Genomic DNA, 57334 nt, shown 5'->3' with positions numbered 1-57334 from the left:
CTGGCGGTTCGTCGAGGCTTTGGGGAGCCGGGGCCTGAAGGCGAGTTTCGCCGTCAACGGCACGGCCTGCGAGGTCTATCGCGACGCCTGCGCCGCGGCACGGGACGCCGGGTGGGACTTCATGGGGCACGGGTTCGTGCAGAAGCCCATGCACAGGGTTGACGACCAGCGCGCGGCGATCGCTGACACGATCAAGGCCATCAGCGACTTCACCGGCCGGCCGCCGCGGGGATGGGAAAGCCCGGGGCTGACGGAAACCGACGAAACCGTGGACCTGCTCGCCGAGGCGGGCATCGAGTATGTCGCGGACTGGGTCCTCGACGAGCAGCCCGTGCCCATTCGCACGCGCTCCGGCTCGCTGGTCTCGATCCCCTACACGGTGGAGATCAACGACGTGGTCATGAGCGCCGTCCAGCAGCAGCCGTCCGACGAAATCCTCAGGCGCGGCCGCGACCACTTCGACCGCCTCTACCAGGACGGAGCGACGGCGCCGCGTGTCATGGCCATCTCCATCCACCCGTACCTGACCGGCGTGCCGCATCGGATCAAGTATCTGGAAGCCCTTTATGACCACATTCTCGGTCATGAGGGCGTGGTGATGTGGACCGGCGCCGAAATCCTGGATTGGTACCGGTCGCAGACGGCGACCCCGGCCTGACGGTCACGCCGCCGCTTCGGGCCGCCGGGCGGCCATGCCGTCGAGTGGATCGGTATGGAAAAAAGCCCATCGGCGGAAAGCCGATGGGCGCGAGGGGGCAGAAAAACGGGAGGGTGTTCGTCCAGCGGGACGCAATCGATCAACGATCGTGCCGCCACCTTGCGGCCTGGATGCCCTCCCATCCTTGACCACCGTCAAGCCGGCAAGGATTTTTGGATTTTTCGTCAGCTGTTCTTTTTCAGATAGGCGATGAGGTCCTTGCGGGCCTGCTCGTTCTTCACGCCGGCGAAGGCCATCTTGTTGCCGGGGACGGCGCTCTTCGGGTCCGCCAGATAGGCGTCGAGCGTCGCCTCGTCCCAGGGGCCGGCGTTCTTCATGGCGTCGGAGTATTTGTAGGTCTCGACGGAGCCGGCCTTGCGGCCGACGACGCCGTGCAGGTTGGGGCCGACGCGGTTCGGACCACCGGCCTCGATGGTGTGGCAGGCCTTGCACTGGTTGAACACCTTCGCGCCGGCATCGGCGTCCTGCGCGACGGCAAGGCCGGGAGACGACGCGACCAGCCCGAAGGCGAGCAGGGCAAACATGCGCTTCATAGGGCTTTCCTCGTTTAACGGACTTAAAAGTTTCAACGGACTCAAAGGTCAGCCGGACCGCGCGGGAGCAGCGGTCCGACAGACATCGGATGGCGGATGCGTCAGGCGGCCGGGGCGTCGGCGTAGGCCGCACCCGCCATGTTGTGGAAGAAGCCGTTCTCCAGCGGGACGGCGGTCATGCCGCGCAGCTCCGCCATCACGTCCTGTCCGCTGCGCGCGCCGTCCAGAACGGCGCGGAAGGCCGTGGCGACGGCCACCATGTCGAGGTCCTGCGGCGACAGGCGGAAGCGCCGGATGCCCATCGCCCGCAGCCGGTCGATCTCCGCCGCCAGCGCCAGATAGCCGTGCGACAGCGTCTGCGTGCCGTTGACCGACAGGAAGGGCTGGCCGTCGACGGTGCTGACCGGCATGCCGTCCGGGTCGTTGGCGCAGACGAACTGGCAGCCGTCCTTGTGCAGCGCGTGGGCCCGCGCGTGGTAGCAGCGGGCGGAGATGGCGAGCGGCGCCCGCCCGAACACCTGCACCTCCATGGACAGGCCGAGCGCCGCCCCCGTCTTCGCCATCACGGCGACGGAGGCGGCGGGAAGCTCCGCCGGCAGCGACACGGCGACGGCGCCGCGCCCGGCCAGCCAGGCCAGGGTCGCCTCGTTGTAGCTGTTGATGAAGGGGCCGACGGCGTGGCGGCGTCCCTCCAGCAGGGCCAGCGCGCCCATGTCGTTGGCCTCCACCGGCAGCAGGTCGCTCTCCACAAGGTCGCGCATCGCCGCGCGCTCGCGGTCGCTGCCCACGAGGATCGGGCTGGCGAGCCAGACCTCCTTCCCGGCGGCGGCCAGACGGGCGATCACCTCGTCCATGACCGGGGCGAGGAAGGGCGCGCGCTTGGAGCAGACGACCTCGCCGACGACGACGGCGTCGACCGGCGCCTCGTCGGCGATGCGGGCGTAGAAATCGCGCCAGCGCTCCGCCGGCCAGTTGAACAGGACGGGGCCAAGGGTCAGGGTGGATTTCATGAACGCAACTCCTCAGCGCCACGCGCGGGTGTAGGCGCCGGTGGTCTGGGCCCCGCCCTCGACCATGGCCTCCAGGTCGAGCGCCGGCACGGGCAGGCCCTGCGCGAACGCGTCCAGCGCCCGGCGGTAGGCTGCGACCACGGCGGCGATGTAGGCCTTGCCGCGCTGGCGGCCCTCGATCTTCAGGGCGCACACCTTGGCGGCCTTCAGCTCCGGCAGCAGGGCCAGCGCGTTGAGGCTGGTCGGCTCCTCGAACAGGTAGGCCGGGTCGCGGGAGGTGCCGCCGCCGGGCACGAAGCGGCCCTTGCACAGCGTCGGGTAGCCCGCCGGCTCCCCGGCGCCGAACACGTTGATGGTGAAGCCGCCGAGGCGGGAGGCCAACGCCTCGCCGCGCGGCTCGTAGCGCACATGGCTGGCCGGGGAGCAGACCCCCTGCTTGTTGGGCGACAGCCCGGTCGCGTAGGAGGACAGCGAGCAGCGCCCCTCCGCCATCGGGCAGAGGCCGCCGAAGACGAAGACCTCCGTCTCCACGTCGACCTCGGCGTTCAGCCGGGCGATCTCCGGCACCGTCAGCACGCGGGGCAGCACGACCCGCCGCACGCCGAAGGCCTCGCGGTAGAGCCGGATCGCCTCGGCGTTGGCGGCGGAGGCCTGGACGGACAGGTGAAGCCGCAGGTCGGGGTGGTGCTTCGCCGCGTAGGCGAGCAGGCCGAGGTCGGCGAGGATGACCGCGTCCGCCTTCAGCCGCGCCGCGTCGTCCACCGCACGCTGCCAGGGGGCGAGGTTGCCGGCCTGGGGGTAGGTGTTGATGGCGACGAAGACCTGGACCGAGCGCGCGTGGGCGTAGGCGATGGCCTCGGCCAGCTCCGGCCGGGAGAAGTTCAGGCCGGGGAAGTTGCGCGCGTTGGTCTCGTCGCGGAAGCCCAGATAGACGGCGTCGGCGCCAGCGTCCACGGCGGCGCGCAGCGCGGCGGGGTTGCCCGCCGGGCAGATCAGTTCAAAGGGACCCATGCCGTCACGCTCCCTGCCGCAGGCCGGTGAGCCGCCGCTCCAGCATGGCCATGCCCCAGCGCAGCGGCGGTGGGGCGAGGCGGCGCGCCGTGGCGAGCAGGTCGAGCGCCCGCCCGGCGTTGCGCCGCGCCACCGGCAGGGCGTGCCGCAGCGGACCGGCCGCGGCGGCGACGTCGCCGAACAGGTCCATCTCCTCGCCGTCCAGCGTGTTTCGGAGCGCCAGGATCAGCGCGGTGTCGCCCTCGATGGAGAGTTCGCGGCGGAAGAACAGCGCGTCGCCATCGATGCGCCCTTCCAGCAGATCGAGCAGCCGCGCGCAGGGGCCGCGCACCGTGGCCTCCGCCTCGGCGTCGCGGTCGCAGACCCGCAGGGCGAGGGTGGGGCCGACGCGGAGCAGCAGGGCGGCGGGCGCGTCCACCGGATCGATCAGCAGGCGGGCGTCGGGCAGCTCGCCGAGGGCGGCGAAGGCGCGCGGGTGGCGCGCCTCCAGAATCCGCAGCAGCCGGTCGAACAGCAGGCCGCCGGCCCGGTCGCCGAGCCGCCGCGCGACCCCCAATCCGGCCCGCGTCAGTTGGACTTCGACGTCGCGGGCACGGGGGTCCGGGGCCGTCTCATGGGCCTGATCCTGAACCATGAATCCGGGATCGCGCATACGCCTGTCTCCTTCCCTTCGGAATGGTCGTGTGGCGGGCGGAGCCCGCCGGGCTTCGGCAATACAGCCCGGTGGTCATACCATCCTTGATGACGGTCAAGCCCAAGGTCCCGAGACGCCCCCTGGGGCGATCAGCCGCACATGCCGCCGCAGCAGGAGCCGGAGCGCCGGGCGACCAGCCGCTCGTAGGGCAGGTGAAGCTGCCCGGCCGGCGGGATGACTCCCTGCATCAGGTCGAGCACCTGCTCAGCGGTCGTGCCGGGCGGGCAGTCGGTGATCTCGCAGACCAACCCCCCCTCCGCCACGCCGAGCGGCGTTTCGGCGGCCACCGCGCTGGCCTGCCCGTCGCGCCCGATGAGGACCCGCAGGGAGGCGGCCGGCGCGGTGCCCGAGTCCGGCCGCCCGATGCGCACCCGCCAACGCTCCGGCCCGCGCTCCAGATAGGTCCAGCTCACCGCGTCGCCGAACAGCGCCTGGATCTGGAGAGAGAGCGGGCGCGGGTCATGGTCGTTGACCAGAATGAAGCCGCGGCCCGGCGCCAGGTCCTGCGTGGCCTGGAGGATCAGCGGGTGGCGCTGGTAAGGCGGGATGGACTGGACGTCGATGACCGGCTCGGCCGCGGTGGACTGTTCGGCGATCTGCATGGGGGAGGTCCGGAGGGTTGTGATGCATCGACAAGACTAAAGACCTGGATCAGATCGCTCTTTGTTCCAGAGCAAACAGGACAAACCGATACCTTGGTCGTGGTTTGTGGCGCAGGCGGGTTGCGGCGCGGCGCGCGGGCGGTCATGGTGTAAGACAACGTTTCCGTGACGGCTTCCCGCTGGGGTGGCCGGGTGCGGCCTTTGCCGTGAGGATGGTCCGATGACGCCGCTTTCCCCCGATCCCGCCGTTCTGCGTGGCCTGCGGCTGTTTTCCGGCCTGGACGCGGCGGCGCTGGCGGAGATCGTCCGATCGGCCCAGACCCGGCGGATCGAGAAGGGGACGACCATCTTTTCCCAGGGCGACCGCGCGGCGCTCTGCCACGCGCTGATCGACGGGCGGGTCAAGATCGCCCAGACCGGAGCCGACGGGCAGCAGCTGGTGGTCCGCTACATCGGCGGCGGGGAGATGTTCGGCACGGCGGCGGTCTTCTCGGGCGGCATCTACCCGGCCGACGCGCTCGCCATGGTCGACTGCGTCGGCGTCCACTGGACCGCCGCCACGATGGGCGAGTTGATGGAGCGCCACCCGCGCATCGCGCTCAACGCCCTGGACATCGTCGGCCGCCGCCTGCAGGAGGTGCAGACCCGCCTACGCGAACTGTCCACCGAGCGGGTCGAGCGGCGCGTCGCCCACGCGCTTCTGCGTCTGGCGCGTCAGGCGGGGCGCCGGGTCGGGAACGGCGTCGAGATCGACTTCCCGCTGTCCCGCCAGGACATTGCGGAGATGACCGGAACCACGCTGCACACGGTGAGCCGCATCCTCAGCGGCTGGGAGGGGCAGGGGATTGTCGAGGGCGGGCGCCAGCAGGTGACGATCCGCCAGCCGCACGCGCTGGTCGCCATCGCCGAGGATCTGCCCAGGCCGGGGAAGCCGGAGGAGAAATAGCCGGGGCGGAGCCTTCGTTCCGTTTGCGCGGGCGCAAAGAGACGCGCGCGCCGGTGTGCCAGAGTGACGGGATGATCGCCCCGCCGCCACACTCCGCCACCGCGGCCTTGCCCTCGTCCTCCGACCTCGTCGAGGATGTGCTGGAGCGCTGGCCATCGACCATCGCCGTGTTCCTCGCGCACCGGATGGCCTGTCCCGGCTGCCCGATGGCGCGCTTCCAGACCGTCGCCGAAGTGGCGGGCGACTATGGCCTGGACACCGACGCCCTGCTCGCCGACTTCGCCCGGGCCATCGCCGCTGAAGGATAAGGCGCGCCCTGCCCTCAGCCGCGCGCCGCCAGTTCCTCGTGGGTGATGCGCTGGAGCCCGCCGTCGGTGCCGACGACATAGACCTCGTCGGCGTTGCGGATGGTCGCCAGACGGTGGGCGATGACCAGGGTGGTCCGCCCCTCCGCCAGCTCCGTCAGCGACTTCTGGATCTCCCGCTCGGTCTGGGTGTCGAGCGCGGAGGTCGCCTCGTCGAGGATCAGGATCGGCGGGTTCTTCAGGAACATGCGGGCGATGGTCAGGCGCTGCTTCTGCCCGCCGGACAGCTTCACGCCGCGCTCCCCGATGATCGTGTCGAGCCCCTCCGGCAGGGAGGCGATCAGCCCGTCGAGATGGGCCCGCCGCGCCGCCTCCATGATCTCCGCGTCGCCGGCGCCGAGACGGCCATAGGCGATGTTCTCGCGGATCGTGCCGCCGAACAGGAACACGTCCTGCTGGACGATGCCGATCTGCCGGCGCAGCGAGGCCAGCGTCATGGCCCGGATGTCCAGCCCGTCGATGGTGATGCGCCCCGCCATGACCTCGTAGAAGCGCGGCAGCAGCGAACAGATGGTCGTCTTGCCGGCACCCGACGGGCCGACGAAGGCGACGGTCGAGCCGGCCCTGATCGAGAGGTCGACGCCCTTCAGCACCGGGCGCGCCGGGTCGTAGCCGAAGGACACGCCCTCGAACCGGATGTCGCCCTTCAGCGCCGGGGCCGCCACGGCGCCGGGCGCGTCGGCGATGTCCGGCTGGGTGTCGAGGAGCTGGGTGTAGCGGCGGAAGCCGGCGATGCCGCGGGGGTAGGTCTCGATGACCGCGTTGATCTTCTCGATCGGGCGGAAGAAGGTGTTGACCAGCAGCAGGAAGGCGAAGAAGCCGCCCTGGGTCAGCTCGCCCACCAGCACGAAATGCGCGCCGGTCAGCATGACGACGATCAGGATCAGCCGCATGCTCATGTAGCTGAGCGTCGTCGAGGCCGCCATGATCTTGTAGGCGGCGAGCTTGGTGGTGCGGTAGCGGTCGTTGTCCTCGGCGAACAGCTTGCGCTCGTGGTCCTCGTTGGTGAAGGCCTGGACGACGCGCATGCCGCCGACATTCTCCTCGATGCGGACATTGAAGTCGCCGACGCGGGAATAGAGCGCCTGCCAGTTCTTCGTCATCCGCCCGCCGTAGCGGCTGGTCACGAAGGCGATCACCGGAACGATGGCCGCGGTGATCAGCGCCAGCGGCAGATGCACCACCGCCATCAGAATGAAGGCGCCGACGAAGGTCATGACCGCGATCAGCAGGTCCTCGGGGCCGTGGTGCGCCACCTCGCCGATCTCGTCCAGGTCGCGGGTGACCCGCCCGACGAGGTGGCCCGTCTTGTTGTTGTCGTAGAAGCTGAAGGAGAGCTTCTGCAGATGGTCGAAGCTCTTGCGGCGCATCTCCGTCTCGATGTTCACGCCGAGCATGTGGCCCCAGTAGGTCACGATGGCCATCAGCCCGCCGTTCGCCATGTAGATCGCCAGCAGCGCCACCGTGGCGGCGACGATCAGCGGCCAGTCCTGGGTCGGCAGGAGCTGGTCCACGAAGGCGCGCACGGCCATCGGGAACCCCAGCTCCAGCAGGCCCGACAGGACGGCGCAGACGATGTCGAGGACCAGCAGGCCGGTGAAGGGGCGATAGTAGGAGAGGAAGCGGCGAAGCATGGCTCTTCTCATTGCGGAACGGCAAAAGGGTGAACGGAACGGCTCACGGAGTGCGGGCGTTGGACCGGCCGAGCAGCCAGACCAGATAGGGGCCGGCGAGCAGCGCGGCAAAAAGACCAAGGGGCAATTGATAGGGGAAAGCGACGGTGCGGGCCAGCCAGTCCGACACCACCATCAGCCCGGCGCCGATCAGCACCGCCCCGATCCCCTGCTGGAGCGGGCGGCCCAGCCCGGCCAGCCGGGCGAGGTGCGGCGCGATCAGGCCGATGAAGCTCAGCGGCCCGACGAACAGCGCCGCCGCCGCGGTCAGCAGCCCGGCCAGCAGCACCAGCAGGGCGCGGCAGCGCCGAACCGGCAACCCGACGGACCGCGCCGTCACATCGCCCAGCGGCAGGACCTCCAGCCACTTGGCGGTCAGCGGCAGGGTTGCCAGCAGAAGCACCGCCACACCGGCGCAGAACCAAGCGTCGCCCGGACCGACCTCGTTGGTCGAGCCGCTCAGCCAGCGCAGCAGGGCGAAGGCTTGCGGCGTGCCGGTGGCGATGACCGCGGTCAGGATGGCGCTGCACAGGGCGCTCATGGCGATGCCTGCGAGCAGGAGCCGCTCCGGCCCGAAGCCGGCGCGCAGCGACAGGGCGAGCATGGCGGTCAGAGTCAGCACCGCCCCCGCCGCCGATGCGGCAAGCTGCAGGCCGAAGCCGGGGGCCGCGACGAGGAACAGCGCGGCGGTCAGCCCGACGCCGGCCCCGGTGCCGACGCCGAGGATTTCCGGGCTGGCCAGCGGGTTGGCGGTCACCCGCTGCAACAGCATCCCGGCGGCGGCCAGCATCGCTCCCGCCGCCGCCGCGACCGCCACGCGCGGCCCGCGCCAGCCCAGCAGCGTGTCGAGCAACGGGCCGGTGGACAGCGTCCAGCCGTCCGGGCCATAGCCGACCGTGAGCGCGAGGCCCACGGCGACCGCGCCGAGGACGGCGAACAGAGCGATCAGCCGGTAATGGTGCGGGCTGCGGCGCGACGGCGCCGGACGGCTGTTCAGGGACGGCCATTCGAACATGCGCAGGCGCGGCAGCAACCAGAGCAGCAGCGGGCCGCCGAGCAGCGCCGTCGCGGCGCCGGTCGGCACGCGCTCTCCGTCCACCCCGGCCAGAAGCTGCACCAGCCCGTCGGTCAGCCAGAGCAGGAGCGCGCCGATCAGCGGGGCGGCGACCAGCCTCTGGCCCTGGGTCCGCGCGCCGCTGAGATGGGCCAGCGCCGGCGCGGCCAGACCGACGAAGCCGATCACCCCGACCTCCGCCGTCACGCTGGCCGCCAGCCAGACCGCGATCCCGATGATTCCGAAGCGCGTGGCGTTCAGGGCGACGCCGAGGCCGCGGGCGCTGGCATCGTCCAGCCCCAGGATGGTCAGCGGGCGCATCAGCAGAAAGGCGGCGCCGACGCCGATCGCCAGACGGACGGCGATGGTCAGCGTCGGCCCCCAGCTCTGCTGCGCCAGCGCCCCGCCGCCCCAGAGGAAGATGGAGAAGAGATACTCGCCGTTGGCAAGGATCAGCGCGGCGCTGCCCATCGTCGCGGTCAGGGCGACCATCATGCCGGCCAGCATGACGGCCACCGGCTCCAGCCCGCGCCGCCACGTCATGGCGAGGATCAGCCCGACCGCCGCCAGCCCGCCGGCCAGCGCCACCCCCTCCCGCGCGCCGTCCATCAGCGCCGGGGCGTAGAGCATCCCCAGCGTCAGGGCGAGCTGGGCGCCCGCCGACACGCCGAGCGTCGAGGGCTCGGCCAACGGGTTGCGCAGCACGCGCTGGAGCAGCAGTCCGGACAGGCCGAGCGCCGCCCCGGCGACCAGCGCCACCGCGATCCGCGGCAGCACGCTGTGATAGAGGATGACGCCGTCCAGCGCCGCCACGTCCGGCGGCAGGGGTATGGCGGGGGCGGCGTGCCCGGCGATCTGCCGGATCGACAGAAGGGCGGCGGCCAGCGCCAGCCCGCTCCACAGCAGGATGCGGTTGAGTCCCGCGCGCTCAGCCATGGCGAACGGTCTCCGGCCGCAGCAGGGCGGCGCTGACGAGGCGGGCGAAGCGCAGGGCCGCCGGAAGCCCGCCGAAATGGTTGACCGGCTCGATCACGCTCACCCGCTTTTCCCGCACCATCGGCAGGGCCTGCCACAGGGCGCTGTCGTCCAGCCCCCGCACCACGTCGGACGGCAGCGGCGGAACGACGACGGTGATGGCGTCCGGCATGCGGGCCAGCGCCTCGATCCCCAGCGGCGCCGCGGCGCTGTAGCTCGATTGCGAGGCCCAGGCGTTGCGCAGCCCCAACCGCTGGAGCACCGCGCCGAACATGCTGTCGTCGCCGAAGGCGCGGACATGGCGGGCGTCGCCGAAGTTGATCGCCAGCACCGGGCGGCGGACCGCGCCGCGCAGGGACTCGCCCAGCCGGGCGATCTCCGCGTCGGCCCCGGCGACGACGGCGCGGGCCTCCGCCTCGCGACCCAGCGCCCGGCCGAGAGTCTGCGCCGCTTCGGCGGCCAGCGGGTAGGGCGGCACGCCCGGCTGGTAGATCGGCAGCGATAGGGTATCCGCCACCCGCTCCAGGCTCGCCCGCTGCCCCTCGTAATAGTTGGAGGTGAGGATGAGGTCTGGCTCGGCCAGCGTCAGCGCCTCGTAATTCGGCATGCCGCGCAGACCGAGGTCGATGACCGAGTCTGGCACCTCCGGCTCGACGACGGTCTTGCGGAACTGGATCAGCTCGGTCGCGGCGACCGGCAGGATGCCCAGGGCCAGCGCCGTCTCCAGCCCCGCCCAGTCGATGGCGGCGACCCGCCGCCCGGACGCGGCGCGCCCGAGGCGGGGCAGCAGCGCCGCTCCGGCGGCGAGGCCCAGCGCGTTGCGGCGGGTGATGGTGGCCCGCCCCGTCACAGCACGCAACCGATCGGCTTGCCGGTCACCGGGTGCGGGACGGTCGTCATGGCGAGGCGGTAGATGGCCTCCAGCGTCTCGCTGGTCATGATGGCATCCGGCGTGCCCTGGGCGATCAGCGCGCCGTTGCGCATCGCCAGGATCTCGTCGCAGACGCTGGCCGCCATGTTGATGTCGTGCAGCACGATGACCGCGCCGATGCCGCGCGCCCGGCTCAGCCGGCGCACCAGCCCCAGCAGTTCCACTTGGCTGGCGATGTCCAGCGCCGAGGTCGGCTCGTCGAGCAGCAGGCCGCGCGTGTCCTGCGCCAGCATCATGGCCAGCCAGACGCGCTGCCGCTCGCCGCCCGACAGGCTGTCGACCAGCCGGTCGGCGAAGGCGTCCAGGTGGGTTTCGGCGATGGCCTCCGCCACCTTGGCGGCGTCCTCCACCCCGAAGCGGCCGAGCGCGCCGTGCCAGGGAAAGCGGCCCAGCGCCACCAGCTCCCGCACCGTCATGCCTTCGGCGGGCGGGGTGAATTGTGGCATGTAGGCGATGGTGCGGGCAAAGTCGCGGTCGCCGATCCGCGCGAGGTCCGCCCCCAGGCAGCGGATGGTCCCGCCGCCCGGCGGCTGCTGGCGCGCCAGCAGGCGGATCAGCGTGCTCTTGCCCGACCCGTTGGGGCCGACCAGCCCATAGATCCGCCCCGGATCCAGCCGGAGAGACAATCCCGACAGGATCGCCCGTCCGGCAACGGCGAAGCTCACGCCGTCGAGGTCGTAGAGGGGTTGGGTCTGGTCCGGGCTCATCGGTCTTCACCTCTGTATCCCTCGCCCCTCCGGGGAGAGGGAGGGGACCCGCGCCGCAGGCGTGGGGAGGGTGAGGGGGATGTCCGTAGCGGCACGTTCGGCAAAAGCGCAACCCCCTCACCCTAACCCTCTCCCCAGAGGGGAGAGGGAATTCACGTCACCACGTCATGTTGACGGTCAGCAGAGCCGTCCGGCCCTCGGCGTAACCGCAGGAGAACTGGGTCTGGCAGCTCGCCACATACTCCTTGTCGAACAGGTTGGTCACGGCGAGATTCACGCCCCAGGCGGCGGGCTTGTAGCCGATCCGCGCGTCGAAGACGGTGGCGGCGGGGACCTTCAACGTGTTCTCGTTGTCGGCCCAGGACGAGCCGACGTAGCGCACGCCGCCGCCCACCGACACGCCGTCCAGCGCGCTCTCCCGGAAGGTGTAGTCGAGGAAGGCCGAGCCCTGGACCTGCGGCACGATGTAGGGGGTCTTGCCGATCAGCGCCGGGTTGGCGTCCTTCTTGATGTCGAGGTCGAGCGCGGTGAAGGAGGCGACCGCCTTCAGGTTCGGCGTGATGTTGGCCTTGGCCTCAAGCTCGATGCCGCGTGAATTGACCTCGCCCAACTGCGTCTCGGCGTTGAAGGCGCCGGTCACCACGTTGGTGCGCGTCAGGTCGAACAGGGCCGCGGTGAAGATGGCGTCCATCCAGGCCGGACGGTACTTGACGCCGACCTCGTACTGCTGGCCGGTCTCCGGCTTGAACACGCCGGCCACCGCCGACGATCCCAGCACCGGGTTGAAGAAGGTCGAGGCGCTGACATAGGGGGTGATGCCGTTGGCGAACTCGTAGGCCAGACCGGCGCGCCCGCTGAACTTGCCGTCCTTGCCATCGTAGGCGGGCGTGCCGTCGGCGTCGGTCGAGGCGATGTCGTAGCGCCCGTTCAGCGTCACCAGGAAGCCCTGGCCGAAGCGCATCTGGTCCTGCAAATAGACGCCGAGCTGACCCATCGTCAGCTCCTGGTCGATGTAGGAGAAGCGCTGGCCCTGCGCGGCGCCGTAGACCGGGTTGGTGGCGCTGATCGGCGTGGCCGAGCCGGACGCCTGCACCTGATCCATCTTGAAATACTTGTAGTCGACGCCAACCAGCGCCGTGTGGGCGACCGGCCCGGTCTGCCACTTGGATTCGAGCTGGTTGTCGATCAGGAAAGTGTTGACCTTGGTCGTGTGCTCGAAATTGATGCGCGACAGCAGGTTGTCCGGGTCTGTCGGCACCGCCGAGAAGGCGTTGTAGCCGTAGGGGTAGACCGAAACCTCGTGGACCCGGCTGTAGCCGTAGCGGGCGTTCTGGCGGAAGGTCAGGTCGTTGTCGAAGCGGTGCTCGAACTCGTAGCCGACGGAGGCCTGCCGGCGCCGGTAGGTGTCGATGTCCGGCTCGGTGAAGTTGGACTTGCGGTCGATGCGCCCGAAGGGGGCCGGCTTCACCGTGCCGACATAGGGCAGGAAGGCGCCGCCGTTGTGCGTCTCGTCGATGTCGGTGTAGTTGCTCAGCACCGTCAGCGTGCTGCGCTCGTTCGGTGACCACTTGAAACTCGGCGAGATGGTGCCGCGGAAGCCGTCCGCGAAGTCGGTGTAGCTGTCGCCGCCGGCGATGCGCCCGGTCAGCCGGTAGCTCAGCGTCGGGTCGATGGCGCCGCCGACGTCCACGCCGAGATGGGCGGTGCCGTGCTGGTTGATCCCCGCCTCGACCGAGCGCACCGGCGTGTCGCCGGGCCGCTTGGTGACGTAATTCACCAGACCGCCGGGGTTGCTGCCGCCGTAGAGGACGGAGGAGGCGCCGCGCAGCACCTCGATCCGCTCCAGCGTGTAGCTGTCCACGAACTGGCCGCCGAAACCGTAGCTGTAGAGCTGGAGCCCGTCCTGGTAAATGCCGGTCTGCGTCGCCTGGAAGCCGCGGATGAAGATCCAGTCGGTGTCGCTGTCCGAGCCGAAGGGCTGGCTGAAGACGCCGGGGGTGTAGCGCAGCGCCTCGTCCACCTTCTGCGCGCCGCGGTCGTCCATCTCCTCGCGCCCGATCACCGAGACGGACTGCGGGACCGCCTCCAGCGGGATGTCGGTCTTGGAGCCCGTGGCCGAACGGCCGGGCACATAGCCGCGGACCGGGCTGGTGGCGGTGTCAGCGCTCCGGTTGCCCTCGACGGTCACGGGGGCCAGGACCGCCGGGGCGGCCGCGTCCTGCGCCTGGGCGAGCGCCGGCACCAGCAGGGCGGCGAGCGCCGTGCTGCTCAAAAGGAAGCGGATCAGTCGCTTGTTGGAAATATCACTCATCGCAATCGGCCTCGGACTGTATGCGGCATCCGCGGAACGCCTTCGGACCGGCGGGTCCCGAAGCGTCCTGGTTGTTGCGAATGATTAGCATGTGCATGAAGCGGCGCGATTGAACGGTCTTTGGACGGGTTGGACGATCTTCCGGCATTCGTCGGTGCCAAGGTGCCTCGGGCGGTGCGTCGGGCAGCGCCCGGCTCAGCCGGTGTGGTTGCGCAGCCACGCGGCGGGCGTGGTGCCGACGATCTGGCGGAAAACGCGCGTCAGATGCGCTTGATCGGAGAAGCCCGCCATCACCGCGGCGGCGGCGAGCGTCATGTCCGATCCGGTCAGCAGGCTCTTGGCCCGTTCCACACGGACCCGCATCTGCCATTTGTGGGGCGGCAGGCCGGTCGAGGCTTTGAAGGCGGTGCAGAAATGGGTGGTGGACAGGCCGGTCAGTTCGGCCAGTTCCTGCAGGCGGATGGGGCGGCTGCAATGCTCCTCGATGTAGTCGGTGACGCGCTTCAACTGGCGCGGCGGCAACTGGCCCCGCTTGCGGTCGGCGACGGGTTCCGCCTGCGCGAGGCCGACGAACAGCGCGGCCATCAGGCTCTCGCCATAGAGATCGTGCAGGTTCCCCGACGTCCGGCACTCCGCGGCGATCAGGCGGGCCAGAGCGAACAGACGCTCGTCCGCGAAATTCAGCCGCGGCCGCTCCATGCCACGGACGTCCAGCCCCTCCGCGACGCGGCCCCCCAGCACGGACATGTCGAAATGGAGGTCGAGATGGGTGAGCCGGCGGACGTTCACCGTGCGCGACCACACCCGCAGGCCGGCGGGCACGTAGCTCAAAGGCTCGCGCCGGCTGAGCCGGCCGGCCTCGCCGCGACCGGGCGAGGCCGTGACGTGCAGCCCGCCTTCGCCCACCTGATCCAGGACGACGACCAGCCGCGGAGCCTCGGACACATATTCGCCCTGGCCGTTCCGGTCGCAGGCGACGTTCCAGATGTCGGCGATCATCCCGTTCCAGGCGCGCCACTGAAGGTCACCCAGGATGGTGATCCCTTCCGTGCTGCTTTGCATTCTGGGATGGAACGGCATGGATCGGCCTCCCAGCCACCGGATTGAACAGACCCCCGGAATCCTCCCCCGAGCCGCCAGACCTATAGGGCAAAAGGCAATTGCGAACAAGTCGCATTCTTACTTGCCGCCCCGGCCAGCCGGTGGAGAGGGGGCAAGGGCGCGACGAACCCTGAATTCCCGGTCACATCAACCCTTCCTGAAGGGCTTGGTGGACCGTTCTCACCGTCGGGCGAAAGCCGAGACGGCGCGCGAGGGATGCATCGACGTGCAGATGCCAGGGATGTGGGAGGGGCTCGGCACGCGACGCCAGTCTTGTCTCCAGCACCCCGGCAAGCTCGAGGATGGACATCGGCGCGTCGTCGGCAACATTGACGATGCGCCGATCGAACACCCCGTTCAAAGCCAGCGTCATCGCCGTGGCGATGTCGCGGTGATGAATGGTGCTCATCCGCTGCGCCGGATGCCAGTCGCCGACGTATTTCGGGAGCGATTCGAGATGCCCGTCCCCATCGCCGTAAACGAACGGAAAGCGGACGATGGACCAGGTCAGGCCGCTGTCCCGCAGGGCGTTTTCCGCCGCCACCTTGCTTGCGGGATAGGCCTGTTTCGGATCGACCGGGTCGTCCTCCCGGCCGGGATGCGGGGTGTCGATGTCGTAGACGTGGCTGGTGCTCGACAGGATGAAGCGCGCCTCCGGGGCGTGCGCTTTCACCGCGGCGATCAGGTTGCGGGTTCCGTCGAGGTTGCTCCGCCAGATGAGGTCCGTGTCCTGGGTGCGGAAGACCGCCGCCAGGTGCACGACCGCCGAGACGCCGCGGACGGCGTCCGGCAGTGTCGACGGGTCGAGAATGTCGCCCGTCACGGCGGTTGCTCCGGCGGGACAGGGCTTTCCGGCCCGCAGCAGCAGCCGGCAGGACCGTCCCGCTTCGATCATCCGCGGGACGAGCCGCTCACCGACCAGCCCCGTCGCTCCGGTGATCAGGATCGTCATCGGCTCACTCCTTGCGCAGAAGGTTGTTCAGGCGTCCGGTCGCCGTTTGCAGGACACGGATCGTCGTGGCCAGTTCGGCCTCGTCGATGCCGCCGAACGCGGCGTCGTGAATGAACGAAAGATCGGGAAGCTCACGCCACAGGGTTTCGCCCGCGGCGGTGAGCGTCAGAAGTCGCTGGCGCTGGTCGTCCCCGCTCGATGTCTGGCGAACCAACCCCTTGCGGACGAGCGTGGCGACGATTCCGCTCAAGGTCGCCCGTTCGAGTTCGAGCGCCCGCCCGAGGTCGCGCTGAACGGTCGGGCCGACATGCGCCAGATGCCAGAGCACATACCATTGCGTCGATCCCAGATCGTACGGCCGCAGGGTGGAGTCCATGAGGGCGCGGCCGGCGAGGTAGCACCGCTTCGTCCACGCTCCGACGGTCGGATGCCCGGCGTCGCTCCGCTGATCCATGACAGGCAAGCTCCCCATAATTCGTTCGCTACCTAGCGATATTCGCAAGGTAGCGAATGAACTGTCAAGAGGGAGGCGTGGGCACCGTCGTCAGCGGTTGGCCGTCTTGTCGGCGAGGGCGGCGCGGTCGATGACGTCGTACAGCTCAAGATCCTCACGGGCGATGCGGTGCTTGAGGGCGATCACCACCTCGCGCGTCTCGCGGACGAAGGTTTCCGGGTCCTTGGACACCGCCAGCGGGCCGGGCCAGCTGGACCGGTAGCGATCGAAGCGGGCCCGCAGGCTGCCCATTTCGGCCTGGAAGCGCGCTGCCGTGGCGCGCAGCGCCGGGGTCGGGTGGGCCAGCAGGCGCGGGTAGAGCGCGCTGTCCTCCAGCGACAGATGGACGGTGAACACACCGAACAGGTCGCGGACCGCCGTGGCGAGGGCGGCGGCGTTCGCCACCGGGGACGGCGCCGCCAGCAGGGAGTCGATCCGGTCGACGAGCTGCCCGACGGTGGCGTGGTGATGGCGGTACAGGGTGGTGCTGATGGCTGCACTGGACATGACGAGGTCTCCAACCGGGGCCGCCAGCGAATGGGCGGTGCGTGACGGTGAGAGTGCCGGCGGGAGCCTCGCCGTTCGTTGTGCCAGAGCAAGCAGGGGGAGGGTCGGCGGAGAAACGACGTGGCGGGGAGCGGGGCGCTCGGCCCCGGCTCCCCGCCGCGCTGGAGGCGATGGTGCGGTCAGGGACGCTCAGTCGTCCCCGTGCCCGTGAGCCAGCGCCGAACCGGTCGGCACCGCCGCCGCCGGCTTGCCGGCCCCGACCATCGTGCGCAGCAGGACGTAGAAGACCGGGGTCAGCAGCAGGCCGAACAGGGTGACGCCGATCATTCCGGCGAACACCGCCACGCCCATCGCGTGGCGCATCTCCGAGCCGGCGCCGGTCGAGGTGACCAGCGGCACCACGCCCATGATGAAGGCGATCGAAGTCATCAGGATGGGCCGCAGCCGCAGCCGGCTGGCCTCGATGGCGGCCTGGACCACGCTGCGCCCCTGATGCTCCAGCTCGCGGGCGAACTCGACGATCAGGATGGCGTTCTTTGCCGACAGGCCGACCAGCACCATGAAGCCGATCTGGGTGAAGACGTTGTTGTCGCCCCCCGTCAGCCACACCCCGGCCAGCGCCGACATCAGGCTCATCGGGACGATCAGCAGGATGGCCAGCGGCAGGGTCAGGCTCTCGTACTGGGCGGCCAGCACCAGGAAGACGAGCAGGATGCTGATGGGGAAGATCCACAGCGCCGCGTTGCCGGCCAGGATCTCCTGATAGGTCAGGTCGGTCCATTCGAACCGCACGCCGCGCGGCAGGGTCTCCTGGGCGATGCGCTCCGCCGCCGCCTGGGCCTGGCCCGACGAATAGCCGGGGGCCGGGCCGCCGTTGATGTCGGCGGCGGTGTAGCCGTTGTAGCGCACGACCATCTCCGGCCCGTAGCTCTGCTTGACGGTGACCAGCGAGGAGAGCGGCACCATGTCGCCCTGGGCGTTGCGGGTCTTCAGCAGGCCGATGTCGGCGGATTCGGCGCGGAAGGGCGCGTCCGCCTGGACGCGGACCTGATAGACGCGGCCGAAGCTGTTGAAGTCGTTCACATAGAGCGAGCCCAGATAAATCTGCATGGTGTCGAACACCTCGCCGATGGGCACGCCCTGCTGCTTGGCCTTCACGCGGTCGAGATCGACGTCGAGCTGCGGCACGTTGATCTGGTAGCTGGAGAAGGCCGGCCCCAGCTCCGGTGTTTCCATGGCCTTCTTCAGGAAGGAGCCCACCGCCGCGTTCAGCGCCTCGTAGCCCAGCGCGCCGCGGTCCTCGATCTGCATCTTGAAGCCGCCCAGCGTGCCGAGGCCCATCACCGGGGGCGGCGGGAAGATGGCGACGAAGGCCTCTTTCAGCCCCGCGTAGCGCTTCTGCAGATCACCGGCGATGGCGGCGGCCGACAGCGACGGGTCCTTGCGCTCGGCGAAGGGCTTCAGCGTGACGAAGACGATGCCGGCGCTGGAGCTGTTGGTGAAGCCGTTGACCGACAGGCCGGGGAAGGCGACGGCGCTCTGCACGCCGGGGCGGGCCAGCGCGATGTCGGTCATCTCGCGGATCACCGCCTCCGTGCGGTCGAGCGAGGCGCCGTTGGGAAGCTGGGCGAAGCTGATGAGATATTCCTTGTCCTGCGCCGGGACGAAGCCCATCGGCACGGTGCGGCCGAGCAGCACGGTGACGCCGAGCAGCCCGACATAGACCAGCATCATCAGCCCCTTGTGCCGCACCACCCCGCCGACGCCGCGGCCGTAGCCGGTCGAGGCGCGGTGGAAGACCCGGTTGAACAGCCGGAAGAAGCCGCCGAAGACCTTGTTCATGGCGCGGGTCAGCCAGTCCTGCGGCTGGTCGTGGCCGCGCAGCAGGACCGCCGCCAGGGCCGGCGACAGGGTCAGCGAGTTGAAGGCGGAGATGACGGTGGAGATCGCGATGGTCATCGCGAACTGCTTGTAGAACTCGCCGGTCAGGCCGCTCATGGCCGCCAGCGGGACGAAGACGGCGACCAGCGTCAGCGCGATCGCGATGATCGGGCCGCTGACCTCCTGCATGGCGCGGTAGGTGGCTTCCTTGGCCGACAGGCCGTTCTCGATGTTGCGCTCGACGTTCTCGACGACGACGATGGCGTCGTCCACGACGATGCCGATGGCCAGCACCATGCCGAACAGCGACAGCGCGTTGATCGAGTAGCCCAGCCCCAGCATCAGCGAGAAGGTGCCAACGATGGACACCGGAACCGCCAGCAACGGGATGATCGAGGCGCGCCACGTCTGGAGGAAGACGATGACCACCAGAACGACCAGGGCGACGGCTTCCAGCAGGGTGTGGATCACCGCGTCGATGCTGGAGCGGACGAACTGCGTCGGGTCGTAGACGATGCTGTAATCGACGCCGTCCGGCATGTCGGCCTTGAGGTCGGCCATGGTCGCCCGGATGGCGTCGGAGATGGCCAGCGCGTTGGCGCCCGGCGACTGGTTGATGCCCAGCGCCACCGCCGGCTTGTTGTCGAGCAGCGAGCGCAGGCCGTACTGCGCCGCCGCCATCTCGACGCGGGCGACGTCGCGCAGCAGGGTGACGCCGCCCTGCTCCCCGGTCTTCAGGATGATCGCGCCGAACTCCTCAGGCGTCGTCAGGCGCCCTTGCGCGTTGATCGAGAGCTGGAGGGGCGTGTCGGGCAGGGAGGGGGAGGCGCCGATGACGCCCGCCGCGACCTGGACGTTCTGCTCGCGGATGGCCGCCACCACATCGGACGCGGTCAGGCCGCGCTGGGCGACCTTGTTGGGGTCGAGCCAGACGCGCATGGAATAGTCTCCGGCGCCCCACACCTGCACCTCGCCGACGCCGCTGATCCGGCTCAGCCGGTCCTTGACGTTCAGGATGGCGTAGTTGCGCAGGTAGGTCATGTCATAGCGGTCGTTGGGCGACAGCAGATGAACGACCATGGTCAGGGTGGGCGAGCTTTTGACCGTCGTCACGCCCAGCCGCTGCACGTCGGACGGCAGGCGCGGCAACGCCTGCGCCACCCGGTTCTGCACGAGCTGCTGCGCCTTGTCGGGGTCGGTGCCCAGCCGGAAGGTCACGGTCAGCGCCATGTTGCCGTCGCTGTTGGCCTGCGACTGCATGTACAGCATGTTTTCGACGCCGTTGATCTGCTCCTCCAAGGGGGAGGCGACCGTTTCGGCGATGACCTTGGGGTTGGCGCCCGGGAACTGGGCGCGCACGACGACCGACGGCGGAACGACCTCCGGGTATTCGGAGATGGGCAGCTGGAACAGCGAGATCGCTCCCGCCAGGAACAGCGCCACCGACAGCACGCCCGCGAAGATCGGGCGGTCGATGAAGAATTTCGAGATGTTCATGATGGCCTTCCCAGCGGGCGGCATGGAGTTTGGCGTGAAGTTTGGATGCAAGGCCCCCTCCGTCCCCCGCGGTGCGGAGGACGGTTGGCCGTGGACGGCTTCTCCCGCGACGCGGGGAAGGATCGGGGAGGGGGCGGGGCTGTTACTGGTTCGCGGCGGTCTCGATGGCGTCCGCCGGCTTGCCCATCGCCACGGTCTTCGGGCTGATGCGGGCGCCGGGGCGGGCGTGCTGGACGCCGTTGACGACGATGCGCTCCCCGGCGGCAAGGCCGCTCTTGACCACCCGCAGCCCGTTCTGCGCGGCGCCGGGAATGATCTCGCGGTACTGCACGGTGTCGTCGCCGCCGACCACCAGGACGAATTTCTTGTCCTGGTCGGTGTTGATGGCGCGGTCCTCGACCATCAGCGCGTCGTGCGGGGTGCTGCCGCCGACCTTGACGCGGGCGTAGAGGCCGGGGACCAGCATGCCGTCCGGATTGTCGAACTTGGCGCGCACGCGGATGGTGCCGGACACGGAATCGAGCCGGTTGTCCACATGCTCCACCGTGCCGCCGCGCGAATAGCCGCTCTCGTTGGCGAGGCCGAGCTGGACCGGCACGTCGGCGGCGTCCTTCACGCTGGCGATGTGGCGCAGGTAGGTCTGCTCGTCGACGTCGAAGGAGGCGTAGATCGGCGAGACCGAGACCAGCGTCGTCAGCGGGGCGGCGGAGGCGCCGGACGCCACGACGTTGCCGACCGTCGCCTCGGCGCGCGAGACGCGGCCGGAGATCGGCGCGGTCACCTGGGTGTGCTCCAGGTCGATGCGGGCGAGGTCGAGGGCCGCCTGCGCCGCCTTCAGGTTGGCGCCGGCCTCGCGGGCGGCGTTCTCCTTCTCGTCCAGCGTCTGGCGCGAGACGGTGTTGTTCTGCACGAGCCGCTGGGCGCGGTCGAGGTCGGCGGTGGTGAAGCGCACCGCGGCCTGCGCGGCGGCGACCTGGGCCTCGGCGCGCGCGACCTCGGCGACGTGGGGGCGCGGGTCGATGGTGAAGAGGGGATCGCCCTTCTTCACCAGCGCGCCGTTGCGGAAATGCACGGCGGTGATGGCGCCGGACACCTGCGGGCGCACCTCCACCCGGTCGACCGCCTCCAGGCGGCCCGAGTAGGACTGCCAGTCGGTGATCTTGCGGGCGACAACCGGCGCCACGTCCACCTCGGGTGGCGGCGGGGCGGCGGCAGACGCCGCGGGGGCGTCGGCGCGGCCCTGGGTGGAGACGACGCCGGCGACACCGGCGGTCGCGGCGCCGACGGCGAGAAGGAGGGCGAGCTTCGAAGGAGACAACGACATGGGACCACTCTCCTGGGGAGTCAGACGGGGACGCCGCGGCCGTCCGCGGAGGACAGGCGGCGGCGGAAAAAGTCGGCGACCGCCAGCAGCGCCGGGCGATGGCCGGGCAGGGCGGCGTGCGAAATGGCGGGGAAGCGGGTGACCTCGGTGGGCACGCCGGCTCCGATCAGGTTGGCGGCGTACTGCTCCGCCTCGATGCGCAGGACGTCCTTCTGCGCGGTGACGATCAGCGTCGGCGGCAGCCCGGCCAGCCGGCGGGAATCCAGCGGTGCGGCGTAGGGGTGCACGCGCTGCGCGGCGTCGGGCAGATAGGCGCGGTAGCAGCGGGCGTAGGCGGTCGCCGGAACGTCGCACTGCATGGCCTGGGCGTCGCCGGCGCGGGTCAGGCTGGGGTCCAGCATGGGGCCGAGCAGCGCCTGGGCGCGGATGTCCACCGCGCCCTGGTCGCGCGCCAGGAAGGTCAGCGAGGCGGCGACATGGCCGCCGGCGTCGTGCCCGGCGACGCCCAGCCCGTCCTTGGCGATGTTCAGGTCGCGGGCTTCGGCCAGGGTCCACAGGGCGGCTTGGTGGGCGTCGTGGGCGGCGGTGGGGAAGCAGTGGGCCGGGGCCAGCGAATAGCCGACCGAGACGACCAGCGCCGGCACGCTCTCCGCGATGGCGGCGGCGGCGGTCTCGGCCTCCTCCAGCGAACCGGAGGTGAAGCCGCCGCCGTGCAGGTACAGCAGGGCCGGGACGGTCAGCCCGATCAGCGGCCGGTAGAGCCGCAGCCGGATGTCCTGGGCGTGGCCGGCGATGGTCCGGTCATCGACCGAAAGCCGGCACGGCTCCGTCCCGGTACTGCGTGTGTTCGACTGATCCGACGAGCGGCCCATGATCCGACGGTGCCCCGGCACCCCTCCCGCATTGCAACAGGAGGGAGTGTGGGCGTTTGACCGGTCGGAATAAATACGCGGTCAACGGCAACACAATTCGGATCGCATGAACAATCCGATCCACAGGAGGCCCGGCTCACACCACGCAGAGACGGGCGCCCTCCGGTTCCGCGGTGGCGGGAGCGGGCTTGGGCTTCTCCCGCTCCGGACACTCGTAACCGTCGATCTCCTCGCCCTGCATCAGCGGGCAGCCCTCGAACAGCTCGGCGACCCAGTCGACGAAGGCGCGGACCTTGGGCGACAGGTGGCGGTTGTGCGGGTAGAGCGCGGAGATGGGCATCAGGGCCGGGCGCCACTCCTTGAGGATCTCCACCAGGGCGCCGCTGCGCAGGTGGGGCAGCGCCATGAAGCGGGCGGTCTGCCCGATGCCCAGCCCCTCCAGCGCGCAGGTGACGTAGGCGTCGGCGTCGTTGACCGAGACGGGGCCGTTCAGCTTCACCTCGTGGACGACGCCGTCGCGCTCGAAGCTCATCTCGTGCATCTTGCCGGTGCGCGTGAAGTAGTTGACGGCGCTGTGGCCCTCCAGCTCCTCGATGGTCCTGGGCGTGCCGTGGCGGGCGAGATAGGCCGGGCTGGCGACGGTCACCGGGCGGAAGGCGCCGACCCGGCGGGCGATCAGGCTGGAATCCACCAGGTCGCCGACGCGCAGCACGCAGTCCACCCCCTCCTGGATCAGGTCGATGGGGCGGTCGCTCATCCCGATCATGATCTCGATGTCGGGGTAGCGGGCGTGGAACTCGTGGATGGTCGGGATGATGATGAGCCGCCCGACCGAGCCCGGCATGTCCACCCGCAACCGCCCGCGCGGCGTCTTGCGGGCGCTGGTGAAGGAGGTCTCGATCTCCTCCAGGTCGGAGAGGATGCGGGTGGCGCCTTCCAGATAGGCGGCGCCGTCGAGCGTCAGGCTCAGCTTGCGGGTTGTCCGCTGGAGCAGGCGCACGCCGAGCGCCGCCTCCAGGTTCTGGATGGTCGTCGTCACCGAGGCGCGCGGCAGGCCCAGCGTGTCGGCGGCCTTGGTGAAGCTGTTGACCTCGACGACGCGGACGAAGACGCGCATCGCGTGCAGTTTGTCCATGGTCGGTCCATCGACGCAGTGGGGGCGGCCAGCACACAAACGGAGCGGGCCGGGTTGCGCCTATCTAAGCACAGCCCGGCGCGAAGTCGATGGGGCTTTAATTGTCCCCTCTCCCCTCTGGGGAGAGGGTTAGGGTGAGGGGGTTGCGCTTTTGCCGGACGTCCCGCCACGCGCATCCCCCTCACTGGCCCTTCGGGCCACCCTCTCCCCAGAGGGGAGAGGGCTAACCGCGCCAATGCAGTTCCGTTGGATGGGGCACTCTCAGGTCGCCGGCACCGGCTTGGCGGCCGGGGCGCGGCCCAGCGTCGGGACCAGCAGCGCGGCCCCCAGGCAGAGCAGCCCGGCGATGAAGAAGGCCGGCAGGTAGCTGTCCAGCGTGCTGCGGGCGTAGCCGGCCCCGAAGGCGGCGCAGGCCGCACCGATCTGGTGCCCGGCGAAGATCCAGCCGAAGACGAGGTTGGCGCGCTCCCGCCCGAAGCGTTCCGCCGTCAGCCGGACGGTCGGCGGTACGGTGGCGATCCAGTCCAGCCCGTAGAACACCGCGAACAGCGACAGGCCGTAGAGGGTGAAGTCGGAATAGGGCAGGAACAGCAGCGACACCCCGCGCAGCCCGTAATACCAGAACAGGAGCCAGCGGTTGTCGTAGCGGTCGGACAGCCAGCCCGAGGCGACCGTGCCGACGAAGTCGAAGACGCCCATCAGCGCCAGCAAGCCGGCGGCCCGCACCTCCGGCACGCCGAAATCGACGCAGAGCGGGATCAGGTGGGTCTGGATCAGCCCGTTGGTGCTCGCCCCGCAGACGAAGAAGGTGGCGAACAGCACCCAGAAGACCCGCGTCTTCGACGCGTCGCGCAGGGCGCCCAAGGCGGCGGCCACCACCGAACCGGCGGGCGGCGGCGGGGCGGTCGCCGCACCCTCCTCGCCATAGGCGGCCAGCCCGAGGTCGGACGGACGGTCGCGCATCAGGGCGAGCACGGCCAGCGCCGCCACCCACAGCAGCCCGCACAGCAGCGCCAGCGCGACGCGCCAGCCCATCTGCTCGGTCAGCATCGACAGCAGCGGCATGAAGACGAGCTGCCCGGTGGCCGAGCTGGCGGTCAGAAGCCCGACGACCAGCCCGCGCCGCCGGCTGAACCAGCGCGTCGCCACGGTGGCGCCCAGCACCATGGCGGTCAGGCCGGTGCCGAAGCCGACGACGAAGCCCCAGAGCAGGATCAGCTGCCAGACCTCGCGCATGGCGAGCGACAGCAGAAGCCCGCCGCTGACCAGCGTCAGCGAGGACAGCACCATCCGCTTGACGCCGTAGCGGTTGATGAGCGCGGCGGCGAACGGCCCCATCAGGCCGAACAGCAGCAGGCGGATGGCGAGTGCTATGGAGATGTCGGCGGTGGACCAGCCGAACTCGCGCTGCAGGGGCAGCAGGAGGACGCCGGGGGCGCCGACCGCACCGGCGGACACCAGCATGGTCAGGAAGGTGACGCCGACGACGGCCCAGCCGTAATGGACGTTGCGCCGCGCCAGCGCGGCGGCGACGGGGGAGGACAGCATGGATGGGGTTCCGGTCTGGCGGAAAGGGTCAGGCGGGCCGTTCGACCGCGATGGCGGTGGCCTCGCCGCCGCCGATGCACAGGGAGGCGACGCCGCGGCGCAGCCCCCGCGCGGCCAGCGCGTGCAGCAGCGTCACGATCAGCCGCGCGCCGGTGGCGCCGATGGGATGGCCGAGCGCGCAGGCCCCGCCGTTGACGTTCAACACGTCGCGCGGAATGCCGAGGTCGCGTTGCGCCGCCATGGCGACGACCGCGAAGGCCTCGTTGATCTCGAACAGGTCGACGTCGTCGACACCCCAGCCGACGCGGTCGAGCAGCTTGCGGATCGCCGGGATGGGTGCGGTGGTGAACCAGGCCGGGTCCTGGCTGTGGGTGGCGTGGCCGAGGAGGGTCGCCAGCACGGGCAGCCCCTCGCGCTCGGCCAACGAGCGGCGGGTGAGCAGTAGCGCCGCCGCCCCGTCGGCGTTGGCCGAGGAGCTAGCGGCGGTGATCGTGCCGTCGCGGCGGAAGGCCGGCTTCAGGCCGGGGATCTTCTCCGGCGCGACCTTCAGCGGGTTCTCGTCGTCGGCGACAGTCCGCTCCCCGCCCTTGACGGCCAGGGTGACGGGCGCGATCTCGGCGGCGAAGGCGCCGCTCGCGATGGCGGCGCGGGCGCGGGTCAGCGTCTCGACGGCGTAGGCGTCCTGCTCAGCGCGGGTGAAACCGTAGAGGTCGGCGGTCGCCTCGCCGAAATCGCCCATCGGGCGCCCGCCCTCATAGGCGTCCTCCAGCCCGTCGAGCATCAGGTGGTCGAGGATGCGGTCGTGCCCGATGCGGTAGCCGCCGCGGGCCTTGGCCAGCAGGTAGGGCGCGTTGGACATCGACTCCATGCCGCCGGCGACCACGAGGTCGGCGGAGCCGGCGCGGAGCAGGTCGTGGGCGAGCATCGTCGCCTTCATGCCGGAGCCGCAAACCTTGTTGACGGTGGTGGCGCCGGTGGCGTCGGGCAGACCGGCGCCGCGCGCCGCCTGCCGGGCCGGCGCCTGCCCCTGGCCGGCGGGGAGCACGCAGCCGAGCAGGACCTCGTCCACACGCTCCGGCGCCAACCCGGCGCGGCTCAGCGCCGCACGAACGGCGTGGGCGCCCAGCGCGTGGGCGGGCAGGGCCGACAGCTCCCCCTGGAAACGGCCGAGCGGCGTGCGCGCGGCGGACACGATGACGACGGGGTCGAGGGTTTCCATGATCGCGAACTCCTGAATGGGGTGGGGATCACTGCACCGTCAGGCCGCCGTCGATGTTGATCGACTGGCCGGTGATGAAGGACGCGGCGTCGGAGCACAGCCAGACCACGGTGTCGGCGACCTCGCGCGGCTGGCCGACGCGACCGACCGGGTGCAGCGGGCCGAGCGCCGCGTTGACCGCCTCCTCGCCGCCGAAGGAGCCGGCGCTCATCGGCGTCTGGATGATCGCCGGGCAGACGGCGTTGACGCGCACGCCGGACTTGGCGACCTCGATGGCGACGCTGCGGGTCATGCCCTCGACCGCCGCCTTGCTGGCGGAATAGACGCTGTTGCCGGCCAGACCGATCTGGCCCAGCACCGAGCCGGTGGACACGATGGCGCCCTTGCCCTGCCGCAGCATGATCGGCAGCTCGTGCTTCAGGCACAGCCAGACGCCCTTGATGTTGACGGCGACCATGCGGTCGAAGTCGGCCTCCGTGGTGTCGGCCACCGAGCGGCCGAAATGGATGCCGGCGTTGTTGAAGGCGTAGTCGAGCCGGCCGTGGTCCCGCTCGATCCGGGCGAACAGGGCAGCGACCTCCTCGGCGTCGGCGACGTCGGCCTGGACGAAGACGGCGCGCCCGCCGGCCTGCCGGACGAGGTCCACCGTCTCCAGCCCCTCCGCCTCGCGCCGCCCGGTGACGACGGCCGTGGCGCCCGCCTTGGCGAAGGCCAGCGCGGTCGCCCGCCCGATGCCCGAGGTGCCGCCGGTGACCAGGGCCACGCCGCCGCTCATATCCGTCATTGTCCTCTCCATGCCCGCTGAGTTATGATGATGGTCATCATGAATGGACTTATTCATGACGTCCATCATGAATATCGCCGCGACCTCCCACGATGAGGGCGTGGCAGCCATGCACAGGGTGACGACGTGAAGGTTTCCAAGGAAAAGGCGGCGGAGAACCGCGCCGCCATCGTCAAGGCGGCGGGACGCCTGTTCCGCGAGCGCGGGTTCGACAAGGTTGGGGTGGCGGAGATCACCAAGGCCGCCGGGCTGACCCACGGCGGCTTCTACGGCCATTTCGCCTCGAAGGACGCGCTGGCCGCCGAGGCGTGCGAGGCCGCCTTCGCGGAGAGCCTCGGCCGGCTGCCCGCCGACGAGGCGTCGCCGGAGGGGCCGCTCGACGCCTTCCTGACGCGCTATCTGAGCGAGCGGCACCGCGACCGGCCGGACGCCGGCTGCCCGATGGCCGCCTTCGCCGGGGAGGTGGCGCGGCAGGACCCGGCGGTGCAGGAGCGCTTCGGAACCGGCGTCGAGGGCTTCTTCGCGGCAGTGGAAGAGCGCCTGCCGGAGCGGGACGGGGAGGGCGCCGCCGAGCGCCGCGACCGCGCCATCGCCATCGTGTCGGCCCTGGTCGGCGGCATGGCGCTGGCCCGCGCCACCGCACTGACCGATCCGGACCGGTCGGCGGAGATCCTGGCGGCGCTGCGCCGTCAGCTCGGCATCCTGGGAAACGGCGTGGGAGACGGCGGGGCGTGAGGGTGCCCGCCGGTGCTCAGCGCACCAGCGCGACCGGCTCGCCGCTGTCCGGGTGGGGGATCACCGCCATCGGCACCCCGTAGATGGCGTCCAGGCGGGCCGGCGTCATGATCTCGGCCGGAGGTCCGCGGTCGATCAGCCGCCCGCCCTGCAGGGCGACGATGTCGTCGCAGAAGCGCGCCGCCATGTTCACGTCGTGCAGCACCGCGACCACCCCGATGCCGCGTTCGCGCGACAGGCGGCGGACCAGGGCCAGCACCTCCACCTGATGGGCGACGTCGAGCGCCGAGATTGGCTCGTCGAGCAGCAGGCAGCCGGCGTCCTGCGCGATCAGCATGGCCAGCCACACCCGCTGCCGCTCCCCGCCCGACAGGCTGTCGACCAGCCGGTCGGCGAAGGGCGCGGTGTCGGTCAGCGCCAGCGCTTCCTCCACCTTGCGGGCGTCCTCCGCGCGGAAGGCGCCGAGCGCGCCGTGCCAGGGGTAGCGGCCGAGCGCCACCAGCTCGCGCACCAGAAGCCCGGATGCCGCGGGCATGTGCTGCGGCAGGTAGCCGATGCGGCGGGCGAGGGCGCGCTGTTTCCAGCGGTCCAGGGGCCGGCCGTCGAACAGCACCCGCCCGCCGCTCGGCGGCTGCTGGCGGGCGAGGATCTTCAGCAGGGTCGATTTGCCGGAGCCGTTGTGGCCGATCAGCGCGGTCACCCGGTGGGGGAACAGGTCGCAGGACGGCAGGTCGAGCAGCAGGCGCCCCGGCAAGGCGAAGCGCACCCCGTCGAGGCGGAACATCGGCTCCATGGCGGGCGTCATGCGGAAATTCCTTTGGCAGACGCCCCCGGCGGGGTGCGCCGCCAGTAGGCGACGGCGAGCATGCGGTCGCGGTCGATGCCGCAGCCACGCAGATGCTCGCGCAGCCGGGCGAGGTCGTCGAACTCGCAGGCGACCCAGGCGAAGAGGCCGGCGCGGTCCGCCGGGAGGGTCAGGGCGCGCACCGCCTCGACCAGCGGGCTGGCCGTCCCGGCGCTGCGGCGGTGCAGCCAGCGCACGGCGATTCCCGCGGGGGCCCGGAGCGGCAGCTCGTCCGCCGCGTCCTCCACCTCGATCAGGGCGGTGCCGCCGGCGTCGTCGGGCAACTCCTCCAAAATGCGGGCGATGGCGGGAAGGGCCGTCTCGTCGCCGGCCAGCAGGTACCAGGAGGCCGGTGAAACGCCGAGCCCGTAGGGGCCGGACATGCCGCAGAGGTCGCCGGGCCGCGCCCGCCGGGCGAAGTCGGCGCCGGGGGCCTCGCCGGAATGGTCGTCATCGCCGTGAAGGACGACGTCGATGTCCAGCTCGCCGGCGTCGGCATCGACGCGCCGCAGAGTGTAGTAGCGGACCGCCGGCCGGCGCTCGGGGTCGGGCAGGACCGGCCGCCCGTCGGGGCCGGGGCGCGGCCAGGACGGCGCCTCCAGCCCCGGCGGCGGCAGATAGAGGCGGACATGCAGGTTGTCCGACGTCGCGAAGCGGCCGAGGTCCCGGCCGCGGAAGGTGATGCGGCGCAGGCGCGGGGTCAGGTCGCGGACGGCGGCGACGCGGATTTCGCGGAAATCGGCGAACAGCGCCCCGGTCTCGACGTCGCCGGTCCAGACGATTGCCGCGTCCTCCCCGAGCAGGCCGAGCAACTGCTCGGTGACCGAGCCGCGGAACCGCTCCAGGAGGCCGCGGTTGTCCGATTCCGTCCGCAGACGCAGCGCGTCCGTGCCCACGGTCAGCGTCAGGCGGCCGAACGGCCCGTCCGTCGTCCGGCGGTCGCCGTCGCGGGTGAAGGTCAGGCCGTAGGGCTCGGAGGCGGCGACCAGCCAGTCCGCGGCGGCGGCGGGGGTGTCGGGGAGGAGGTCTTGGGGAATCGCGGTGTCGCAGAGGAAGCGGGTCATCAGCGCCGTCCCAGAAGCCAGAGGAGGAAGGGGCCGCCGATCACGGACGCGAGCAGCCCGGCCGGCACTTGATAGGGGAAGATCACGCCGCGTCCAAGCCAGTCGGCGGCCAGCATGACCAGCCCGCCGAGCAGGGCGGAGCCGGCAAGATGGGCCGCCGCCCGCTGCAGGCCGAGCATGCGGGCGAGGTGCGGCCCCATCAGCCCGACGAAGCTCAGCGGCCCGACGATCAGCGTCGCCGCCGCGGTCAGCAGCGCCGACAGGCTGAACAGGACGGCGCGGCTGAGCGGCGGGCTGACCCCCAGCGCCGCCGCCACCCCGCCGCCGAGCGGCAGCAGGTCGAGCCAGCGGGCGACGAAGGGGATGGCGGCGACGGCGAGCCCGGCCAGCAGCGCCGCCGCCAGCGCGTCGGTCGGGCCGACCATGTAGGTCGACCCGGACAGCCAGGTGACGAGCGTCTGCAGGCGCGGATCGTGCCCGGCCATCAGGACGGCGACGACGACCCCGGAGATGGAACTGGTGGCGATCCCGGCCAGCAGCAGCCGGTCGGGCGAGAAGCCGTCCCTGCGGCCGAGCGCCATCATCGCCGCCAGCACCGCCGCCGCTCCCGCCCCGCCGGCCAGGATCTGGGCGCCGCGGCCGGGGGTTTCGGCCGAGAACATCAGAACGATCACGCCGAGGATCGCGCCGGAGGACACGCCGAGGATTTCCGGCGCGGCCAGCGGGTTGCCGGTCATCCGTTGCAGCGTGGCGCCGGCCACCGCCAGCATCGCCCCGCCGGCCAGCGCCGCCAGCGCCCGCGGCAGGCGCCAGGGCTCCACGGCGGCAAGGGCGTCGCCGGCACTCCACTCCCAGCCGTCCGGACCGCGGCCGGCGGCGACCGCCGCCCACAGGGCCAGCGGCAGCAGCAGGGCGCCGCCAGCGAGCAGCAGCGCCGGCCGTGACGCCCGCGGCGGCGGAGCGGCGGCGGTCGTGACCGGCGGTGCCGCCGTGCGCAGCCGGGGCAGCAGCCACAGCAGCATCGGCACGCCCAGCACCGCGGTGACGGCGCCGGTCGGCAGCTCGCGGTAGGTGACCGGGGCCAGCAGCACCAGGGCGTCGGTCGCCCACAGCAGGGCGGCGCCGCACAGCGTCGCCCAGAGCAGGCGCGGACCCAGCCGGCGGGCGCCGGCCATGCCGACGATGGTCGGGGCGGCCAGCCCGACGAAGCTGACCACGCCGACGGCGGCGACGCTCAGCGCCGCCAGCATCACCGCGATCACCAGACCGGCCAGCCGGGCGCCCGCCACCGACAGGCCCAGGCTGCGCGCCCCGCCCTCGCCGAGGCCGAGCAGGACCAGCGGGCGCAGCACCAGCGCGGCGGCGAGCGCCAGCACCGCCAGCCGCGGCGCCAGGAAGGCGGCCATGCTCCAATCCTGCTGGTCGAGGAACCCGGCGCCCCACAGGAACAGGCCGATCAGCAGGTCGTGGTTGAACAGCACCATCACGCCGCTGACCGACCCGGCGTAGAGGCTGAGGACGAGGCCGGCGAGAACGACGGTGACCGGCGACAGCCCCTTGCGCCAGGACAGCGCCAGCAGGGCCGCCGCCGACAGCCCGGCGCCGGCCAGCGCCACCCATTCCCGCCCCAGCGCCAGCGCCTCGGGCAGCCACAGCGTGGCGACGGCGAGCGACAGGTGGGCGCCGGCGGAGATGCCCAGCGTGGCGGGCTCGGCCAGCGGGTTGCGCAGGACCTGCTGCAGGATGGCCCCGGCGAGCCCCAACGCCGCCCCGACCAGCAGGGCGACCGCGAAGCGCGGGAACAGGACGTAATGGGCGGCGAGCTGGTCGAGCCGCGCCGGGTCGGGAGCGACGAGCGCCCGCCACCACAGCTCCGGCGGCACTTGCCGCTCAAGGACGAGGGCGGAGACCAGCCCGGCCAGCAGGAACAGGCCGACGACCGGCCAGGCGGGACCGAAGCGGCGGGACGGGGGTGCCATCGCGGTGTCAGCCATGATGCGGCGCCAGCCCTTCGCCGAGAAGGCGGGCGAAGCGCTCCGCCGCCGGGACGCCGCCGTAGAACAGGATGGGCGGCAGGATGGTGACCCGGCCTTCGCGCAGGAAGGGCAGCCCGGCGAACAGCGGCAGAGCGGCCAGCGCCTCCAGCGCCCGCCCGCCCTCGCTGCCGATGTTGACCAGTCCGGCGTCGGGGCGTCCGGCCAGCCGGTCCATGGTCACCGTGGCGTGGCCGTAGGGGCCGCTGGGGCCGGTCCAGGCGTTTGCGATCCCCAGCCGGTCGAGGACGTCGTGATAGAGGCTGTTGCGCCCGTGGATGAGGACGCGCCGCCCGTCGAGGACGCTGAGGATGTAGAGCGGGCGCGGCTCCCATCCGGAGAGCCGGTCGCGCGCCGCCGCGAGAGTGCGGTCGAGCCGGGCGACCGCCCGCTCCGCCGCCTCCGGCACGCCGAGGCCGGCGGCCAGCCCGCGCAGCGACGCGACGGCGAAGGCGAGTTGTCCACCGGGCTGCCCGTCTCCGTCGGACCGGGTGTCGAAGGGCGGATGGACGGTGACGGGGGCGATCCGTTCCAGCCGGCCCTGCACCGCCGACAGCGCGCCGTCGCTGACGAAGCGCGCCGGAGCCAGCCGGTCGAGCAGCTCCAGGTTCGGCTCCGCCCGCGCGCCGATGTCCGGAACGCCGTCCGGCACCGCCGGCTCGACCACCGCCCGGCGGTAGCGGTCGAGCTCCGGCAAGCCGCGGGGAACGATGCCCAGCGCCAGCAGGGCCTGCGCGCTCGTCCAGTCGAGCGCGCAGACTCCGCCATCCGTCCTTCGCTCCGCCGCCCGCGCGCCGCCGGCCATCAGGCCGGCCGGGAGCAGGACGGCAGGGAGCAGGGCGGCGGCGCGGAGGACGCGGCGCCGGCCGACGGTGCCGTTGATGCCGGGCATCGGGGAGGCCTTACCAGCTGTACTTCAGCGTCGCCAGGACTTGGCGGCGGTTGCCGTACAGCACGGTGTTGTCGTAGAAGCCCGGCGAATAGTACTTTTTGTCGGTCAGGTTGCTGACGTTGAGCGCGGCGCTGGCCCCCGCCAGCTCCGGACGCAGAGCGCCGAGGTCGTAGCGGATGGCGGCGTCGATCAGCGCGTGTTCGGGGATGCTCGCGGTGTTGGCGATGTTCTTGGACGAACCGACATAGCGCACCCCCGCCCCGAGGCCGAGGCCGTCGAGCGGACCGGACCGGAAGGTGTAGTCGCCCCAGGCCGAGGCCATGTGGCGCGGAATCCCCTTCGGCCGCAGCCCGACCGAGCTGGTGGAGGAACCGACGGCCGGGTTGTCCTTGGTGATCTCGGCGTCGATGAAGGCGTAGGAGGCGATCAGGCTGAACGCCTCCGTCAGCGCCATCTTGCCCTCCAGCTCGACGCCGCGGCTGCGGATCTCGCCTTCCTGCACCGCGTAGCCGCTGTAGAGCGGGTCGTTGGTCGACACGTTCTGCTGGGTGATGTGGTAGAGCGAGGCGGAGATGAAGCTGGTCCAGCCGGTCGGCTGGTACTTCACGCCCACCTCGTACTGCGTGCCGGTGGTCGGCTTGAAGGTGCCGCCGCCGCGTTCCGGGGCCAGCGTGCCGGTGGACGGCTGGAACGAGGTCGCGTAGCTGGCGTAGGGCGCGATGCCGTTGTCGAAGACGTAGCCGAGGCCGGCGCGCCCGGTGAAGTCGTGGTCGCGCGTGGTCTGGAAGCCGTTGGAAAGATAGTCGACCTCCTTGCCGACCACCCAGTCCTGACGGCCGCTGAGCGTCAGGATCCAATTGTCGTAGCGCAGCTGGTCCTGGAGGTAGGCGCCGATCTGCGACAGCTTGCTCTTCCCGTTCACCCAGGGGTCGGCGTAGAGGAACTCCGTCCCCGGATAGGTCGGGTTGAAGATGTCGACGACCAGCGAATTCAGCGTGTTCCGCCGCGTCTCCTTGCCGGAGTAGTAGCCGTAATCGACGCCGGCCAGGATGGTGTGCGAGACCGGGCCGGTGGTCAGCTTGCCCTGGATGTTGCTGTCGATCAGGTAGGTGTCGGTGTTCTTCGGACGGTCCTGCAGGCCAACCGGGTAATAGCGCCCGTCCACCAGCTCGACCGGCCATTCGGTGCTGAAGGAGGACTGGAAGCTCACCCGCGAATGCATGTAGCGGGCGTTCTGGTGGATCGACCAGTTCGGGCTCAGCTCATGCTCGACCTCGTAGCCGATCGACGTGTTCTTCACCCGCCAGTCGGACACGCCCGGAACGCCGAAATAGAGGTCGGTGCCGATCAGGTCGAGCGCGCTGCGCGGGATGCTCTGCTCCGACCCGCTCATCTTCAGCGACTGGTGGCTGGCGAGCAGGGTCAGCTTGGTCCTGTCGGTCGGCTTGAAGGTCACCGCCGGCGCGATGTAGAAGCGGTCGTCCGGCGCGTGGTCGACCTGGGTGTCGGACAGGCGGCCGAGCCCGGTCAGGCGGTAGAGCACCTTGCCCTCGCCATCGACCGGCCCGCCGAGATCGAAGGCGGCCTGACGGCGCTTGTAATTGCCGGTCTGAAGCTGGATTTCGTGAAGCGGCGTCGCGGTTGGCCGCTTGCTGGTCAGGTTCACGACGCCGCCGGGCGCGGTCTGGCCGAACAGGACCGACGAGGGGCCCTTCACGATGTCGACGCGCTCCAGCCCGTAGGGCTCGAAATTGGTGTCGTAGTTGTTGAAGCCGGCCCGCAGGCCGTCGCGGTAGATGCCGAACAGGCTGAAGTCGCGGAAGCCGCGCATCGAAAAGTCCGGGGCGCCGGGGCCGCCCGGATAATCGACCACGACGATGCCGGGCGAGTAGGCGACCGCACCGCCGAAATCCTGAACGGCGCGCTGGTCCATCTCCTCGCGGGTCACGACGGAGATGGTCTGCGGAATCTCGATGAGCGGCGTGTCCACCTTGGTGCCGACGGCGCTGCGCGTCGCGACATAGCCGTCGGTGCCGCCGACGACGCCCTGCACGGTGATCGGGGCGAGAACCGTGGCGTTGCCGGCCGATCCGCCGCCAGCCTGTCCGGCGTCCGGCTGCTGCTGCGCCAGGGCGGTTGACTGATGCGCCAACGCCGTCATTCCCGCCATCGTCGTCGCCAGCAGGACAGCTTTCAGACGCCCGCGCGTCCCCATCGCCGGACGACCGGCCGCCGCGGCCACCCCAACCCCAATCTCCATTTCCAAACCCCCGAATGACACTCGATCCGGCGGGTTCCGCGTCCTGCGAAACCCGTCTCCTGGCTCTAAGACGAAGGGGGTAGGTGGAACTTAAGGGGATTCTTTCATCCCCGTGAATTTTTTAGCGGGTGAATTTTTCCTGTACGACCGTCCCCGCGGTCAGCCGGAGCAGATGGTCGGCCACGTCGAAATAGCGGTCGTCGTGCGAGATGACGATGATCGTCTTGCCCATCGCCTTCAGGCTCGGCAGCAGCTCTGTGTAGAAGATCCGGCGGAAGGCGGGGTCCTGGTCGGCGGCCCATTCGTCGAACACCAGCACCGGCCGCCCGTCCGTCCAGGCCTGGAGCAGGGCCAGCCGCTTGCGCTGTCCGGTGGACAGGTCGGTCGTGCTGAACACCCCGTCGACCAGACTGACCTTGTGGGCGATCTCCAGCCGCTCCAGATAGGCCTGGGCCTCCTCCGGCACGGTTCCGCCCGCCTGGATCAGGTCGTCGAACAGGAAATAGTCGGCGAAGATGGTGGTGAAGAGCTGGCGGTAATCGTCGCGCGTCTCCGGCGTCACCGGTTTGCCGTTCAGCAGGATCTCTCCGTCCTGCGGGGCGTAGAGGCCGAGCAGCATCTTGATCAGCGTGGTCTTGCCGCAGCCGTTCTCGCCGACGATGAACAGGATCTCGCCGCGCCCGACGCGCAGCGACACGGGGCCGAGCACGAAGGGGTCCTCGCCCGGACCGGCCGGTGGGTAGGCGTAGCGGGCCGCGCGCAGCTCCAGCGAGTCGATGGCGGCGGGCGGCGGAGAACCGTCCTTCATCAGCAGGTGCGGCTCCGGCGAGGCGAAGGCCGCCGACAGCTCTGCGATGCGGCGGAAGGCGACCTGGGCGCGGCTGACGATGGGCAGGGTGCCGATCAGATGCTCCAGCGGCCCCTTCATGTAGAGCAGGACCAGGATGAAGCCGCTGAGCGTCCCGCGGTCGGTGCTCGGCCACAGCGCCTCGACGCCGAGCGCCACCCCGATGACGATGAAGAACAGCGTGGAGCCGAACCCCTTGGCGACGACGAAGAGGGTGATCGAGCGGATCTGGACCTCGCAGATGCGGTCGATGGTCCCGCGCAGCGCCTCGCTCTGCAGGCGCAGCCGGCGCGGCCGGTTGATGCGCAGCTCCTTCGCCCCTTCCGCCAGCGAGCGGTAGTGCTTCTGCAGCTCGTCCTCGTGGGCGCGGGCCTCCTGGAAGCCCTCGATGCCGCGGCCGCGCGCGATGTACTGCACGGCGCTGCCGATCAGGATGGCCGCCGCCGTCGCCAGGAACATCGGCCAGGACAGCAGCGCCAGATAGACGAGGCTGCCCAGCGTGACGCTGAGCGACACCGCCAGCGGCGCGAAGACGAAGGCGAAGTCGCTGATGGTGTCCACGTCGTGGGTCAGCACCGGGATCAGGCGGTGGCTGCGGTAGCGCTCCAGCTGGTTGATCGGTGCCGTCAGGATGCGGTCGCCCAGATCCTTGCGCAGCCGCGCGATGACCCGCTGCCCGATCCGGTTGGTGCCGATGTCGGACAGCACCGACCCGGCCAGCGCCATGGCGCACAGCCCGGCGAAGGCGAGCAGGAGCCCGGCGCCGGGGCTGTCGCCGGCGTGCAGGATGCGGTTGATGGCGGCCAGCAGCCCGGTCACGCTGAGCCCGCCCAGCACCCCCAGCAGGGTGGCGGCGGTCAGCAGCGGCCAAAAGGGGCGCAGGAGGTGGAGCAGCGCGGACAGGCTGGAACGGGGGGACGTCGGCATCGGGGTTCCTGGGGGACGGGGCGACAGGCGGCCGCGCGACAACCCCGCCGGGAAGGCGGACGCGCACGGCCCTGACGACTAGGACGAACGAGCGGGGCAAAACTGAAGCGGCGCCGGCGGAGCGGTCGCGGCGATCCGCCCCGTCTTGCGGTGTGGTCCCGGTCTGCCCTATAGCTGGCACACGATTTCCGGAGCCGAGCGCGCCTGTATGCCTCCGTCCCATCCTTCCGACGACGACCGCGTGACCGAAGAGGCGGCGGACTGGTGCCTGCGCCTGCAAGCGGAGCAGGTGAGCGACGCCGACCGGGCCGCCTTTGAGCGCTGGTGCCGGGACGACCCGCGCCATCTGGCGGAATTCGACGCGATGCGGGAACTGTGGGGCCTATCCGCCGGGCTGCGGCCGCGGGTGACCGCGACCCCCGCTCCGGCCCGGCCCGTTGCGGCGGCGCGCTCTCCCAGTGTCCGGGCGCCGAAACAGCGGCGCTGGGCGCTGGCGGCCTGCGTCGCGGCGGCCCTGGCCGTCGGCTGGCCGGTGGGCTGGTCGTTCGGTGTGCTGCCCGGCACGGTGGACGTCTTCCTCGGCGGCGACCGGCACCGCGTGGTCGGTCTGCCCGACGGCTCGACGGTGGACCTGAACGTCCGCACCACCCTGTTCTACGCCCAGTTCCGCGACCGCCGCAGCGTGCTGATGGACCATGGCGAGGCCTATTTCGCGGTGGCGGGCGACGCCGCGCGGCCCTTCACCGTCTTCACCGCCGCCCATCGGGTCCGGGTGACCGGGACGCGGTTCAACGTCTGGGCCAACGACGGCGAACTGGCCGTGACGCTGGCCGAGGGCGCGGTGACGGTGAGCGCCGCCGCTGCCGCGGCGGGTGAAGAGCCCCTGCGGCTGACGCCGGGCCAGCAGGGCCGCTTCGCCCGCGACAGCCGGTTCGGCAGCGTCGCGCGCGTCGATCCGGCGCGGGTCCTGTCCTGGCGCGAGGGCAAGCTGGTGTTCGACGACATCACCCTGGCCGAGGCGGTCCCGCTGCTGAACCCCTACCTGTCGCAGCCGCTGCGGCTGGCCGACCGCCGGGTCGGGGCGATGCGCATCGGTGGCGTGTACGACGTCGCCGATCTCGACCGCGTGGTGGCATCGCTGCCGCGGGTGCTGCCGGTGACGATCGCCGCGAAGGACGGCGTGCTGCTCCTCTCCGCCCGCTGAGGCCGGGAGCTGGTCACCAGCGATAGGACAGGGTCGCCAGCACCGCCCGGCGGTTGCCGACGAAGACCGAATCCTCATAGAAGCCCGGCGAGAAATAGCGGCGGTCGAACAGGTTGGTCGCGGTCAGCGTCAGCCCGACCCCGTCGAGCGACGGGCCGAGCCGGTCCAGCTCGTAGCCCAGGCTGACATCGACCAGCGTGTAGGCGGGGACGCGCACGCTGTTCGCGGCGTTGTCCGTCGCGCCGACGTACCGCACGCCGATGCCGGCGGTCAGGCCGTCGGCCGGTCCGTCCTCGAAACGCTGGCGCAGCCAGAGCGACGCGGCGTGGCGGGGGACCGAGGCCACCCGATGCCCGGTCTTGTCGGTGCCGCCGGGGGCGGGGGTGTCGCGGGTGACCCGCGCGTCGGTGAGGGTGTAGGCCGCCGTCAGATCGGTCGTCTCGCCGACCGCCGTCCGCGCCTCCAGCTCGACGCCGCGCGACCGCGTCTCCCCGGTCTGGGTCAGATAACCGGGATGGTCCGGATCGGCTGTGGTGAGGTTACGCTGCACCGCGCGGAACAGCGACGCGGTGAACAGCGCGTCGACGCCCTCGGGCCGGTAGCGCAGCCCGGTTTCGATCTGCGCCCCGCGGCTCGGCGAGAAGGGACGGCCTTGCGCGTCGCTGCCGCTGGTCGGCTGGAAGGAGGTCGCATAGCCGGCGTAGGGCGCCAGGCCGTTGTCGAAGCGGTAAGCGAGCCCGATGCGCTTGGTGAAGGCGCGGTCGAACTGGGTCGTCTCCACCGGCACGCTGTCGGACAGCAGGCCGCGGACGTCCGTGCGGCTCCAGTCCATCCGCCCGCCGAGCGTCAGCCGCCAGCCGCCGGCGGCGATCTCGTCCTGGAGATAGAGGCCGGTCTGGCGGATGCGGTCGGTCAGGTCGTTGAGCAGCGCCGCGTCCCAGGCGTAGGGGCCGCCATAGACCGGGGCAAAGACGTCGATCGGGTCGGCCACCGTTCCGTTCCGCCGCGTTTCATGCACCCGGTAGCGGGCGTGATCGACGCCGGCCAGCAGGCTGTGGCGCAGCGGCCCGGTGGTGACGCCGCCCTGCAGGTTGGCGTCGGCCAGCAGGGTGGAGCTGGTCTTGGGCCGGTCCTGCAGCCCGAACCGGTAATAGCGGTTCGCCTCCAGCGCGCCGGAGTCTGACCAGCTCCACCGATAGCCGACGCGGCTGCGGCTGTGGCGCAGGCTGTGGCGCAGCGTCCAGTCGCCGCTCAGGGCGTGGCGGGCCTCGTAGCCGGCCGAGAGGGTGCGCGAGCGGTAGGAACTCACCCCCGGATAGCCCAGGAACAGGCTGGGATCGAGCCGGCCGTAGGGGTTGTCCAGCACCGTGCCCGACACCGGGAAGCTCTGCTCCGCCCCCATCTTGCGGAAGTCGAGGAGGCTGGCGAGCAGGGTGATCTCGGTGCCCTCGCCGGCCGACCAGGACAGCGCGGGGGCGACGTAGAGGCGGTCGTCCGGCGTGTGGTCGACCTGCGTGCCGCTGCGCCGTGACAGCGCGGTCAGCCGGTAGCGCAGCGATCCCCCGGCGTCGATGCGGTCGCTCAGATCGGCGGTGACCTGCCGCCGGTCATGGCTGCCGCCCTGGAGCTGGAGCCGGTGGAGCGGTTGATCGGTCGGGCGCTTGCTGGTCAGGGCGATGGCGCCGCCGGGCGGCATCGCGCCGTAGATGGCGGAAGCCGGTCCCTTCAGCACCTCCACCCGCTCCACGCCGAAGGGCTCGTACTCCAGCCCATAGGGGTTGTAGCCGCTGCGCAATCCGTCGATCAGGACGGATTCGGAGGTCTGGCGGAAGCCGCGGACATAGACGTCGATGGCGCCCTGGCCGCCGGGATAGTCGATGGGGCGCACGCCGGCGCTGTAGGCCAGCGCGCTGTTGATGTCCTGGACGTCGCGCCGGTCAAGGTCGGCGCGCGTGACGATGGAGAGCCCCTGCGGCAGGTCTTCGACGGGGGTTTCGGTGCGGCCGATGCTTTGGTCGGGACTGGCGACGCTCGCCGTCCGGCCGCTGTGCAGCGGTCGGCCCTCGACCGTCAAGGGGGGCAGGACATCGGCGGTTTCCTGCGGCCGGCCGATGGTCGCCATACCGTCGCGCAGGTCGAAGGACAGGCCGGTCCCGTTCAGCAGTTCGGCGAGGGCCGCCGCCGGGGCCATCCGTCCCGCCAGGGCGCGCGACCGGCGGCCCGACACGAGGTCCGGGCTGTAGAGGATCTGCAAACCGGTCTGCTGGCCGAAGCGGGTCAGCGCCTCGCCCAGGGGAAGGGCCGGGATCGCCAGCGGCCTGTCCTGGGCCGCGGGCTGCGCGGCGAGCACGGAACAGCCGAGCACCGGCCAGCCGAGCGCCAGCCCGCCGAGCAGAAAGCCTGCGAGGCGCGGGGTCATCCAGAACTCGCGCAACGAATAATAGAAATCACCGCAGGAATTTCTGCCTTTTCCTCATTTGCAAATGACTGTCAGTTGCATTAGCTTGCGACGGCTTGTCAAGCCTTGGGGTTTGCCGCCCCGCCGCGGCGTCGCTTTGCACAAGGATCGTCCCATGCGACCGGTAGGAACCGCCGAGAATCAGACCCTGACCGACGTCTTCACGACGCATCGGCGGTCGCTGATCGGGGTGGCCGAGCGGATCACCGGGTGCCGGCACCACGCCGAGGACGTGGTCCAGGACGCCTTCCTGAAGCTGCTGGGGACGGAGTCGACCAGTTCCATCCGGGCCAAGGCGGGCTACCTGATGATGGTCGTGCGCAATCTGGCGATCGATCACTACCGCCGGAAAGGCCTGGAATCGCGTCTGATGGCGGCGGAGGAGGAAGGGCAGGCGGTGAGCACGCCGGACGCGGCCTCGCCGGAAAGCGTGAACGTGAACCGCCAGCTCCTGCACACGCTCGAAACGGCGCTGGCCGACCTGCCGGAGCGCACCCGCTACGCCTTCGAAATGCATCGGATCCACGGCCACAGCCAGAAGGACATCGCGGAGACCCTCGGCGTATCGCCGACGCTGGTCAATGTCATGATCCGCGACGCACTGGTTCATTGCCGCAAGGCGATGAAACGGGCCGACCCGTCCTCCTGACGGTTCCGTCAGGTCTCCCGCCAGCACGTCGGCCGTAGAAAGTTGCGCAACCTCGTCATGGGCCCGGCGGAAGCGGCGGGCGCTGTTGGGGTGCCGGAAGCCGTGCATCGGCCGGCTGCGCCTGCCGTTTGAGGGCGAGCATAAATCCTGATGTGACAGAATTTACGCTCGACAGTATGAAAGGGCACCATGGGAGAGGCGCCGAGCATGATGGTCGAGGCGGTCGCCGCCACCGCATTTGCGGTCGATTGGCGGGAGCGGCGCTACGGCTGAGCCCACGCTCATCGGCAGACTTGCTGATGGCTGTCATGGATGGAGTGGCACAGCTCCGTAATTGCCGGTTTCGTTGCCGATATCGTTGCGCCGACGTCGCAATCCCCTCATGGAATGAATAAATTCCATCAGTCCTTGGCCAGGGCGGCCTCTGGCCCATGCAGGAATGACAGTGGCAAAAGGTAATGTTCACACTGAAACGGAAAGAGCATTTCGAGCAGGAGATCAAGAAGAGCCGCTTTCTGGCCTCGGCGGGGCCGGTCACGACCGAAGAGGAGGCACGTGGATTTATCGCCGCGTGCAGCCAACGGGATGCGGGCCACAACTGCTGGGCCTTCCGGATCGGCGACCTCTACCGGTCCAGCGATGACGGCGAACCGGGGGGAACGGCGGGACGCCCGATTCTTCAGGCCATAGACGGCCAGAAGCTGGATCGGGTGGCGCTGGTGGTCAGCCGCTGGTTCGGCGGCGTTCTTCTCGGTGCGGGCGGGCTGGTGCGTGCCTATGGCGGCACCGCAGCGGCGTGTCTCCATGCCGCTGAGCGTCAGCCGATCATCCGCTTTGCAGCCTTGGCCGTCACCTGCGCCTTCGCCGACGAGGCCAGGATCAGGTCGGGGCTTGGCGCCTTCCCAGCAGCCTCTGCCGAGACCAGCGGCTTCACGCCCCAAGGCGTGCAACTCCGGATCAATGTCCCTTGCGAGCAGCTGGACGATGTCGTTGGCATGATCACGGATGCTTCTCGCGGTCAAGCCAAGGTCCAGAAGTCGCTCGGATAGCGAATGAAAACCCATCCGGCGAGTGCCGGTCCCATCACCGCGCTCCGTTGGGCAACCGGGCCGTTAGGGCTCGGACGGGCGGCAAGCCGCCTCCAGGGCCGCTTCATCGTCGCAACGCTCCTCGAAGCGGCGGATTCGGCCGTCCTGCAGCAGCCAGCGGTGTTCGGTCGTCACCGCCACCGGTTTCCCGGTGGCCTTGCTGACGGCCTCGACGAGGTTGCGCGTGACGACTTGGTCCCCGTTCCTTGCGATGTCCTGCATCTCGTGCTTGGTGATCGTCCATTCCTGGGCCAACCCCTGGAAATAGCGCTGGACACCATCGGGGCCGTGGAAGATGCCGGAGAAGGCCGCGAGGGCCGGGGAGCGGCCGCAGGATATCCACTCGACGTCGGACGCGAGATGCTCGAACAGCGGCGCCACATCGCCCACGGCGTAGCGGTCGTACAGGTCGCGAAGCAACTCGATGTCGGTCTGCGTGTCGGTCCGGGCCATGCCGCAACTCCGCCCGCCATGGAATGGTCCGCCATGATAGGGCCGGGTCCCGTCCGCCATGCCGGCGCAAAGGCGGTGCCTCCGTCGGGCGGGTCTGCTCCTCACAACCGGGCGAGGGCCTGCCGCATGATCTCCGCTGTGGCGAGGTCGGCCGGGAAGAAAGCCTCGATGGCCAGTTCGGACAAGGTGACGTCCACCGCCGTTCCAAACACCGTCGTGGTGCTGAAGAAGCTGAGCGTCCCGCCTTCCGACCTGAGCCGCAGAGGAACCACCACGCCATCATGCGACGACAGCGGCTCGCTCCGGCTCTGCGAAGGCTGCCCGTCGGGCACCGGGTAGCCCTTCAACTCGCCGAACAGCGCGGCCAGCACAGGATCGGCGCTGACGTCAATCTGGCGCATCAGCCGGTGCAGGACGTGCGTCCGCCACTGAGCAAGGTTTTCGATCCGCGGCGCCAGCCCGGAGGGGTGGAGGCTGAGGCGCAGCACGTTCACCGGAGGCTGGAGAAGGTCCGGCGCGGATCCGGTGAGCAGCGGTGCGACCGCACGGTTGGCGGCGACCAGCGTCCAATGCCGGTCCACAGCCAGCGCCGGATGAGGCTCATGCCCGGTCAGCACGAGATCGACGGCCTGACGGGCGGCCTGCATCTCCGGATCGTCCAACCGGTGTTCGGAAAAGACCGGTGCGAAGCCCGCTGCGGCGAGCAGCGCGTTGCGGTCGCGCAGCGGAATGTCCATCCGTTCAGCCAAATGCAGCAGCATGGTCCGGCTGGGCTGTGAGCGTCCCGTTTCCAGGAAGCTGACATGCCGGGTCGAAACGTCGGCCTCGCAGGCAAGGTCCAGTTGGCTGAAGCCGCGCCGCTTGCGCCAGATGCGCAGCAATTCCCCGACCGGCTGGCGCGGCACGGTCCTGGGGGACGGATGGTGACGGGCGGCTGTTTGCGGCATCGTTCCGGCCTCCCGTCCGGCGTTTTCGGTGTTCTGCGTTCCATGATACCAGCGCCGCCGCTCATCCATCCAGAAAGGTCAGCAGGTCGCGGTTGAAGCGGTCCATATGCGTCAGGAACAGACCGTGCGGCGCCCCCTCGTAGACGATCAGCGTCGCGTTCGACATCAGTTCGGCGGTGGTCATCCCGGTGGTGCCAAGCGGGCTGGACACATCCAAATCGCCGTGGATCAGCAAGGTCGGTACGGTGATGTCCTGAAGTTCCCGCCGGAAATCTGTGGACGTCGTTGCGCGATGGCAGTCCAGAAGCGCCTTCAACGAAGCTTGCAAGGCCATCGATTTCACCCAGGCCATCATGCCGGGTGAACTGTCCGCCGTCATAAAGGGGCGGATGTTGTCCTCCAGCCATTTCGGAAAGTCCCGCAGCAGGCAATCCGAGCGGAAGGATTCGAAGACGGCGGGATCGAGTCCGTCGGGGTTCTCATCGGTGCGGAAAAGCGCCGGGGTCACCGTGCCAACCAGAACCGTTCGGGAAATGCGGCGGTCGCCGTGCCGGCTCAGATAGCGGACGATTTCCCCGCAGGACATGGAATGGCCGACCAATGTGACGCCATGCAGGTCGAGCGTGTCGAGCAGGGTGGCGAGGTCGTCGGCCAGCCGGTCGAAGTCGAAGCCGGTTCCCGGGTCGCTCGACCGGCCATGGCCGCGGCGATCGTAAGCGATGCAGCGGTAGCCGCGCTCGGCCAGCGCCAGCATCTGGTAGGACCAGGAATCGGAGGTCAGCGACCAGCTGGACAGGAAGACGACCGGCTTCCCCAGTCCCCAATCCCGGTAGAAGAGGGCCACTCCGTCTTCGGTGCGGATGAAGCCGGGCTGATCCGGTGCGGTGGGAATTGTCGAAGCCATGCTCATGGCCGGTGCTCCTGGGTTCGGGACGTTGCGGGACAGGATGGCCGGTGTGCTATGCACCTTCCGGAACCCGGTCCAGAAAGCCGCTTACCGAGCGGATGCGGCCATCGGCGGCCAACCGGATGAAGTCGGTGCCGCCGGCAATGGGCGCTGCCCCCGCCGGAGCGAGAAACCAGGAGAAGCGCACGCGGCCGTTGTGGCCGTCGGGCGTGCCCTGCAGGATGAAGCGACAGTTCGGGAAACGCTGCTGCATGGCACCGATCAGGGCGTTGACGCCGGCGTGGCCGTTCGCCTGAGCCAATGGGTCAAGGTAATGCGCATCATCGCTCCAATGTTCGACGAGCAGGGCCAGCCGGCGGTCGGGGTCGGTCTCGTTCCAGACGGCAATGTAGCGCTGGGCGACATGGGCTGCGTTCGTCATGGCGGAACTCCTTCGTGGGGTTGTCCGGATCGACCGGATCTCCACAGCAGCATCGTCGTTCCGCGATCCTCCGGCGATTACGCGAGAGGTAACGGCAAAGCCATTGATCGCGTTGGCGATCGGCGGCTGCCGGAACGCCATCGGTATGGGAAAGGGGACATTCAGCCCCTTCCGGTCCATCCGCCGGATTTTCAGCTTATGGGGATTTTTGTGGGTTGACGCGTAAACCAAGGTATTCGACCGAGGCACGGCGGGACTCGATCCGCATCCAACCTTTTGAACGATATCGGTCGGATGGGGACTTCAGCGGCAGCGGAAATGGGCGGGCTCGCCCGCCCTGTTGCTGTCGCGAAAAGGCGCGCTCCCAACCTGCTCCACATAGTCATCATGGGAAATGGGCCGTCATGCGGACACAACTCCAGCCACCGCTCGTCGAAGCGGTTCGCGGCCCGATGTCGGCCCATCAAAGACCTTGCAGATTGTTCAGCGCCCCGCTACGGCACACGCATTATGCGTGAGCGACCCAACCGCGCCATGTGAACGCCGAGTAAAACAGTTGGGCATCGGAGAAGCCACCCTTTCGCAGAACGGCTTCGTCCTCCTCGGGGCTCAACATCTGCACACTCGCCTCCACGGCGGTGCGAGCAGCGCTTGCCTGTTCGGGATCAGTTCCCGAAGCAACGGCATAGGCGGCGTAGCGATCCAGCCAGAGTCCGCGTTCGGCCGGCCGTTGCGGGAAACTGCCGTGCGCGGCTACGAACGGCGCACCAGGGACGAGCCGCCGATGGATCTGGCGGACCGTCCTCTCGCGTTCCGGCGCCGGCAGGAAGTGCAGCGTCAGCAGGCAGGTCGCCGCATCGAACGGCCCTTCGGGAGCGTCGTCGATATAGCCCTCGACAAGCTCGACCCTGCCCATGTGCGGCCCGAGTGTGCGCTCCGCAAGCCGCAGCATTTCCGCAGCCGGATCGACGCCGACGAAGCGCCAGTGGGGATGAGCGTCGGCCAGGGCCTTGAGTTCGAGGCCGCCGCCGGCCCCCAGCACAAGCACACGCGCAGCGCGCGGCGCTTTTTCCGCCAGGAGCACGCCGGTCATCCGGTGCAGCCCGTCCAACCCGGGAACGAAGCGCTTCGGCCCCTCGGGGTAGCGGGCAACCGCGTCCGGATCGGAGAAGGACTTCAGGAAGTGGTTCGCGCCATTCGCGCTGTCGTCAGGCATGGTCGGTTCCGGTCTGTTTGGACGGATGACGCTCAAGGCGCCGGTGGAAGTCGGCGCTGAGTGCCGCCAGCGTCACACCCTGGAAGGAGGCGAGGAGAAGCTCCTGCGCTTGGTGGAAGGCTTGGTCCAATGCAGCGTTGACCGCCTGCTCCACCAGGCACTGTGGCGCCTCGCTCCGATTGCCGATCGCGAACAATGGCGGGCGGCCCAGTGCCTCGTAGACATCACCCAGGGTCACGGTGTTCAGGTCGCACGCCAGACTCCAGCCGCCGCCATGCCCCTTCTCGGATCGGACATAGCCCCGCTTCTTCAGCCCTGCCATGGTCCGGCGAATGACAACGGCGTTGGTTTGCATCGCCCGCGCCAACACCTCGGACGTGACCGGCCCCTCGTGCTCGGCCATGTGCAGCAGCACATGGAGAACACCGGATAAACGAGTATCACGAATCATGTATCACATGATGTTACATGATAAGGAGCGCGTCAAGCGGCGTTGACTGGAGCTTCCTCGTGCGCCTCGTCCTGCACGACACGATGCTGATTCTGATGCGAACGGTGTGCCGGTGCTGCTGAAGCTGTCGCCGGCGATGGAGCGGGTGTTGATAAGCCACGACCGGAGCCAGCCCCGGGCGCATCTGGCCGGGCGGTCGATGCACGGGCGGTCGATGCGCGACGGGTCGGGGCAGATGTGGCGCGTTGCATCGGCTGGGCTTGCTGTCGGCCGATGACAAATTGACCGGCCGCGGCCAGCACGAGGCCGCGGGCGAGTGTCGTGAAAAGGCGCGAATCCCGACAGCATGTCGGTCAGTTCATGCCGACCTCGCCTCACACTGTGATCGTGGGCGCGAAGCGTCACGGTGCACTTGGGAGGGCATCGCGGTGCTGTTTGAGATCGTGCCCTGGCTCCAAGATCGCTCAACCATTCGGCATTAATATCGGAAATGAACATCTTCAAAGCTGATGTTCGCATCGCTTGTTCTTTTTTGATGATTAAACTTTCGGAGTTGTTCTACCATAAAACGTTCTTGATGCGGTGGGGGTGGGCATCTCAATGGGCCGCTTTGACAATAAGACTGAAATGGTTTTCAAGACCGGCGCCACCGGGGATCGGATATATTACCCGTTTGGGGCACTCGGGCGCGGGCGCATTCTGTCAAGCGAGAAAGAAGAAAGAAAAATAAAGTCAATATTGTTCTGGGAGCTGGTGATTATTTCTCCTGCGGTGTTTTTGATATTAAAAGCAAGCTCTCAAATTTTTATAAAGATTTTTCTAATTTCCGTAATGATGGCGGTGGCATATGCCATTTCGTATTTTCCGGTGAGAAATAATCAAATTTCAGATGAGAGAATGACGTTTTCTGAGTTATGGCAAAAATTGTGGCGTGATTTTGTTTATGGATCCGGTAGAAATTTTATTTGGTTTTTCTTTGTGGTTTGCGTCATTTTGGCGCTTATCGGTGTGGCTGCTGTGTTTGTTGGTCATGGAAGCCTTTGGCCGCGACTCGCGCTTCTTGGCGGTTCAGTGCTTTTGGCGGCAAGCAGTCTCGCCTTGCTGTTGAAGACCCGCCAAGTTGGTCGATAGCGAATTGCCGATCACGGATGCCGGTCATCCCCTTCAGCCCGTGAAGATGCGTTTGGCAAGGACGGCGGACACGCCGTAGGCCAACGTCAGACGTCCGCTTCAGGACAGAAGCTGACTCAAGCTGAAGCGGAACGGGGTGGCTTCGTACACCCTGATGCTGTCGCGAAAAGGCGCAGAAAGGAGCGCTGGAGCGCGACGGAGTTCACGTTCATGCCGCGTTCCCCCATCCCGGACACGTTGCGCACTTTTGTATCGTGCCCCCGGTGCGTGCTGGATGCGCTCGGGAGCGCGTCTGTCTTCGTTGCTGTCCGCCAAACCGCCCGCAGATCCCGAGCCGCCGGTCGATCTCCGGCAGCAGAAGGATGCTGGCCTCGCAGGTGAGGTGGCCGCCATCGAAGGCGGTGTGAACCGGCTTGCCGGCAACCGGTGACAAGCCGGACAAAACTCCGGCATTTTGGACCATGGCAGGCGTGGACACCGTCGACCCGTCGCGGGACGGCTTCAGCGCCAAAATCATACACAAACTCAGCTGCTTAACCTCATGCCCGCCGCCCGCATGGTCACGCTCACGCCTGAAACGTTTCGTGGGCTAAGCGTTCGGCAAGTTTTGCTCTCGACGCGATGATCTGGTCGATGTTCTTCAGGAAGGCCTGCAGGATGGGCGAGGGATTGTCCGCTCGATAGCCGGCGGCGATCTCGATCACAGGCGCGTTGCCGGTGAGCGGTCGGCTGACCAGCGAACGCGGCAGCAAGGGGTCCACATAGGCCGGCAGCAGCGTGATCCCACCGGTGGACGCCACCAGCGAGATCCCGGTGGCGATGCCGTCCAGCGTGTGGACCGGCGACACGACCACGCCACGCTCCCGCAGATAGCGGTCCACGATGCCGCGCAGCACATGTGGTGTGTCGGTGTATCCGATGAAGGAGTCCGGATCGATGTTGCGCACGTCGATGGCGGAGCAGGCGGCCAGGGGATGGTTCCGCGGCAGGATGACCAGGATCGGCTCATGCCCGATGACCTTGTAGGAGACGTCCGGCTGCGGTTCGAGCCGGCAGAAGCCGAGATCGATCTCGCCCCGCTGGATGGCCTCGCCGATGTCGGGCGAGAAGTCGCTGGAGACCCGGAAGTCGATGTCCTTCAGCTGACCGCGAAGCACGTTGGTGACGTGCGACAGCCATTCGACTTCCTGGCCGGTCAGGAAACCCACCGCGAAGCTGGGCTTGGGCGGCCGGACGACCCGCCGCGCCGCGGCGACCGCGTCGGCCGCCGCCTGCAAGGTCAGCCGCGCATGATCCAGGAAGACACGTCCGGCCGGCGTCAGTTCGACGCCGCGGGAGCTTCGCACCAGAAGCTGGGCACCGACCTCCTGCTCCAGGTCGCGCAGCTGGCGGCTCAGCGACGGTTGCGCCGTGTGCAGACGCCGTTCGGCGGCGACCGTGAGGCTCCCCTCCTCGGCCACGGCGACGAAGTAGCGGAGGTGACGGAGTTCCATCCTGTGCGACGCCTCCCGGTGTCATTCCGCCAGGGCCATGCCTGAAAGGTATGGACGATACATAAACGAAGTCGTTCCCAGCGGGCAAGCGGCCGGGTATCAACGGGGTACAGACACGCAATCGTTGCCGGCCCGGCGCTCCTGACCAACGCCTGCGCCGCCCTGCAAACGGAACCATTGCCCGCTGCAATCTGGCGATCGCCCAATGGCGCGGCTTCCGTGATGCGGTCGCCGCCGGGTCCGGCTGCCGCATAGCGGAAAGGCGCTGATCAACAGCGCGGTGGCCCTGCTCGGCGTCGCAGCGGCCTTCTTCCTCGAGAGTGCCTGCGGCTGGGCGCTGATCCGTCTGCGCCGCGGCGGAGACGGTTCAGCAGCGGCGCTGCCCCTACGCACTCACACACATTCAGCAACGGGAGACATGCAATGTCCACCATCTCGATCGTCACCGGCGGCAGCCGCGGCCTCGGCCGCAACACCGCCCTCAGCATCGCCCGGCACGGCGGCGATGTGATCCTCACCTACCGCAGCAAGGCCGCCGAGGCCGAGGCCGTTTTGGCGGAAATCCGGGGCCTTGGGCGGCGGGCGGCGGCGTTGCAGCTCGACACCGCCGACACCTCCGGCTTCCCCGACTTCACCGGGCGCGTCCGTTCCACCCTGGAAGGCTGGGGCCGCGACCGCTTCGACCATCTGGTCAACAACGCTGGCCATGGCGAGATGGCCGCCTTCGCCGAAACCAGCGAGGCGCAGTTCGACATGCTCTTCAGCGTCCATGTGAAGGGGGTCTTCTTCCTGACCCAGGCCCTGCTGCCGCTGCTGGCCGATGGCGGCCGGATCGTGAATTTCTCCTCCGGCCTGACCCGGGTGTCCTATCCCGGCTTCTCGGCCTATTCGGCGGCCAAGGGCGCCGTCGAGATCCTGACGCTCTATCTGGCCAAGGAACTCGGCGCCCGCGGCATCACCGCCAACACGGTGGCGCCTGGAGCCATCGAGACCGACTTCCTCGGCGGTGCGGTGCGCGACACCCCGGCCTACAACGAGGCTTTCGCGACGATGACCGCGCTGGGCCGCGTCGGGGTGCCCGACGACATCGGCCCGGCGGTGGCGAGCCTGCTCGGTCCCGACAACCGCTGGGTCACCGCCCAGCGCATCGAGGTTTCCGGCGGCCAGAACATCTGACCTGAAGTGGTCCCCGTTTGGCGGACAGTTTGCCGGCTGGAATAAGCTTGGTTCAGGTTTGTGTCATGCCGCAAACCTGATCCGGTCCGCCGGCTCGATCAACTCGCCTCCGGCCGATGCTCATCGACCGGAGGCCTTGCGGAAGAAATCGCGCTTCGCCATCGGCTGGCCGATCATCGTGCGCAGATTCTCCACCTCGCCCTGATGGCTGGCCCCGGTCCGCGCGCTACAGCCGCGGTGCAATCACCGCCTGATCCTCACCCCATCAACTTCTCTCCTTTCGGCCGGGGGGGGGTGGCGGGCAGGCGCCGTTCATGGCGTGGCAAAAGTTGGGAATTGCGACCCGCTGCCGACCAGCAGAAGCAGGCCGAGCGACACGGTGAGCCCAGGCGAGGGCCGGAGCTGTGTCCTGTTCCAAGCCGCCTACAGGGGTATGTGGAATTTTGCTGCATTGTGACAACAAACTGCAACTTTTGACATAACGCTCCGTCGATTGAACACGCAATATGCATTATGATAGATAGGATTTGATAGGCAATCTTTCTATTGCGAAACAATCTTAGAGTGAATGCGATAGGCCGGTTGCCCTAAGCGATGGAAACAAGCAAGGGCGCAGATATGGACACGACCAACCTCATCGCCGCCGCCGTCGCCGGATCGATTCCGCGTCCGGCCGATCCCGGCGCCGACGGCGGGCGCAAGGAGGTTGTGTTCATCGATACCGGCCTTGCCGACTGGCAGACTCTCGCGGCGGGCGTGGCGGCCGGGATCGACGTCGTGCTCCTGGACGGCGCGGCGGACGGGCTGGCGCAGATGGCGGCTTGGGCGCCGGGCAAGGAGGGCTACGACGCCATCCATGTGTTGGGCCATGGCGCCGAGGGGCAACTCCGGCTGGGAACGCTCGTTCTTGACATCGCTGCCGTGGCGGACCGCTCCGCCGAACTGGCCGTCCTGGGCGACGCGCTGGCGGACGGGGGCGACCTGCTGCTCTACGGCTGCGATGTGGCGGGCGGAAACGGCGCGCCCTTCATCGCCGCCTTGGCCGAAGCGACCGGAGCCGACGTCGCCGCTTCCACCGACCGGACGGGCAGCTTCGCCATCGGGGCGAACTGGACCCTGGAAGCCGGAATCGGAAGTCTGGAAACCTCTTCCCTGGCGTTTCAAAGCTACGCCTATGCGCTGGATACCCTCACCGGCGGCGCCAACAACGATACACTGACCGGCACTGCCGGCAACGACGTGATCAATGGCAACGACGGCAACGACAGCCTCCTCGGCGGCGACGGCGCCGACACCATCAACGGCGGCAACGGCAACGACACCATCGTCGGCGGTGACGGCAACGACAGCCTGATGGGTGGCAATGGGAACGACAGCCTGGACGGCGGTGCGGGCGACGACAAGCTGTACGGCGAGGTCGGCGACGACACCGTGAACGGGGGTGACGGCAACGACAGCCTTGTGGGCGGTGCCGGCAACGACGTGCTCAACGGCGATGCCGGCAACGACACGATCCAGGCCGGCGATGGCGACGACACGATCCAGGGCGGCGATGGAAACGACACCATCGTCGGCGGGGCTGGAAATGATTCCATCGTCGGCGGAGCCGGGAACGACGTCATCGGCTACACCAGCGGGTCCGAACTCGGCGCCGGCGAAGTCATCGACACCGGGGACGGCAACGACATCATCCGCTTCTACAGCACGACGCTTGGCGACACGCTGGTTCTTCCCGGCACCCTGACGGATTCGAACAACACCCTCACCGTTGCCATCACCGGCGGATACAGCAGCCAGACCACCCTCACCGGGCTGAAAATCGACGCATCCGCCGTGACGCTTTCGGGCGGCCTCACGATGAATGGCGGCGGCGGGGCCGATGTGCTCACCGGCACGGCGCAGGCCGACTCGCTCAAAGGCGGAAACGGCGACGACACGCTCAACGGCGGGGCCGGCAACGACACCCTGAACGGCGAGGCGGGCACCGACGTGCTCGACGGCGGCGCCGGGGACGACATTTTCCTCGACCCCAATGGCGACGTCATCAAGACGCTGGAAAGCGGCGATGTCATCCGGCTGACCGGCGGCGCCGCCAAGGCCCTCTCCTCCAGCCATCTTCAATACGACAGCGGCACCAAGACGCTGACGGTGGACTGGGACAAGAACGGAACCTTCGGGGGAGGGAGCGACGTCGTCATCACCTTCACCAACGCGCCGACCCTGACGACCTTCTCGGTCACCGACACCGGCTCCTTCGCCGACATCCGGATGGGGGCCGCCCAGACCGGCCCGACCGTCACGGACGGGAACATCGCCATCTCCGGCGGTACCGGCACTGGTGGCGCGTACAAGATCGGCGACACCGTCACCGCGACCTGGAACAACACGGCGCAGGGCGACAACAACACCGCCGCCGTCACCGGCGTGACGATGGACTTCAGCCAGTTCGGCGGCGGTTCGGCGGTCGCGGCCACCAACAGCAACGGCGTGTGGACCGCCACCTACACCATCGCGGCTGGCTCCATCGACGCCACCAACCGCAATGTGTCGGTCACCGCGACCACAGCCTCGGGCAGCACCACGCAAGCCGACGGCACCAACGCCGCGGTGGACAACGTGGCGCCCACGCTGACGCTGGGCAACATGGCTGGCCAGGCGTCGCTGGTCGGCACGAACAGCACGCTGCGCATCGGCAGCACGGTGACGGCGATCTGGGACAACAGCGGCAGCGGCGACGGAAGCGACAACACCGACACGATCGCCGGCGTGACGGCGGATTTCAGCCAGTTCGGCGGCGGTTCCGCGGTTGCCATGACGAACAGCGGCGGCGTCTGGCAGGCGACCTACACCATCGTCGCCGGCAGCTTCGACACCACCGGCCGCAACGTCTCGATCACGGTCACCGACAACGCCGGCAACAGCAAGACGCTGACCGACACCGCCAACCACAAGCTGGACAACGTGGCGCCCACGGTGACGGACGCCAACATCGCCATCTCCGGCGGCACCGGCACCGGTGGCGCCTTCAAGAGCGGTGATATGGTCACGGCGACGTGGGACAACACGCTCGCCGGCGACAACAACACCGACACGCTGGCCGGCGTGACGATGGACTTCAGCCAGTTCGGCGGTGGTTCGGCGGTTGCGGCGACCAACAGCAACGGCGTCTGGACCGCGACCTACACCATCACGGCTGGCTCCATCGACGCCACCAGTCGCAATGTTTCCGTGTCCGTCACCGACAACGCCGGCAACAAGACCACCACCGCCGATACCGCCAACGCCACGGTGGACAACCGAGCGCCCACGGTGACCGACGCGAATCTGTCGATCTCCGGCGGGACCGGCACCAGCGGGGCCTACAAGATCGGCGACACCGTCACGGCGACGTGGGACAACAGCGTCACCGGCGACAACAACACCGACACGCTGGCCGGCGTGACAGTGGATTTCAGCCAGTTCGGCGGCGGCGCGGCGGTTGCGGCGACCAACAGCAACGGCGTCTGGACCGCCACTTACACCATCACCGCCGCGCCCGGCGGCACGGCGAATCTCAACGTGTCGCTCACCGCCACCGACAATGCCGGCAACGTGAAGACGGTGGCGGACACCACCAACGCCACGCTGGAGGTCGCCGCGCCCACGGTGACGGACGGCAACATCGCGATCTCCGGCGGCAGCGGCACCGGTGGCGCCTACAAGATCGGCGACACCGTCACGGCGACCTGGGACAACACGATCGACGGCGACAACAACACCGACACCGTGTCCGGCGTGACGATGGACTTCAGCCAGTTCGGCGGCGGTTCGGCGGTCGCGGCGACCAACAGCAACGGCGTCTGGACCGCGACCCACACCATCACCTCCGGCTCCATCGACGCCGCGAGCCGCAACGTCTCGGTCTCCGCCTCGCTGGCGGGGGCCGGCACGACGACGACGGCCGACACGACCAACGCCATGGTGGACAATCAGGCCCCCACGGTGACCGATGGCCACATTTCGGTCTCCGGCGCGACGGGAACCGGCGGTGCCTTCAAGATCGGCAACACCGTCACCGCGATCTGGGACGACACGCTCCTCACCGGCGACAACAACACCGACACGCTGTCCGGTGTGACGTTCGATTTCTCCGCCTTCGGCGGCGGCAGCGCGGTGGCCGGCGTCAACAACGGTGGCGTCTGGACCGCGACCCACACCATCACCGGCGGCTCCATCGACGCCACCAACCGCAACGTCTCGGTGACCGTCACCGACGATGCCGGCAACGTGACGACGACGGCGGATACCAGCAACGCCACGGTGGACAACATCGCGCCCACCGTCACCGACGCGAACATTTCGATCTCCGGCGCGACCGGGATCGGCGGGGCGTTCAAGATCGGCGACACCGTCACCGTGGTGTGGAACGGCACCGGCGACGGCAACACCGACACGCTGGCGGGCGTGACGGTGGACTTCAGCCAATTCGGTGGCGGCTCCGCGGTTGCCGCGACCAACAGCAACGGCGTGTGGACCGCCACCCACACGATTGTCAGCGGTTCCATCGACGCCACGGGCCGCAATGTGTCCGTCACCGCCACCGACAACGCCGGCAACACGAAGACCGGCATCGACAGCAGCAACGCCGTCGTGGACGACCGGGAACCGTGGGCGAGGGACAGCTTCATCGCGATCTCCGGCGCGACCGGAACCGGCGGGGTCTACAAGATCGGCGACACCGTCACCGCGACCTGGGACAACAGGTTTGTCGAGGGTGACAACAACACCGATTCCCTGACCAGCGTGACGTTCGACTTCTCCGCCTTCGGCGGCGGTAGCGCGGTCGTGGCGAGCCAGACCGACGACGTCTGGACGGCGAGCTACACGATCACGGCCGGCTCCATCGACGCCGCCAGCCGCAACGTCTCGGTGACCGTCATCGACGACGCCGGCAACACGGCCACGGGGACCGACACGACCAACGCCACGGTGGACAACGTCGGCCTCACCGTCACCGATGCGAACATTTCCATCTCCGGTGGGACCGGAACCGGCGGTGCCTTCAAGGCCGGCGATACCGTCACGATGACGTGGAACAACACGCTCGCCGGCGACAACAACACCGACACGCTGGCGGGCGTGACGGTGGACTTCAGCCAGTTCGGCGGCGGCTCCGCGGTCGCGGCGACCAACAGCAACGGTGTCTGGACCGCCACATACACCATCACTGGCGGTTCCGTCGACGCGACGGACCGCAACGTCTCCGTGACCGTCACCGACGATGCCGGCAACACGACCACGCGGGCCGACACGACCAACGCCACGCTGGACAACGTCGCCCCCACCGTCACCGATGCGAACATCTCGATCTCCGGCGGGACCGGAACCGGCGGTTCTTTCAAGACCGGCGACACGATCACCGCAATCTGGGACAACACGCTCGCCGGCGACAACAACACCGACACGCTGGCCGGCGTGACGGTGGACTTCAGCCAGTTCGGCGGCGGCTCCGCGGTTGCCGCGACCAACAGCAACGGCGTCTGGACGGCAACCTACACGATCACCGCGGGCTCCATCGATGCCACGGGCCGCAATGTTTCGGTTTCCGTTACCGATGACGCCGGCAACACGACCACGCGGGCGGACGGCACGAACGCCAGTGTGGACAACGTCGCCCCCACGGTGACGGACGCGGCGATCTCCATCTCCGGGGGGTCGGGCCCGGGCAGCGCCTACAAGGCCGGCGACACCGTCACGATGACGTGGAACAACACGCTGAGCGGCGACAACAACACCGACACACTGGCCGGCGTAACGGTGGACTTCAGCCAGTTCGGCGGCGGCTCCGCGGTCACGGCGACCAACAGCAACGGCGTGTGGACGGCCACCCACACCATCACCACCGGTTCGCTGGAGGCGGCCAACCGCAACGTCTCGGTCACCGTGACCGACAATGCGGGCAACGTCACCACGCGGGCGGACACGACCAACGCCACGGTGGACAACGCGCCCCCCGCCGTGCCGGCCATCACCGGCTTCTCCAGCGACAGCGGAAGCTCGTCCAGCGACCACCTGACCAACGACACCACTCTGGTGCTGAGCGGCACGGCGGAGGCCAACGCCCTGGTGACCGTCAAGCTGGGAGGGAACTCCATCGGCACGGCGAACACCAACGGGTCCGGCGCCTGGACCTTCGACTACACCGGCACGGTTCTGCCGACGGGCACGCACAGCTTCACCGCCACAGCCACCGACGCCGCGGGCAACGTGTCCACGGCCTCGTCGCCCTTCACCGTCACGGTGGACACCGTCGCCCCGTCCGCCACCCTGACGCTGAGCGGCACCAGCCTGGACGAGAGCGCGCCCACGACCCTCACCATCACCTTCACGGAGGCTCCGGTCGGCTTCGCGCTCGACGACCTGTCGGTGAGCGACGCCACCCTGTCCAACCTGACGCTCCAGGCGGGCTCCAACGGGCTGGTCTACACCGCCACGCTGACTCCGGACCTGGACGTGGAGGCGACGGGCCGCACCGTCACGCTCGGCACCGGCTGGACCGACGCGGCGGGCAACGCGCCCGCGGCCACGGCGTCCTCGCCCGCCTTCTCCATCGACACGCTGGGCGCTGCGGGCGTCATCGCCACCCCGTCCGGGCCGGTGACCAGCGAGGCCGGCGGCGGCGTCACCGTCGCCATCGTCCTGGCGGCCCGGCCGCGCGGCGACGTGACCATTCCGCTGTCCGTCTCGAAACCCGGCGAGGCGCAGGTTTCGGTCGGCAGCCTGACCTTCACCACGGCCAATTGGGACACCCCGCAGACGGTCACGGTCACCGGCCTGGACGACAGCGTGAACGATGGCGCGCAGGCCTACGACCTCATGCTCGGCGCGATCACCAGCACCGACGGCCGCTACGCTGGGCTCGATCCGGCGGACGTGGCGCTGAGCAACGCCGACGACGATCCGCCGTCCATCGCGCTCGCCACGGCGACCCGCGACGACAGCACCACCGGCGACCCCACGGCCCGGGTCACCGGCACCGCTGACGCCGGCTCGAAGGTGGAGGTGTGGCGCGATCTGGACAACGACGGCGTTCTCGATCCGGAGGACACGCTGCTGACCTCGGTCCAGCTCGGGGCGGCGGAGACGGCCTTCACGATCGACGTGCCGCTGCCGAACAACGCGCTGACCGACCTGATCCTGGTGGCGGTGGACGCCGATGGGCACCGTTCCGTTCCGCTCGACGTGATCCAGCGCTTCCGCACGGTGGAGACCGGCTCTGGCACCAACGTCACCAACGAAAGCGGTGTGGACGGCGA

General features: G+C 69.4%; 46 protein-coding genes (2 of these 46 cut by a window edge). 10 read left to right on the top strand and 36 right to left on the bottom strand.

Going from position 1 to position 57334, the window contains the following annotated elements; translation table 11 throughout:
- Window positions 1–658 carry the 3' portion of a polysaccharide deacetylase family protein gene (locus FBZ83_RS14420; protein WP_145683991.1) on the top strand. It extends 239 nt beyond the left edge of the window, so 658 of the gene's 897 nt are visible here — the last part of the coding sequence; the start codon falls outside the window, past its left edge; the stop codon is at window positions 656–658.
- A gap of 224 nt (window positions 659–882) precedes the next feature.
- Here FBZ83_RS14420 and FBZ83_RS14415 read toward each other — a convergent pair whose 3' ends face one another.
- The 5 genes from FBZ83_RS14415 to FBZ83_RS14395 form a co-directional block, all read right to left on the bottom strand.
- Window positions 883–1251, bottom strand: coding sequence for a c-type cytochrome (locus tag FBZ83_RS14415; protein ID WP_145683989.1), 369 nt, complete (start codon window positions 1249–1251; stop codon window positions 883–885).
- A 101-nt stretch (window positions 1252–1352) separates the two neighbouring features.
- On the bottom strand, window positions 1353–2261 hold the full coding sequence (gene ubiV / locus FBZ83_RS14410; protein ID WP_145683987.1) for a ubiquinone anaerobic biosynthesis protein UbiV: 909 nt from the start codon (window positions 2259–2261) through the stop codon (window positions 1353–1355).
- Between the two features lie 12 nt (window positions 2262–2273).
- Window positions 2274–3272 (bottom strand): ubiquinone anaerobic biosynthesis protein UbiU, encoded by a 999-nt coding sequence (gene ubiU, locus FBZ83_RS14405; protein ID WP_145683979.1) that lies wholly within the window; start codon window positions 3270–3272, stop codon window positions 2274–2276.
- A 4-nt stretch (window positions 3273–3276) separates the two neighbouring features.
- The gene (gene ubiT / locus FBZ83_RS14400) at window positions 3277–3924 is read right to left on the bottom strand and encodes a ubiquinone anaerobic biosynthesis accessory factor UbiT (RefSeq protein WP_145683975.1); all 648 of its coding nucleotides are present in this window, start codon (window positions 3922–3924) and stop codon (window positions 3277–3279) included.
- A gap of 131 nt (window positions 3925–4055) precedes the next feature.
- Window positions 4056–4568 (bottom strand): DUF2249 domain-containing protein, encoded by a 513-nt coding sequence (locus FBZ83_RS14395; RefSeq protein WP_145683971.1) that lies wholly within the window; start codon window positions 4566–4568, stop codon window positions 4056–4058.
- Window positions 4569–4788: 220 nt separating this feature from the next.
- On the opposite strand from FBZ83_RS14395, the gene FBZ83_RS14390 reads away from it, so the two are divergent.
- Both FBZ83_RS14390 and FBZ83_RS14385 read left to right on the top strand, forming a co-directional pair.
- Window positions 4789–5514: a Crp/Fnr family transcriptional regulator gene (locus FBZ83_RS14390; protein ID WP_145683969.1), complete on the top strand. Its 726-nt coding sequence runs from the start codon at window positions 4789–4791 to the stop codon at window positions 5512–5514.
- 71 nt (window positions 5515–5585) lie between these two features.
- On the top strand, window positions 5586–5822 hold the full coding sequence (locus FBZ83_RS14385; RefSeq protein WP_145683967.1) for a DUF1858 domain-containing protein: 237 nt from the start codon (window positions 5586–5588) through the stop codon (window positions 5820–5822).
- A gap of 14 nt (window positions 5823–5836) precedes the next feature.
- On the opposite strand, the gene FBZ83_RS14380 is transcribed toward FBZ83_RS14385, so the two are convergent.
- The 16 genes from FBZ83_RS14380 to FBZ83_RS14305 form a co-directional block, all read right to left on the bottom strand.
- Window positions 5837–7513 carry an ABC transporter ATP-binding protein gene (locus tag FBZ83_RS14380; RefSeq protein ID WP_145683965.1) on the bottom strand — a complete coding sequence of 559 codons (1677 nt, stop codon included), beginning with the start codon at window positions 7511–7513 and terminating at the stop codon, window positions 5837–5839.
- 43 nt (window positions 7514–7556) lie between these two features.
- The gene (gene fhuB / locus FBZ83_RS14375) at window positions 7557–9542 is read right to left on the bottom strand and encodes a Fe(3+)-hydroxamate ABC transporter permease FhuB (RefSeq protein ID WP_145683963.1); all 1986 of its coding nucleotides are present in this window, start codon (window positions 9540–9542) and stop codon (window positions 7557–7559) included.
- Complete coding sequence (locus FBZ83_RS14370; RefSeq protein WP_145683960.1) at window positions 9535–10431, bottom strand: iron-siderophore ABC transporter substrate-binding protein; 897 nt, start codon at window positions 10429–10431, stop codon at window positions 9535–9537. The genes fhuB (FBZ83_RS14375) and FBZ83_RS14370 overlap by 8 nt, the downstream gene beginning before the upstream one ends.
- On the bottom strand, window positions 10428–11219 hold the full coding sequence (locus FBZ83_RS14365; protein WP_145683956.1) for an ABC transporter ATP-binding protein: 792 nt from the start codon (window positions 11217–11219) through the stop codon (window positions 10428–10430). The genes FBZ83_RS14370 and FBZ83_RS14365 overlap by 4 nt, the downstream gene beginning before the upstream one ends.
- Window positions 11220–11376: 157 nt before the next feature.
- Entirely contained in the window at window positions 11377–13530 is a 2154-nt protein-coding gene (locus FBZ83_RS14360; RefSeq protein WP_145683953.1) for a TonB-dependent siderophore receptor, read from the bottom strand.
- Between the two features lie 195 nt (window positions 13531–13725).
- The gene (locus FBZ83_RS14355) at window positions 13726–14610 is read right to left on the bottom strand and encodes a helix-turn-helix domain-containing protein (protein ID WP_145683946.1); all 885 of its coding nucleotides are present in this window, start codon (window positions 14608–14610) and stop codon (window positions 13726–13728) included.
- A 163-nt stretch (window positions 14611–14773) separates the two neighbouring features.
- Window positions 14774–15583 carry an NAD-dependent epimerase/dehydratase family protein gene (locus FBZ83_RS14350; protein WP_145683940.1) on the bottom strand — a complete coding sequence of 270 codons (810 nt, stop codon included), beginning with the start codon at window positions 15581–15583 and terminating at the stop codon, window positions 14774–14776.
- Window positions 15584–15587: 4 nt separating this feature from the next.
- On the bottom strand, window positions 15588–16037 hold the full coding sequence (locus tag FBZ83_RS14345; RefSeq protein WP_145683938.1) for a MarR family winged helix-turn-helix transcriptional regulator: 450 nt from the start codon (window positions 16035–16037) through the stop codon (window positions 15588–15590).
- Window positions 16038–16127: 90 nt separating this feature from the next.
- The gene (locus tag FBZ83_RS14340) at window positions 16128–16583 is read right to left on the bottom strand and encodes a hemerythrin domain-containing protein (RefSeq protein ID WP_137106588.1); all 456 of its coding nucleotides are present in this window, start codon (window positions 16581–16583) and stop codon (window positions 16128–16130) included.
- A 189-nt stretch (window positions 16584–16772) separates the two neighbouring features.
- Entirely contained in the window at window positions 16773–19961 is a 3189-nt protein-coding gene (locus tag FBZ83_RS14335; RefSeq protein ID WP_145683936.1) for an efflux RND transporter permease subunit, read from the bottom strand.
- A gap of 142 nt (window positions 19962–20103) precedes the next feature.
- Entirely contained in the window at window positions 20104–21285 is a 1182-nt protein-coding gene (locus tag FBZ83_RS14330) for an efflux RND transporter periplasmic adaptor subunit (RefSeq protein ID WP_145683934.1), read from the bottom strand.
- Window positions 21286–21305: 20 nt separating this feature from the next.
- Window positions 21306–22157 (bottom strand): alpha/beta hydrolase, encoded by an 852-nt coding sequence (locus FBZ83_RS14325; protein WP_145683932.1) that lies wholly within the window; start codon window positions 22155–22157, stop codon window positions 21306–21308.
- A 136-nt stretch (window positions 22158–22293) separates the two neighbouring features.
- Entirely contained in the window at window positions 22294–23292 is a 999-nt protein-coding gene (locus FBZ83_RS14320; RefSeq protein WP_145683930.1) for a LysR family transcriptional regulator, read from the bottom strand.
- Window positions 23293–23553: 261 nt separating this feature from the next.
- The gene (locus tag FBZ83_RS14315; protein ID WP_145683928.1) at window positions 23554–24840 is read right to left on the bottom strand and encodes an MFS transporter; all 1287 of its coding nucleotides are present in this window, start codon (window positions 24838–24840) and stop codon (window positions 23554–23556) included.
- Between the two features lie 28 nt (window positions 24841–24868).
- The gene (locus FBZ83_RS14310; RefSeq protein ID WP_211101662.1) at window positions 24869–26059 is read right to left on the bottom strand and encodes an acetyl-CoA C-acyltransferase; all 1191 of its coding nucleotides are present in this window, start codon (window positions 26057–26059) and stop codon (window positions 24869–24871) included.
- 28 nt (window positions 26060–26087) lie between these two features.
- Window positions 26088–26843, bottom strand: coding sequence for an SDR family oxidoreductase (locus FBZ83_RS14305; protein ID WP_145683923.1), 756 nt, complete (start codon window positions 26841–26843; stop codon window positions 26088–26090).
- Between the two features lie 126 nt (window positions 26844–26969).
- Between FBZ83_RS14305 and FBZ83_RS14300 the strand changes: the two genes are divergently transcribed.
- The gene (locus FBZ83_RS14300; protein WP_145683921.1) at window positions 26970–27578 is read left to right on the top strand and encodes a TetR/AcrR family transcriptional regulator; all 609 of its coding nucleotides are present in this window, start codon (window positions 26970–26972) and stop codon (window positions 27576–27578) included.
- A gap of 16 nt (window positions 27579–27594) precedes the next feature.
- On the opposite strand, the gene FBZ83_RS14295 is transcribed toward FBZ83_RS14300, so the two are convergent.
- The 6 genes from FBZ83_RS14295 to FBZ83_RS14270 all read right to left on the bottom strand — a co-directional run bounded on the left by FBZ83_RS14295 (window position 27595) and on the right by FBZ83_RS14270 (window position 36445).
- Window positions 27595–28383: an ATP-binding cassette domain-containing protein gene (locus FBZ83_RS14295; RefSeq protein ID WP_145683919.1), complete on the bottom strand. Its 789-nt coding sequence runs from the start codon at window positions 28381–28383 to the stop codon at window positions 27595–27597.
- On the bottom strand, window positions 28380–29486 hold the full coding sequence (locus FBZ83_RS14290; RefSeq protein ID WP_145683917.1) for a siderophore-interacting protein: 1107 nt from the start codon (window positions 29484–29486) through the stop codon (window positions 28380–28382). Before FBZ83_RS14290 ends, FBZ83_RS14295 begins: the two co-directional genes overlap by 4 nt.
- The gene (fhuB, locus tag FBZ83_RS14285) at window positions 29486–31480 is read right to left on the bottom strand and encodes a Fe(3+)-hydroxamate ABC transporter permease FhuB (protein WP_247888301.1); all 1995 of its coding nucleotides are present in this window, start codon (window positions 31478–31480) and stop codon (window positions 29486–29488) included. The genes FBZ83_RS14290 and fhuB (FBZ83_RS14285) overlap by 1 nt, the downstream gene beginning before the upstream one ends.
- Entirely contained in the window at window positions 31473–32411 is a 939-nt protein-coding gene (locus FBZ83_RS14280; RefSeq protein WP_145683915.1) for an ABC transporter substrate-binding protein, read from the bottom strand. Before FBZ83_RS14280 ends, fhuB (FBZ83_RS14285) begins: the two co-directional genes overlap by 8 nt.
- Before the next feature lie 10 nt (window positions 32412–32421).
- A complete protein-coding gene (locus FBZ83_RS14275) occupies window positions 32422–34671 on the bottom strand; it encodes a TonB-dependent siderophore receptor (RefSeq protein ID WP_145683913.1) in 2250 nt (749 codons plus the stop codon).
- A 121-nt stretch (window positions 34672–34792) separates the two neighbouring features.
- A complete protein-coding gene (locus tag FBZ83_RS14270) occupies window positions 34793–36445 on the bottom strand; it encodes a cyclic peptide export ABC transporter (RefSeq protein ID WP_145683912.1) in 1653 nt (550 codons plus the stop codon).
- 208 nt (window positions 36446–36653) lie between these two features.
- Here FBZ83_RS14270 and FBZ83_RS14265 point away from each other — a divergent pair, with 208 nt between their 5' ends.
- Entirely contained in the window at window positions 36654–37649 is a 996-nt protein-coding gene (locus FBZ83_RS14265) for a FecR family protein (protein WP_145683910.1), read from the top strand.
- Window positions 37650–37662: 13 nt separating this feature from the next.
- Here FBZ83_RS14265 and FBZ83_RS14260 read toward each other — a convergent pair whose 3' ends face one another.
- Complete coding sequence (locus FBZ83_RS14260; protein WP_145683908.1) at window positions 37663–40068, bottom strand: TonB-dependent siderophore receptor; 2406 nt, start codon at window positions 40066–40068, stop codon at window positions 37663–37665.
- A 154-nt stretch (window positions 40069–40222) separates the two neighbouring features.
- Here FBZ83_RS14260 and FBZ83_RS14255 point away from each other — a divergent pair, with 154 nt between their 5' ends.
- Window positions 40223–40756 carry an RNA polymerase factor sigma-70 gene (locus FBZ83_RS14255; protein ID WP_145683906.1) on the top strand — a complete coding sequence of 178 codons (534 nt, stop codon included), beginning with the start codon at window positions 40223–40225 and terminating at the stop codon, window positions 40754–40756.
- Window positions 40757–41214: 458 nt separating this feature from the next.
- Window positions 41215–41805 carry an IMPACT family protein gene (locus FBZ83_RS14250; RefSeq protein ID WP_145683904.1) on the top strand — a complete coding sequence of 197 codons (591 nt, stop codon included), beginning with the start codon at window positions 41215–41217 and terminating at the stop codon, window positions 41803–41805.
- A 63-nt stretch (window positions 41806–41868) separates the two neighbouring features.
- Here FBZ83_RS14250 and FBZ83_RS14245 read toward each other — a convergent pair whose 3' ends face one another.
- The 6 genes from FBZ83_RS14245 to FBZ83_RS14220 form a co-directional block, all read right to left on the bottom strand.
- Window positions 41869–42297, bottom strand: a complete 429-nt coding sequence (locus tag FBZ83_RS14245) for a nuclear transport factor 2 family protein (RefSeq protein WP_186466079.1) — start codon at window positions 42295–42297, stop codon at window positions 41869–41871.
- Window positions 42298–42398: 101 nt separating this feature from the next.
- Window positions 42399–43244, bottom strand: coding sequence for a helix-turn-helix domain-containing protein (locus FBZ83_RS14240; RefSeq protein WP_145683901.1), 846 nt, complete (start codon window positions 43242–43244; stop codon window positions 42399–42401).
- Window positions 43245–43305: 61 nt separating this feature from the next.
- Window positions 43306–44154, bottom strand: a complete 849-nt coding sequence (locus FBZ83_RS14235; RefSeq protein ID WP_145683899.1) for an alpha/beta fold hydrolase — start codon at window positions 44152–44154, stop codon at window positions 43306–43308.
- A gap of 49 nt (window positions 44155–44203) precedes the next feature.
- The gene (locus tag FBZ83_RS14230) at window positions 44204–44572 is read right to left on the bottom strand and encodes a nuclear transport factor 2 family protein (RefSeq protein ID WP_145683897.1); all 369 of its coding nucleotides are present in this window, start codon (window positions 44570–44572) and stop codon (window positions 44204–44206) included.
- Window positions 44573–45080: 508 nt separating this feature from the next.
- Entirely contained in the window at window positions 45081–45788 is a 708-nt protein-coding gene (locus FBZ83_RS14225) for a class I SAM-dependent methyltransferase (RefSeq protein ID WP_145683894.1), read from the bottom strand.
- Window positions 45781–46239 (bottom strand): Rrf2 family transcriptional regulator, encoded by a 459-nt coding sequence (locus FBZ83_RS14220; RefSeq protein ID WP_145683892.1) that lies wholly within the window; start codon window positions 46237–46239, stop codon window positions 45781–45783. The genes FBZ83_RS14225 and FBZ83_RS14220 overlap by 8 nt, the downstream gene beginning before the upstream one ends.
- Window positions 46240–46839: 600 nt before the next feature.
- Here FBZ83_RS14220 and FBZ83_RS14215 point away from each other — a divergent pair.
- Window positions 46840–47370: a hypothetical protein gene (locus tag FBZ83_RS14215; protein WP_145683890.1), complete on the top strand. Its 531-nt coding sequence runs from the start codon at window positions 46840–46842 to the stop codon at window positions 47368–47370.
- A 566-nt stretch (window positions 47371–47936) separates the two neighbouring features.
- Here the strand turns inward: FBZ83_RS14215 and FBZ83_RS14210 are convergent.
- The gene (locus tag FBZ83_RS14210) at window positions 47937–48863 is read right to left on the bottom strand and encodes a LysR substrate-binding domain-containing protein (protein ID WP_145683887.1); all 927 of its coding nucleotides are present in this window, start codon (window positions 48861–48863) and stop codon (window positions 47937–47939) included.
- Between the two features lie 423 nt (window positions 48864–49286).
- Between FBZ83_RS14210 and FBZ83_RS14205 the strand changes: the two genes are divergently transcribed.
- Window positions 49287–50039, top strand: coding sequence for an SDR family oxidoreductase (locus FBZ83_RS14205; RefSeq protein WP_145683885.1), 753 nt, complete (start codon window positions 49287–49289; stop codon window positions 50037–50039).
- A 120-nt stretch (window positions 50040–50159) separates the two neighbouring features.
- Here FBZ83_RS14205 and FBZ83_RS32335 read toward each other — a convergent pair whose 3' ends face one another.
- Window positions 50160–50282, bottom strand: coding sequence for a hypothetical protein (locus FBZ83_RS32335; RefSeq protein ID WP_282186901.1), 123 nt, complete (start codon window positions 50280–50282; stop codon window positions 50160–50162).
- Between the two features lie 375 nt (window positions 50283–50657).
- Between FBZ83_RS32335 and FBZ83_RS14200 the strand changes: the two genes are divergently transcribed.
- Window positions 50658–57334: the 5' portion of a DUF4347 domain-containing protein gene (locus tag FBZ83_RS14200; RefSeq protein WP_145683883.1), read on the top strand. 1429 nt of this gene lie beyond the right edge of the window; only the first 6677 of its 8106 coding nucleotides appear in the window; it begins with the start codon at window positions 50658–50660; its stop codon lies beyond the right edge, outside the window.

Origin of the sequence: Azospirillum brasilense (assembly GCF_007827815.1) — a bacterium.
In the GTDB taxonomy this organism is placed as follows: domain Bacteria; phylum Pseudomonadota; class Alphaproteobacteria; order Azospirillales; family Azospirillaceae; genus Azospirillum; species Azospirillum brasilense_C.
This window is presented reverse-complemented; position numbering and strand designations above follow the sequence as displayed.

Bases quoted from the DNA above. Each gene is read 5' to 3' on its own strand.
- FBZ83_RS14265 (WP_145683910.1), top strand. From the start codon at position 36,654: ATGCCTCCGTCCCATCCTTCCGACGACGACCGCGTGACCGAAGAGGCG.
- FBZ83_RS14270 (WP_145683912.1), bottom strand. From the start codon at position 36,445: ATGCCGACGTCCCCCCGTTCCAGCCTGTCCGCGCTGCTCCACCTCCTG.
- FBZ83_RS14295 (WP_145683919.1), bottom strand. From the start codon at position 28,383: ATGACGCCCGCCATGGAGCCGATGTTCCGCCTCGACGGGGTGCGCTTC.
- FBZ83_RS14320 (WP_145683930.1), bottom strand. From the start codon at position 23,292: ATGGACAAACTGCACGCGATGCGCGTCTTCGTCCGCGTCGTCGAGGTC.
- ubiU (WP_145683979.1), bottom strand. From the start codon at position 3,272: ATGGGTCCCTTTGAACTGATCTGCCCGGCGGGCAACCCCGCCGCGCTG.
- FBZ83_RS14355 (WP_145683946.1), bottom strand. From the start codon at position 14,610: ATGCCGTTCCATCCCAGAATGCAAAGCAGCACGGAAGGGATCACCATC.
- FBZ83_RS14315 (WP_145683928.1), bottom strand. From the start codon at position 24,840: ATGCTGTCCTCCCCCGTCGCCGCCGCGCTGGCGCGGCGCAACGTCCAT.
- ubiT (WP_145683975.1), bottom strand. From the start codon at position 3,924: ATGCGCGATCCCGGATTCATGGTTCAGGATCAGGCCCATGAGACGGCC.
- FBZ83_RS14235 (WP_145683899.1), bottom strand. From the start codon at position 44,154: ATGAGCATGGCTTCGACAATTCCCACCGCACCGGATCAGCCCGGCTTC.
- FBZ83_RS14380 (WP_145683965.1), bottom strand. From the start codon at position 7,513: ATGCTTCGCCGCTTCCTCTCCTACTATCGCCCCTTCACCGGCCTGCTG.
- FBZ83_RS14395 (WP_145683971.1), bottom strand. From the start codon at position 4,568: ATGCAGATCGCCGAACAGTCCACCGCGGCCGAGCCGGTCATCGACGTC.
- FBZ83_RS14275 (WP_145683913.1), bottom strand. From the start codon at position 34,671: ATGGAGATTGGGGTTGGGGTGGCCGCGGCGGCCGGTCGTCCGGCGATG.
- fhuB (WP_247888301.1), bottom strand. From the start codon at position 31,480: ATGGCTGACACCGCGATGGCACCCCCGTCCCGCCGCTTCGGTCCCGCC.
- FBZ83_RS14345 (WP_145683938.1), bottom strand. From the start codon at position 16,037: ATGGATCAGCGGAGCGACGCCGGGCATCCGACCGTCGGAGCGTGGACG.
- FBZ83_RS14290 (WP_145683917.1), bottom strand. From the start codon at position 29,486: ATGACCCGCTTCCTCTGCGACACCGCGATTCCCCAAGACCTCCTCCCC.
- FBZ83_RS14385 (WP_145683967.1), top strand. From the start codon at position 5,586: ATGATCGCCCCGCCGCCACACTCCGCCACCGCGGCCTTGCCCTCGTCC.
- FBZ83_RS14210 (WP_145683887.1), bottom strand. From the start codon at position 48,863: ATGGAACTCCGTCACCTCCGCTACTTCGTCGCCGTGGCCGAGGAGGGG.
- FBZ83_RS14255 (WP_145683906.1), top strand. From the start codon at position 40,223: ATGCGACCGGTAGGAACCGCCGAGAATCAGACCCTGACCGACGTCTTC.
- FBZ83_RS14340 (WP_137106588.1), bottom strand. From the start codon at position 16,583: ATGTCCAGTGCAGCCATCAGCACCACCCTGTACCGCCATCACCACGCC.
- FBZ83_RS14310 (WP_211101662.1), bottom strand. From the start codon at position 26,059: ATGGAAACCCTCGACCCCGTCGTCATCGTGTCCGCCGCGCGCACGCCG.
- FBZ83_RS14280 (WP_145683915.1), bottom strand. From the start codon at position 32,411: ATGCCCGGCATCAACGGCACCGTCGGCCGGCGCCGCGTCCTCCGCGCC.
- FBZ83_RS14205 (WP_145683885.1), top strand. From the start codon at position 49,287: ATGTCCACCATCTCGATCGTCACCGGCGGCAGCCGCGGCCTCGGCCGC.
- FBZ83_RS14415 (WP_145683989.1), bottom strand. From the start codon at position 1,251: ATGAAGCGCATGTTTGCCCTGCTCGCCTTCGGGCTGGTCGCGTCGTCT.
- ubiV (WP_145683987.1), bottom strand. From the start codon at position 2,261: ATGAAATCCACCCTGACCCTTGGCCCCGTCCTGTTCAACTGGCCGGCG.
- FBZ83_RS14260 (WP_145683908.1), bottom strand. From the start codon at position 40,068: ATGACCCCGCGCCTCGCAGGCTTTCTGCTCGGCGGGCTGGCGCTCGGC.
- FBZ83_RS14365 (WP_145683956.1), bottom strand. From the start codon at position 11,219: ATGAGCCCGGACCAGACCCAACCCCTCTACGACCTCGACGGCGTGAGC.
- FBZ83_RS14250 (WP_145683904.1), top strand. From the start codon at position 41,215: ATGTTCACACTGAAACGGAAAGAGCATTTCGAGCAGGAGATCAAGAAG.
- FBZ83_RS14245 (WP_186466079.1), bottom strand. From the start codon at position 42,297: ATGGCCCGGACCGACACGCAGACCGACATCGAGTTGCTTCGCGACCTG.
- FBZ83_RS14215 (WP_145683890.1), top strand. From the start codon at position 46,840: ATGGGCCGCTTTGACAATAAGACTGAAATGGTTTTCAAGACCGGCGCC.
- FBZ83_RS14390 (WP_145683969.1), top strand. From the start codon at position 4,789: ATGACGCCGCTTTCCCCCGATCCCGCCGTTCTGCGTGGCCTGCGGCTG.
- FBZ83_RS14305 (WP_145683923.1), bottom strand. From the start codon at position 26,843: ATGACGGATATGAGCGGCGGCGTGGCCCTGGTCACCGGCGGCACCTCG.
- FBZ83_RS14225 (WP_145683894.1), bottom strand. From the start codon at position 45,788: ATGCCTGACGACAGCGCGAATGGCGCGAACCACTTCCTGAAGTCCTTC.
- FBZ83_RS14360 (WP_145683953.1), bottom strand. From the start codon at position 13,530: ATGAGTGATATTTCCAACAAGCGACTGATCCGCTTCCTTTTGAGCAGC.
- FBZ83_RS14325 (WP_145683932.1), bottom strand. From the start codon at position 22,157: ATGGGCCGCTCGTCGGATCAGTCGAACACACGCAGTACCGGGACGGAG.
- FBZ83_RS14335 (WP_145683936.1), bottom strand. From the start codon at position 19,961: ATGAACATCTCGAAATTCTTCATCGACCGCCCGATCTTCGCGGGCGTG.
- FBZ83_RS14240 (WP_145683901.1), bottom strand. From the start codon at position 43,244: ATGCCGCAAACAGCCGCCCGTCACCATCCGTCCCCCAGGACCGTGCCG.
- fhuB (WP_145683963.1), bottom strand. From the start codon at position 9,542: ATGGCTGAGCGCGCGGGACTCAACCGCATCCTGCTGTGGAGCGGGCTG.
- FBZ83_RS14330 (WP_145683934.1), bottom strand. From the start codon at position 21,285: ATGTCGTTGTCTCCTTCGAAGCTCGCCCTCCTTCTCGCCGTCGGCGCC.
- FBZ83_RS14350 (WP_145683940.1), bottom strand. From the start codon at position 15,583: ATGACGATCCTGATCACCGGAGCGACGGGGCTGGTCGGTGAGCGGCTC.
- FBZ83_RS14220 (WP_145683892.1), bottom strand. From the start codon at position 46,239: ATGATTCGTGATACTCGTTTATCCGGTGTTCTCCATGTGCTGCTGCAC.
- FBZ83_RS14230 (WP_145683897.1), bottom strand. From the start codon at position 44,572: ATGACGAACGCAGCCCATGTCGCCCAGCGCTACATTGCCGTCTGGAAC.